General features: G+C 65.4%; 50 protein-coding genes and 1 pseudogene (1 of these 51 only partly in view). 35 read left to right on the plus strand and 16 right to left on the minus strand.

Going from position 1 to position 57671, the window contains the following annotated elements; all coding sequences use genetic code 11:
• Positions 1-48, minus strand: the 5' end (the start) of a protein-coding gene (locus AC1DN9_RS18340; protein WP_478102655.1) for a class I SAM-dependent methyltransferase. Its footprint begins 771 nt before the window's first position; the window shows 48 of its 819 coding nt (coding positions 1-48); the start codon lies at positions 46-48; its stop codon lies off the left edge, out of view.
• Between the two features lie 155 nt (positions 49-203).
• On the opposite strand from AC1DN9_RS18340, the gene AC1DN9_RS18345 reads away from it, so the two are divergent.
• A complete protein-coding gene (locus AC1DN9_RS18345; RefSeq protein ID WP_478102657.1) occupies positions 204-1109 on the plus strand; it encodes an SDR family oxidoreductase in 906 nt (301 codons plus the stop codon).
• Positions 1110-1112: 3 nt separating this feature from the next.
• Here the strand turns inward: AC1DN9_RS18345 and AC1DN9_RS18350 are convergent, their stop codons facing one another.
• Positions 1113-1763, minus strand: coding sequence for an RICIN domain-containing protein (locus AC1DN9_RS18350; protein WP_478102659.1), 651 nt, complete (start codon positions 1761-1763; stop codon positions 1113-1115).
• Positions 1764-2000: 237 nt separating this feature from the next.
• Here AC1DN9_RS18350 and AC1DN9_RS18355 point away from each other — a divergent pair, with 237 nt between their 5' ends.
• The 5 genes and pseudogenes from AC1DN9_RS18355 to AC1DN9_RS18375 all read left to right on the plus strand — a co-directional run.
• On the plus strand, positions 2001-3116 hold the full coding sequence (locus tag AC1DN9_RS18355; protein WP_478102660.1) for a TRAP transporter substrate-binding protein: 1116 nt from the start codon (positions 2001-2003) through the stop codon (positions 3114-3116).
• Between the two features lie 86 nt (positions 3117-3202).
• Positions 3203-3859, plus strand: coding sequence for a TRAP transporter small permease subunit (locus AC1DN9_RS18360; protein ID WP_478102662.1), 657 nt, complete (start codon positions 3203-3205; stop codon positions 3857-3859).
• A 28-nt stretch (positions 3860-3887) separates the two neighbouring features.
• Complete coding sequence (locus tag AC1DN9_RS18365) at positions 3888-5768, plus strand: TRAP transporter large permease (protein WP_478102664.1); 1881 nt, start codon at positions 3888-3890, stop codon at positions 5766-5768.
• Between the two features lie 60 nt (positions 5769-5828).
• Positions 5829-7394: a long-chain-fatty-acid--CoA ligase gene (locus tag AC1DN9_RS18370; protein WP_478102666.1), complete on the plus strand. Its 1566-nt coding sequence runs from the start codon at positions 5829-5831 to the stop codon at positions 7392-7394.
• Between the two features lie 98 nt (positions 7395-7492).
• Positions 7493-8275: pseudogene (locus tag AC1DN9_RS18375) on the plus strand (IS481 family transposase); the annotation flags it as partial.
• Positions 8276-8494: 219 nt separating this feature from the next.
• Here AC1DN9_RS18375 and AC1DN9_RS18380 read toward each other — a convergent pair.
• On the minus strand, positions 8495-9124 hold the full coding sequence (locus tag AC1DN9_RS18380) for a redoxin domain-containing protein (protein WP_478102668.1): 630 nt from the start codon (positions 9122-9124) through the stop codon (positions 8495-8497).
• 352 nt (positions 9125-9476) lie between these two features.
• Positions 9477-11072: a winged helix-turn-helix domain-containing tetratricopeptide repeat protein gene (locus tag AC1DN9_RS18385; RefSeq protein WP_478102669.1), complete on the minus strand. Its 1596-nt coding sequence runs from the start codon at positions 11070-11072 to the stop codon at positions 9477-9479.
• Between the two features lie 204 nt (positions 11073-11276).
• On the opposite strand from AC1DN9_RS18385, the gene AC1DN9_RS18390 reads away from it, so the two are divergent.
• The 7 genes from AC1DN9_RS18390 (at position 11277) to AC1DN9_RS18420 (ending at position 18728) form a co-directional block, all read left to right on the plus strand.
• Positions 11277-12032, plus strand: coding sequence for an SDR family oxidoreductase (locus tag AC1DN9_RS18390; RefSeq protein ID WP_478102671.1), 756 nt, complete (start codon positions 11277-11279; stop codon positions 12030-12032).
• 120 nt (positions 12033-12152) lie between these two features.
• Positions 12153-12554 (plus strand): cupin domain-containing protein, encoded by a 402-nt coding sequence (locus tag AC1DN9_RS18395; protein ID WP_478102805.1) that lies wholly within the window; start codon positions 12153-12155, stop codon positions 12552-12554.
• A 252-nt stretch (positions 12555-12806) separates the two neighbouring features.
• Positions 12807-13166, plus strand: a complete 360-nt coding sequence (locus AC1DN9_RS18400) for a DUF1428 domain-containing protein (RefSeq protein ID WP_478102673.1) — start codon at positions 12807-12809, stop codon at positions 13164-13166.
• Positions 13167-13413: 247 nt separating this feature from the next.
• On the plus strand, positions 13414-15741 hold the full coding sequence (locus tag AC1DN9_RS18405; protein ID WP_478102807.1) for a phosphoesterase: 2328 nt from the start codon (positions 13414-13416) through the stop codon (positions 15739-15741).
• Complete coding sequence (locus AC1DN9_RS18410; RefSeq protein WP_478102675.1) at positions 15738-17189, plus strand: cytochrome-c peroxidase; 1452 nt, start codon at positions 15738-15740, stop codon at positions 17187-17189. The genes AC1DN9_RS18405 and AC1DN9_RS18410 overlap by 4 nt, the downstream gene beginning before the upstream one ends.
• An 11-nt stretch (positions 17190-17200) precedes the next feature.
• On the plus strand, positions 17201-17821 hold the full coding sequence (locus AC1DN9_RS18415; protein WP_478102677.1) for a hypothetical protein: 621 nt from the start codon (positions 17201-17203) through the stop codon (positions 17819-17821).
• Entirely contained in the window at positions 17814-18728 is a 915-nt protein-coding gene (locus AC1DN9_RS18420) for a 2OG-Fe(II) oxygenase (protein ID WP_478102809.1), read from the plus strand. Before AC1DN9_RS18415 ends, AC1DN9_RS18420 begins: the two co-directional genes overlap by 8 nt.
• Before the next feature lie 33 nt (positions 18729-18761).
• Here the strand turns inward: AC1DN9_RS18420 and AC1DN9_RS18425 are convergent, their stop codons facing one another.
• Positions 18762-19814: an aldo/keto reductase gene (locus tag AC1DN9_RS18425; protein ID WP_478102679.1), complete on the minus strand. Its 1053-nt coding sequence runs from the start codon at positions 19812-19814 to the stop codon at positions 18762-18764.
• Between the two features lie 55 nt (positions 19815-19869).
• A complete protein-coding gene (locus tag AC1DN9_RS18430) occupies positions 19870-21051 on the minus strand; it encodes an MFS transporter (protein ID WP_478102681.1) in 1182 nt (393 codons plus the stop codon).
• A gap of 170 nt (positions 21052-21221) precedes the next feature.
• On the opposite strand from AC1DN9_RS18430, the gene AC1DN9_RS18435 reads away from it, so the two are divergent.
• From AC1DN9_RS18435 to AC1DN9_RS18470, 8 genes are read left to right on the plus strand one after another with little or no spacing between them, the layout of a single operon-like run.
• A complete protein-coding gene (locus AC1DN9_RS18435; RefSeq protein WP_478102683.1) occupies positions 21222-21470 on the plus strand; it encodes a type II toxin-antitoxin system Phd/YefM family antitoxin in 249 nt (82 codons plus the stop codon).
• 1 nt (position 21471) lies between these two features.
• Positions 21472-21966 (plus strand): type II toxin-antitoxin system VapC family toxin, encoded by a 495-nt coding sequence (locus tag AC1DN9_RS18440; RefSeq protein ID WP_478102685.1) that lies wholly within the window; start codon positions 21472-21474, stop codon positions 21964-21966.
• A gap of 18 nt (positions 21967-21984) precedes the next feature.
• A complete protein-coding gene (locus AC1DN9_RS18445; RefSeq protein ID WP_478102687.1) occupies positions 21985-22905 on the plus strand; it encodes a LysR family transcriptional regulator in 921 nt (306 codons plus the stop codon).
• On the plus strand, positions 22902-23525 hold the full coding sequence (locus tag AC1DN9_RS18450) for a paraquat-inducible protein A (protein WP_478102689.1): 624 nt from the start codon (positions 22902-22904) through the stop codon (positions 23523-23525). Before AC1DN9_RS18445 ends, AC1DN9_RS18450 begins: the two co-directional genes overlap by 4 nt.
• A complete protein-coding gene (locus AC1DN9_RS18455) occupies positions 23522-24202 on the plus strand; it encodes a paraquat-inducible protein A (RefSeq protein WP_478102691.1) in 681 nt (226 codons plus the stop codon). Before AC1DN9_RS18450 ends, AC1DN9_RS18455 begins: the two co-directional genes overlap by 4 nt.
• Entirely contained in the window at positions 24199-25833 is a 1635-nt protein-coding gene (locus AC1DN9_RS18460) for a PqiB family protein (RefSeq protein WP_478102692.1), read from the plus strand. Before AC1DN9_RS18455 ends, AC1DN9_RS18460 begins: the two co-directional genes overlap by 4 nt.
• On the plus strand, positions 25830-26471 hold the full coding sequence (locus AC1DN9_RS18465) for a PqiC family protein (RefSeq protein WP_478102694.1): 642 nt from the start codon (positions 25830-25832) through the stop codon (positions 26469-26471). Before AC1DN9_RS18460 ends, AC1DN9_RS18465 begins: the two co-directional genes overlap by 4 nt.
• 19 nt (positions 26472-26490) lie before the next feature.
• Positions 26491-27033, plus strand: a complete 543-nt coding sequence (locus AC1DN9_RS18470) for a methylated-DNA--[protein]-cysteine S-methyltransferase (RefSeq protein WP_478102695.1) — start codon at positions 26491-26493, stop codon at positions 27031-27033.
• 25 nt (positions 27034-27058) lie between these two features.
• Here AC1DN9_RS18470 and AC1DN9_RS18475 read toward each other — a convergent pair whose 3' ends face one another.
• Positions 27059-27271: a hypothetical protein gene (locus AC1DN9_RS18475; protein WP_478102696.1), complete on the minus strand. Its 213-nt coding sequence runs from the start codon at positions 27269-27271 to the stop codon at positions 27059-27061.
• A 174-nt stretch (positions 27272-27445) separates the two neighbouring features.
• Here AC1DN9_RS18475 and AC1DN9_RS18480 point away from each other — a divergent pair, with 174 nt between their 5' ends.
• The 4 genes from AC1DN9_RS18480 to AC1DN9_RS18495 are packed head-to-tail and all read left to right on the plus strand — an operon-like array spanning position 27446 to position 32659.
• Positions 27446-29278 carry an FAD-dependent oxidoreductase gene (locus tag AC1DN9_RS18480; RefSeq protein ID WP_478102698.1) on the plus strand — a complete coding sequence of 611 codons (1833 nt, stop codon included), beginning with the start codon at positions 27446-27448 and terminating at the stop codon, positions 29276-29278.
• Positions 29275-31122: a 2-oxoacid:acceptor oxidoreductase subunit alpha gene (locus tag AC1DN9_RS18485; RefSeq protein ID WP_478102700.1), complete on the plus strand. Its 1848-nt coding sequence runs from the start codon at positions 29275-29277 to the stop codon at positions 31120-31122. Before AC1DN9_RS18480 ends, AC1DN9_RS18485 begins: the two co-directional genes overlap by 4 nt.
• A complete protein-coding gene (locus AC1DN9_RS18490) occupies positions 31119-32174 on the plus strand; it encodes a 2-oxoacid:ferredoxin oxidoreductase subunit beta (RefSeq protein WP_478102702.1) in 1056 nt (351 codons plus the stop codon). Before AC1DN9_RS18485 ends, AC1DN9_RS18490 begins: the two co-directional genes overlap by 4 nt.
• Before the next feature lie 47 nt (positions 32175-32221).
• Positions 32222-32659, plus strand: coding sequence for a CBS domain-containing protein (locus tag AC1DN9_RS18495; protein ID WP_478102704.1), 438 nt, complete (start codon positions 32222-32224; stop codon positions 32657-32659).
• A 13-nt stretch (positions 32660-32672) separates the two neighbouring features.
• Here the strand turns inward: AC1DN9_RS18495 and AC1DN9_RS18500 are convergent, their stop codons facing one another.
• Both AC1DN9_RS18500 and AC1DN9_RS18505 read right to left on the minus strand, forming a co-directional pair.
• The gene (locus tag AC1DN9_RS18500; protein WP_478102705.1) at positions 32673-32900 is read right to left on the minus strand and encodes a hypothetical protein; all 228 of its coding nucleotides are present in this window, start codon (positions 32898-32900) and stop codon (positions 32673-32675) included.
• A gap of 351 nt (positions 32901-33251) precedes the next feature.
• On the minus strand, positions 33252-34160 hold the full coding sequence (locus AC1DN9_RS18505; RefSeq protein ID WP_478102707.1) for a polysaccharide deacetylase family protein: 909 nt from the start codon (positions 34158-34160) through the stop codon (positions 33252-33254).
• Positions 34161-34425: 265 nt separating this feature from the next.
• Between AC1DN9_RS18505 and AC1DN9_RS18510 the strand changes: the two genes are divergently transcribed.
• On the plus strand, positions 34426-35631 hold the full coding sequence (locus tag AC1DN9_RS18510) for a multidrug effflux MFS transporter (protein WP_478102709.1): 1206 nt from the start codon (positions 34426-34428) through the stop codon (positions 35629-35631).
• A gap of 4 nt (positions 35632-35635) precedes the next feature.
• Positions 35636-37063, plus strand: coding sequence for an MFS transporter (locus AC1DN9_RS18515; RefSeq protein WP_478102711.1), 1428 nt, complete (start codon positions 35636-35638; stop codon positions 37061-37063).
• 23 nt (positions 37064-37086) lie between these two features.
• Here AC1DN9_RS18515 and AC1DN9_RS18520 read toward each other — a convergent pair whose 3' ends face one another.
• Positions 37087-38541: an alpha/beta hydrolase gene (locus AC1DN9_RS18520; RefSeq protein ID WP_478102713.1), complete on the minus strand. Its 1455-nt coding sequence runs from the start codon at positions 38539-38541 to the stop codon at positions 37087-37089.
• A gap of 324 nt (positions 38542-38865) precedes the next feature.
• On the opposite strand from AC1DN9_RS18520, the gene AC1DN9_RS18525 reads away from it, so the two are divergent.
• Entirely contained in the window at positions 38866-40464 is a 1599-nt protein-coding gene (locus AC1DN9_RS18525; RefSeq protein WP_478102715.1) for an MFS transporter, read from the plus strand.
• Between the two features lie 27 nt (positions 40465-40491).
• Here the strand turns inward: AC1DN9_RS18525 and AC1DN9_RS18530 are convergent, their stop codons facing one another.
• The 5 genes from AC1DN9_RS18530 to AC1DN9_RS18550 form a co-directional block, all read right to left on the minus strand.
• Positions 40492-40803, minus strand: a complete 312-nt coding sequence (locus AC1DN9_RS18530; protein WP_478102717.1) for a hypothetical protein — start codon at positions 40801-40803, stop codon at positions 40492-40494.
• 316 nt (positions 40804-41119) lie between these two features.
• Positions 41120-41722 carry an ORF6N domain-containing protein gene (locus AC1DN9_RS18535; RefSeq protein ID WP_478102719.1) on the minus strand — a complete coding sequence of 201 codons (603 nt, stop codon included), beginning with the start codon at positions 41720-41722 and terminating at the stop codon, positions 41120-41122.
• Between the two features lie 204 nt (positions 41723-41926).
• Entirely contained in the window at positions 41927-43372 is a 1446-nt protein-coding gene (locus tag AC1DN9_RS18540) for an efflux transporter outer membrane subunit (protein ID WP_478102720.1), read from the minus strand.
• Positions 43353-46553 carry a multidrug efflux RND transporter permease subunit gene (locus AC1DN9_RS18545; protein WP_478102722.1) on the minus strand — a complete coding sequence of 1067 codons (3201 nt, stop codon included), beginning with the start codon at positions 46551-46553 and terminating at the stop codon, positions 43353-43355. The genes AC1DN9_RS18540 and AC1DN9_RS18545 overlap by 20 nt, the downstream gene beginning before the upstream one ends.
• The gene (locus AC1DN9_RS18550) at positions 46550-47656 is read right to left on the minus strand and encodes an efflux RND transporter periplasmic adaptor subunit (RefSeq protein WP_478102724.1); all 1107 of its coding nucleotides are present in this window, start codon (positions 47654-47656) and stop codon (positions 46550-46552) included. The genes AC1DN9_RS18545 and AC1DN9_RS18550 overlap by 4 nt, the downstream gene beginning before the upstream one ends.
• A gap of 267 nt (positions 47657-47923) precedes the next feature.
• Between AC1DN9_RS18550 and AC1DN9_RS18555 the strand changes: the two genes are divergently transcribed.
• The 7 genes from AC1DN9_RS18555 to AC1DN9_RS18585 all read left to right on the plus strand — a co-directional run bounded on the left by AC1DN9_RS18555 (position 47924) and on the right by AC1DN9_RS18585 (position 57294).
• Positions 47924-50455 (plus strand): hypothetical protein, encoded by a 2532-nt coding sequence (locus AC1DN9_RS18555; RefSeq protein ID WP_478102726.1) that lies wholly within the window; start codon positions 47924-47926, stop codon positions 50453-50455.
• Positions 50456-50475: 20 nt separating this feature from the next.
• On the plus strand, positions 50476-52347 hold the full coding sequence (locus AC1DN9_RS18560) for a GMC family oxidoreductase (protein ID WP_478102728.1): 1872 nt from the start codon (positions 50476-50478) through the stop codon (positions 52345-52347).
• Between the two features lie 62 nt (positions 52348-52409).
• On the plus strand, positions 52410-52841 hold the full coding sequence (locus AC1DN9_RS18565; RefSeq protein ID WP_478102730.1) for a hypothetical protein: 432 nt from the start codon (positions 52410-52412) through the stop codon (positions 52839-52841).
• Positions 52842-52845: 4 nt separating this feature from the next.
• The gene (locus AC1DN9_RS18570; RefSeq protein ID WP_478102732.1) at positions 52846-54141 is read left to right on the plus strand and encodes a hypothetical protein; all 1296 of its coding nucleotides are present in this window, start codon (positions 52846-52848) and stop codon (positions 54139-54141) included.
• A gap of 61 nt (positions 54142-54202) precedes the next feature.
• Complete coding sequence (locus tag AC1DN9_RS18575; RefSeq protein ID WP_478102734.1) at positions 54203-55696, plus strand: Dyp-type peroxidase; 1494 nt, start codon at positions 54203-54205, stop codon at positions 55694-55696.
• On the plus strand, positions 55693-56919 hold the full coding sequence (locus AC1DN9_RS18580; protein WP_478102736.1) for a catalase family protein: 1227 nt from the start codon (positions 55693-55695) through the stop codon (positions 56917-56919). Before AC1DN9_RS18575 ends, AC1DN9_RS18580 begins: the two co-directional genes overlap by 4 nt.
• Positions 56920-56961: 42 nt before the next feature.
• Complete coding sequence (locus AC1DN9_RS18585) at positions 56962-57294, plus strand: hypothetical protein (RefSeq protein ID WP_478102737.1); 333 nt, start codon at positions 56962-56964, stop codon at positions 57292-57294.
• Positions 57295-57325: 31 nt separating this feature from the next.
• On the opposite strand, the gene AC1DN9_RS18590 is transcribed toward AC1DN9_RS18585, so the two are convergent.
• Entirely contained in the window at positions 57326-57559 is a 234-nt protein-coding gene (locus tag AC1DN9_RS18590) for a hypothetical protein (protein WP_478102739.1), read from the minus strand.
• Positions 57560-57671: the final 112 nt, after the last annotated feature.

Here is a 57671-nt window from a genome sequence, read left to right on the forward strand (position 1 = left end):
CTCCGGAATCGAGCCGGCAAAGATCGTGTCGGAACCTGCGCTGGGCATGAGCTTCTCCTTCAGTCCCTCGAAGCTCCATCCTAGGCGCCGCGCATGGAATTGACCAGAAGTGCGCCGACGAGCACCTTTGCGACTGCACGGTTGCGGTTTCCGTATTTCAATAGCGCTTTCTTCCAAGACCAGAGACGAAAGGATTCGCGCAAATGATTCAGGATTTCAAGGGCACCACGGCCGTTCTCACCGGCGCCGGCTCCGGCTTCGGCCTTGAATGCGCGCGCATCGGCGCCGCGCGCGGCATGAACCTCGTGCTGGTCGACGTGCAGCAGGACGCGCTCGATCGCGCGCAGGCCGAAATGGAAGCCGCCGGCGCGCAGGTGCTGGCGCGCAAGGTCGATGTCTCGAACGCCGCGCAGATGGAGGATCTCGCCAAGGCCGTGCAGCAGCGCTTCGGCGCGCCGCACTTCGTCTTCAACAACGCGGGCGTCGGCGCCGGCGGCCTCGTGTGGGAAAACACGGTTGCCGACTGGGAATGGGTGCTCGGCGTCGACCTCTGGGGCGTGATCCATGGCGTGCGCCTGTTCACGCCGATGATGCTCGACGCGGCCGCCAAGGACCCGGCCTACCGTGGCCACATCGTCAACACGTCGAGCATGGCCGGCCTGCTGACGCCGCCCAACATGGGCATCTACAACACGGCCAAGGCGGCGGTGGTGAGCCTGACCGAGACGCTCTATCAGGACCTGAAGCTCGTGACCGACCAGGTCGGCGCCAGCCTGCTGTGCCCGTACTTCGTGCCCACCGGCATCACGCAGAGTGAGCGCAACCGCCCGAGCTCACTGCCGACGGGCCAGCTCACCAAGAGCCAGCTGATCGGCCAGGCGATGAGCAACAAGGCCGTCAGCAGCGGCAAGGTCACGGCGGCCGAAGTGGCGCAGAAGGTCTTCGAAGCGATCACCGCCAACCAGTTCTACGTGTTCAGCCACCCCAAGGCGCTGGGCAACGTGAAGAGCCGGATGGAGAACATCGTCTCGATCACCAATCCGGCCGATCCTTTCCTGGAGCGGCCGGAAATCGGCGCGAACCTGCGTGCGCAGCTGCGCACGGGCTGAGTTTCACCTGAAGTTGAAGGGCGCATCCCAATCCTGTACGTCGACCAGTTGCCACTCCTGGTTGACGGCGTTGGGTGCGCTGAACCCGGCAATGCACTCGCGGACCAGCAAGGTGTTGCCTTGTTCGGGCAGCCCTGGAATCAGGCCATTCGCCGCGTCCATGCACCGTCCGCGGCCGAAGAAGTTCTCCAGGACCGTTCGCCGTCCCATGAAGCACCGGCTTCGGGCCGGGCAGTCGACCGAGGACATGACGAGTGTCCGCAAGCGCCACAGCTGCGAAGCGTCCCCACTGCACGTCTCCTGGACGACTGTGGCGCCGGGCCGGAAGCCGTTGGTCTTCACGCATTTCCCTGAATGCCTCGCCCGCAGCATGAACCACTGATCCTGCAAGGGCCCGGCGTCGCCGGTCTGGGGTAGCCGCTGGATGCTGAACTGTTGGCTCTCGCCGCCGTAGTTCGGCGAGAGGACAACCGGCGCACCGTCATCGATGCGGCGCGCAAGGACCTCGGCCATCATCCGCGTGCCTGTATTGACCACGTAGAAGTAGGGGACGTCGTCGGCGGCAGCAGTTCGAGGAAATGCGGCGAGTGCGGACGCCACGGCCAGGATCAGCGTGGCGGCGAGTCGGGTCCTGGAAGTGCAGTCGGCATGCATGACAACCTCCGTCCGCGACGTACCTGACTCGATGCCCCAACCACTGGGACACCGCCTGCCAGTCCGGACACGGCAAGACTGAACCATCCGCCTTCGTGCGTCAACATGACGCAGGCCCGGAGGCGGTTCCGGCGCGCCCGTGCCGGACCACCAGTTCGTGAAAACCCTCTTTGTCACGAATGTTTACGCATCAAGATACGAGTCTGGATTTTCCAGGACCTACCAAGGAGACACGCTATGACAGAGAAGCAAACGACCCGTCGACGCAGTCTGCTGAAAGGTGCGGCAGTCGCGGCTGGCGCCATGTCCGCGCCCATGCTGAGCATGGCCCAGACCACGACGCTGCGATTCCAGAGCACCTGGCCTGCGAAAGACATCTTCCATGAATATGCGAACGACTTCGCCAAGAAGGTCAACGACATGGCCGGCGGGCGCCTGAAGATCGAAGTGCTGCCCGCCGGTGCCGTCGTGCCGGCCTTCCAGTTGCTCGAGGCGGTGAACAAGGGCACGCTCGATGGCGGCCATGGCGTGGTCGCCTACCACTACGGCAAGAACTCGGCGCTCGCGCTGTGGGGCTCGGGCCCGGCCTACGGCATGGACCCGAACATGGTACTGGCCTGGCACTACTACGGCGGCGGCAAGGTGCTGCTCGAGGAAATCTACAAGTCGATCAACATGGACGTGGTGTCGTACCTCTACGGTCCGATGCCGACCCAGCCGCTGGGCTGGTTCAAGAAGCCCATCGCCAAGGTCGATGACCTGAAGGGCCTCAAGTACCGCACCGTCGGGCTCGCGGTCGACATCTTCACCGAGCTCGGCGCCGCGGTGAACCCGCTGCCCGGCGGCGAGATCGTGCCCGCGCTCGACCGCGGCCTGATCGACGCGGCGGAGTTCAACAACGCCTCGAGCGACCGCGTGCTGGGCTTTCCCGACGTGGCGAAGAACTGCATGCTGCAGAGCTTCCACCAGAGCGGCGAGCAGTTCGAGATCCTGTTCAACAAGTCCAAGTACAACGCGCTACCGGCGGAGCTTCGCTCCGTCATCGACTACGCGGTGCAGGCGGCGAGCGCCGACATGAGCTGGAAGGCCGTGGCCCGCAACACGATGGACTACGGGGAGATGAAGAAGATGGGCGTGAAGTTCTACAAGACGCCCGACGCCATCCTGCGCGCCCAGCTTGCCGCCTGGGACAAGACGATCGCCAAGAAGTCGGAAGAGAACCCGCTGTTCAAGAAGGTGCTCGAATCGCAGAAGGCCTTTGCGCAACCCGCCGGCCAGTGGCAGAACGACTACATGGTCGACTTCAGGATGGCCTACAACCACTACTTCGCGACTCCGGCGAAGAAGACCTGATGCCGTCGCCGTCGCCGTAGCAGCCGCATCCGCCTTCCGGCCACGGCCGGAAGGTTTTTCCGTGCCTGTCGTACTTCGGGTTGCCCATGAAAACGCAACAAATACTGCACGCCGCCGACCGCCTGAGCACATGGACTGGCAAGACCTTTGCGTGGCTCATCGTCGCCCTGATGCTGGTGGTGTGCGCCGAGGTCTTCAAGCGCTACGTGCTCAACGCACCCACGGCGTGGATCTACGACGTGAACAACATGATGTACGGGACGCTCTTCATGATGTGCGGCGCCTACACGCTGTCGCAGGACGGGCACGTGCGCGGCGACTTCCTCTACGGCAGCATGAAGCCGCGCACGCAGGCCGCGCTGGACCTGGTGCTCTACATCGCGTTCTTCCTCCCCGGCATCGGCGCGTTGACCTGGGCCGGCTGGAGCTACTTCCAGGACTCGCTGGCGATGCGCGAACAGACCTTCAATGCCACGCCGCTGCCGGTGTACCCCTTCAAGGTCGTGATCCCGCTGGCCGGCGCCATTGTGATGCTGCAGGGCCTGGCCGAGATCCTGCGCTGCGTGGCGTGCCTGCGCACCGGCGAGTGGACGCCGCGCCTGAAGGACGCAGAGGAAATGGATGTGGTCGAGCAGCAGCTTGCCAGCAGTACCTACGTGGACGAGGAGGCGCGGCGCGATGTCATCGAACGCGCCAAGGACGTGGACGAAGCGGCGCGCCAGCGCGGGAGGGAGTCGATATGAGTGCAGGGCGAAGCACAAGGGCACCCCAATGAACGAGGCCGCTCTCGGACTCACGATGCTGGGGCTCATCGTGGTCGTGATCATGCTGGGCTTCCCAACCGCGTTCACGCTGATGGGGCTTGGCATGCTGTTCGGCTTCGTCGCGTTCTACGATCCAGCCGTGCCCTGGTTCGACAACCATGTCTTCGATCTGATGGTGCAGCGGACCTTCGGCGCGATGACCAACGAGACGCTGCTGTCGATCCCGCTGTTCGTCCTCATGGGCTACGTGATGGAGCGCGGCGCGCTGGTGGACAAGATGTTCCACAGCGTGCAGCTCGCGTTTCGCCGCGTGCCCGGGTCGCTCGCGGTCGCGACGCTGATCATCTGCACCTTCTGGGGCATTGCCAGCGGCCTGGTGGGCGCGGTGGTGGTGCTGATGGGCGTGATCGCGATGCGACCCATGCTCAACGCCGGCTACGACACGCGGCTCGCGGCCGGCGTCATCACCGCGGGCGGCACGCTGGGCATCCTGATCCCGCCCTCCGTGATGATCATCGTGTACGCGGCGGTGGCCGGGCAGTCGGTGGTCAAGCTCTATGCGGCGGCGATGTTCCCGGGCTTCTTCCTGGCGTTTCTCTATCTGCTCTACGTGATCGGATGGGCGCTGATCCAGCCCAAGGTGGCGCCGAAACTGCCCCCCGAAGCGCAGCGCGCACCGATCTCGCCCCAGGTGGCCCACATCGCCACCACCTACTCGCGCCGCATGCTGCCGGCGCTCGCCGCCGCCGTGCTCATGCCGAAGCGTGCCCTGGAGGCGGCTGCGGCAGGCGTGCGGATCACCTGGTGGAAGTTGCTGGGCTTCCTGACGCAGGCGCTCGTGCCGATCCTGCTCGCGGTCGTGACGCTGGGCTCCGTCTGGTGGTACGTGACGATCTATTCGCAGAAGGACAACACGCCCCCGCCTCCGGAGGTCACGCAGTCGCAGCCGGCGCCGCAGTCGGGCACGGCATTGCCGGAGCCGTCGTCCGAGGCATTGCAGGAGCCGCCGTCCGATGGCGTCCAGGAGCCGCCCGGCGCCGAAAGTACGCCCAGGGAGGGGGAGGAAGAAGGACGAGCCATGCAGGCCCTCGGCGAGCCGGTCGCCGCACCGCATGCCGAGGCGGTCCCCGAGTCCTTCTACACGGGCTTCTGGCTGACCTGCGCCTTCACCCTCGCGATGCTCGGCTGGTACTACTGGCGCCTGGACGCCGAGCAGTTCGAGATCCTGCGAATGCTGGTGTCGTCGGTCATGCCGCTCGGCATCCTGACGCTGGTGGTGCTGGGCGTGATCCTCTTCGGCATCACCACGGCCACCGAATCGGCGGCGGTCGGTGCGGCGGGCGCCTTCCTCATGGCATGGCAGGCCAGGACGCTGAATTTCCAGCGTATCAAGGAAGCCGTCTTCTTGACCGCGAAGACGACGGCGATGGTGTGCTGGCTGTTCGTCGGCTCGGCGCTCTTCTCGGCGGTGTTCGCGCTGCTCGGCGGCCAGCGGATCATCGAGGAGTGGGTGATGGGCATGAACCTCACGCCGCTGCAGTTCCTGCTTCTGTCGCAGGCGATCATCTTCGTGCTTGGCTGGCCGCTCGAATGGACCGAGATCATCGTGATCTTCATTCCGATCTTCCTGCCGCTGCTCGCGCATTTCCAGATCGACCCTCTGCTCTTCGGCGTGCTGGTGTTCGTGAACCTCCAGGCGGCCTTCCTGTCGCCGCCGGTTGCGATGTCGGCCTTCTACCTGAAGGGGGTGTCGCCGTCCCACGTGACGCTCAACCAGATCTTCGCGGGGATGATGCCGTACATGCTGATCGTCATCCTGTGCATGGTGTTCATGTACCTCTGGCCGGCCCTGACGCTGTGGCTGCCGCAGTACCTGTACGGAGGCTAGGCCTCACGCAAAAGGTTGAGCTGCTGGCTCAAGTCAACATCGTTCAAAAGAGGAGACCGCATGACCGTTCCATCCGTTCCCACTGACTTCACCGCCATGCTTGCGAACTGGGAGAGCCGGCAACCCGATGCCGTGGCCGTGAGCTTCGGCGGGTCGAGCCTGACATGGGCCGAATTGGCTCGGCGGGTGCGCCGCAACGCTGCCGCCCAGCGGGCGGCGGGGCTCATCCCCGGCGACCGGATCGCCGTTCTCGACCTAAATCACCCGTCGTGCCTCGAGCTGACGCTGGCCTGCGCGCAGGTCGGCACGGCCAACGCCGTGGTCAACTTCCGGCTCGCGCCGCCTGAGATCGTCTATGTGATCAACGACGCGCGCGCCCGGATTCTCTTCGTCGGACCGGAGTTTGCGGGGACTGTCGAAAAGCTCCGGGAAAAGCTGCCGGCGGTGGAGCGGGTGATCCGCATTGGCGGCCCCGACGACGAATACGAAGCGTGGCTGGCTGCGCATGAGCCCGATGCCGAGGTTCATCCCGCGACGCCCGATGACTGCTTCGTTCAGCTGTATACCTCGGGCACGACCGGTTTCCCGAAGGGCGCGATGCTCACCCACCGCGGGATGCTCGCGCATTCGCACAACGTCGGGGTCGACCAGGACATGGGTGCCGACGCGCGCGTCCAGGTCGCGATGCCGCTGTTCCATGTCGGCGGCACCAGCTACGCGCTGACGGCGCTCAGCCAGGGCGCACGGATCACCATGCTGCGCATGCCGGACCCTGCGGCGGTGCTGGACATGCTGGAGCGCGAGAGGATCACCCACACGTTCCTGGTGCCCGCGCTGCTGGCCATGATGACCAAGGTCCCCGGTGCGGCCGACCGCGACTACTCGGCATTGAAGACGCTGTCGTATGGCGCCTCGCCGATGCCGCTTCCGGTGATGCGCGCTTCGCTTGAACTGTTCCCCGGTGTGATGCAACAGGTCTATGGCATGACCGAGCAATGCGGTGTCGTGACCGTCCTGGGTGCAGCGGACCACGGAGACCCGGCGGTTGCACACCGGCTCGTGTCGGCGGGCCGGCCGATCCACGGCGTCGAGATCAAGATCTGCGACCCGGTGAGTGGCGAGCCCGTTCCAACCGGTGAGCCCGGAGAGATCTGGGTCCGCAGCGAGCAGTTGATGGGTGGCTATTGGGGCAAGCCGGAGGCCACGAGAGCGGCGATCGCTGCGGATGGCTGGCTGCGCTCCGGCGACGGCGGACACATGGATGCCGACGGCTACGTCTACGTCACCGATCGCATCAAGGACATGATCATCAGCGGCGGCGAGAACATCTATCCGGCAGAGATCGAGCGGGTGCTGGCCGAGCATCCGTCCATCGAAGACGTCGCCGTGATCGGCGTGCCGGATGAACTGTGGGGCGAGGTGCCCAAGGCAGTCGTCGTCGCGGCGCCTGGGGCCACGGTCGACACGGAAGAGGTGCTGGCCTATTGCCGCGAACGCCTGGCGTCGTTCAAGTGCCCCAAGTCCTTCGACGTCGTCGATGCGCTGCCTCGCAACCCGACCGGGAAGGTCTTGAAGAAGGATCTCCGCAAGCCCTATTGGGAGGGGCGCGATCGCCAGGTGGTCTAGATGTGAAGCTTCAATAGGTTGTATCCGGTGTTCATCCGGATTGGGTTTGAGAGACTGGAAGTCGCCAAACACCCAATCCACCCAGGACGCCCAACCGGATGAACAGCCATAAGCATGCCCGACTTACCTTTGCCCGCCGAATCGAGATGGATGCAGGCAAGGCTTTGCTTATCGTCGAGCTGCGCAAACGGCGAATGCTGCAGGCTCGAATCGCTCGCAGCGTGGGGGTGTCGGAGTCCACGGTCAGCCGCGTTCTGGCGCGAGCCGGCATGTCCAAGTTGAGCGATCTGGAGCCTGTCGAGGCTGTCGTGCGCTACGAGCACGAGGCCCCCGGCGATCTGCTGCATATCGACACCAAGAAGCTCGGGCGCATCGTGCGGCCCAGCCACCGGGTCACCGGCAATCGAAAAGACTCCGTTGACGGTGCCGGCTGGGAAACTCTCTTCGTGGCCATCGACGACCACGCACGCATTGCCTTCACCGCCATGCATCCCGACGAGAAGAAGCACCAGGCGGTGCAGTTCCTGCAGGATGCCGTGGCGTACTACGCCCGACTCGGCGTTGCTATCAAGCGCCTGCTGACGGACAACGGTTCAGCCTTCCGCTCGCGCGAGTTCGCCATCGCGTGTGCCGCCTTGGGCATCAAGCACAAGTTCACTCGCGCCTACCGGCCACAGACCAACGGCAAGGCCGAGCGCTTCATCCAGTCCGCACTGCGCGAGTGGGCCTATGGATGGACCTACCAGAACTCTGCCCAGCGAACGCTCGCCTTGGCGAGCTGGCAGCATCACTACAACTGGCACCGACCCCACAGTGGCATCGGCGGCATGGTGCCCATGTCCAGACTCAGCTCGTCAAGAAATAACCTCTTGACGCTTCACATCGCGCTGATGGTCCGAACGATTCGCGGCCTTATTCGAGGCGAACTGCGGCAGCTGATCGGCGCTTGAAGTCGCGTGCCCCCATGGGCGAACGTTGCCCGGGATTGTCCAGCTGCCGCTTTAGGCCGAAGCGGATCCCTTCAATCTTGCTCGAGGCGACCAGCGGTTTGATCATGTAGAGGTGAGGCGCGAAGGCCCGGTCCTGGTCGACATCGGTGGTCAAGGGCCAAGGCTGCCAGCGGCGGCAATGATCTGCGCCGCATTGGGGAAGATGGAGAGGCTGTTCGGTCCATCGACCGCCTCGATTTGCACCCATCGGATGATGCCTGCCGCGTCGACCAGAAAGTGTCCGACGAGCTGAGTGCCGTGGCTCGCGAAGACAGCGCTGTCGAGCTCGTCTAGTTCAAACCCGTCCTCGTGGTTAAGGGCGGTGTTGGCCTCCATGGGCTGCGTCGGTCCGGACAGTTCGCCGGTGGGATTGATGCGTGCCGCGGCGAACTCCGCCATGCTTGCGCGATAGGGCCATTCGGGCTGCCTACTGTCGCCAGGAGCCAGGAACTCGAGGTGCGGCACGCCGAAGGCCTGGTGTGTGAGGCAATCCGGGTCGCACAGTAGCGTGACCGGCGTCGGCCGGTACCGGAAGTAAAGGCTGGCGCGGTCCAGCTGCGTGTTGATCACGGCGAGGGTCTCTACCCCATTGGCGCGCAAAGGCGGCTCTACGCTGGCGAGTTGCAGCACCTGACGTCGGCAGAACGGGCAATGCAGGCCCCGATAGAAGCCAATAAGGATCAAGGTCGAACGCCTGAACATCGCCACCTTATCGACTGAATCTGAGGCGAGCGCCTGCAAGGCCTGTCATGGGAAAACTGGAGAGTCGTGCCGAACTTCCGGTTCTGGCCGAAGCTGTAGTTCGCGAAAGTCGGCTATGCGGATTGCCGGGCTCGCTGCGGTCAACTCGGCGGTGGATTAGCAACTCCACGCGTCCGTCCGTGCTGAGCGAGGCCTGAAGGCCGGCTCTCATGCAGAACGGCGAGTCAAGCGAAGGGCCGCCAGCCACGAAGCTCTGGGTTGCGTCAAGCCATGCGCGCTATTCAACTCGCGGCCTGTCATGATCCGGCCCCGTTATTGCGACCTCGCGACAAACGTCCCGTAAGCAGATCGAGTTCGAGCGGTACGGGTGTCTGCGCCAACCGTGCCGTAGTCACTCGGGCAATCCGGCCAGCCGCAGCCCGTCCGCGAACTGCGCCAGGTCTTCCGGGCGATGGATCGGAAGCCAGTCTTTGAGATTGGAGACGCGCAGTGACGGATCGAGCGTGCGCAGGCGCTGCATCGCCTGCTGCGCCTTGTCCGTTCGTCCGGCGAGTGCATGGCTCGCCGCCACCAAGCCGACCGCGGCGAGGAAAGTCGGTAGATTCCCGACGGCCTTTTCGGCCCAAGCCGAAGCGGCATCGATGCGCCCTGCGAAGAAGTGCGCCAACGCCATTCCTGCCTGCATCCGGAACATCTCCGGATCCAGTGGGCTCAAGCGAACGGCACGCGCCAGATGTTCAATCGCTGCGTCTGTTTCACCGTGGAGAGCGCGCAGGAACCCGCCCAGGAACCATGCGGGCGCGAGGTTCGGGTTGAGCAGCACGGCCCTGTCGAGCAGCGCGATACCGCCATCGAGGTCGCCGGCGAGATGCCCGAGTGCATGGCCTCCTCTCGTAAGCGCGACAGCATCGTCCCGGCCGAGCTCCACAGCCCGCCTTGCCAAGCGGGTACCCTCGGCGATCTCCCTGGGCCGATCGGTCATCCAGCCATTCACCTTGCGCCAGAAATAGCACCAGGCTGCCATGCCATAGGCCGATGCAAAATCCGGATCGAGCTCGATGGCCTTGTAAAACAAGGGCAGCGCCGCCTCGATTGATTCGCGAGTTCCGCTGTGCAGCTTCGCGATGCCGCGCAGGTGATAGTCGTAGGCGTCCAGGCTTTCCGTCGGCTTGCGCTTGGCGCGCTCGATTTCCGCCTGTTCGAGCTGCGGCGCAATCGCGCCGACGACGCTTTCCGCTATCTGGTCCTGCAGTTCGAAAATGTCGTCCAGCGTGCCTTCGAAGCGCTCGGCCCAGAGATTCGTAGCGGTCGTGACGTCAATGAGCTGCCCGGTGATGCGCACCTTGCTGCCGGTCTTTCGCACACTGCCTTCCAGCACGTAGCGCACGCCAAGCTCGCGGCCAACCTCCCTCACGTCCACCGCCCGGCCCTTGTAGGTGAAGCTCGAATTGCGCGCGATGACGAACAGCCAGCGCATGCGCGACAGCGCGGCGATGATGTCCTCCACCACGCCGTCAGCGAAATATTCCTGCTCCGGATCACCGCTCAGGTTGTTGAAGGGCAAGACGGCAATGGAGGGTTTGTCCGGAAGGACGAGCGCGGACGGTGGCTCCCTCGATTCGCTGGAGGTGTCTTCGTCGACCCCTGGAACACCGGGCAGCTGAGCTTCCCCGTTCTCGCTGACCTGGACCTCGCCGACGAAGCGGAAACCCTTGCGGGCAACCGTCCGGACTAGGCGTTGCTCCTCGCCAGTGTCGCCAATAGCCCTGCGAACCGCGTTGATGTGACTGGTGATCGTCGACTCCGAGACAATTCGGCCGCTCCATACCGCCTGCAGCAGGTCGTCCTTGCTGACGACGCGGTTGCGGTTCCTGACGAGATGTAGCAACAAATCGAAGACCTGCGGCCCGATCGACACGACTTCCGCGCGACGCGAAAGATCCCGACGTTCCGGGTCGAGCACGTAGTCTTCAAACAAGAACTGCACTTGGCTTCCCCTGGCCGAACGCCTCGGCTCCATGGCGGGGCAACTGACGACTGTTTCCGTCTGAATGTACAGCAACGCTTGGACGAGCAAGCAAGCTCTTCTGAAGGGAAATTCAAGGTGACGGCAAGGACTTCCGCGCAGCGCACAGGCAATCTCCACACATCGACGGCAACGGTTGCGGTCGAAAGAAAGCGGAGAGAAGCCATGAAGATTGTCGTCATCGGAGGCACCGGCCTCATCGGAACGAAGGTGGTGAAGAATCTACGCGAGCGCGGCCACGACGTGCTCGCAGCCTCCCCCAACACGGGCGTCAATACCATCACCCGCGAGGGTCTGCCCAAAGCGCTCGACGGCGCCGAGGTCGTCGTCGATGTGGCGAACGCACCGGTCTGGGAAGACCAGGCCGTCCTCGAATTCTTCGAGACGTCGGGCCGCAACCTGCTGGCCGCCGAAGCCGCTGCCGGCGTGCGCCACCATGTGGCCCTCTCGATCGTCGGTAGCGAACGGCTTCCCGACTGCGGCTATTTCCGGGCGAAGGTCGCGCAGGAAAGCCTCATCAAGGCGTCTGCCATCCCCTACACGATCCTGCGTGCGACGCAGTTCTTCGAGTTCGTCGGCGGCATTGCCCAGGCGGGCACCGTCGGCGAGGAGATCCGCCTGTCGCCGGCGCTGATCCAGCCGATCGCGTCGACGGACGTGGCAGCGGCGCTCGCCGAGGTCGCAGTCGCTCCGCCGGTCAACGGCACGGTCGAAGTCGCCGGTCCGGAGGCCATGCCGCTGGACGAACTGGTCAGGCGCTTCCTGCGGCTGACGCAGGATCCGCGCAAGGTCGTGCCGGACGTCCACGCACGCTACTTCGGCGGCCTCCTCTCCGATCGGTCGCTCACGCCGGGAGAGAATCCGCGCATAGGCGCGATCCGGTTCGAGGACTGGCTGGCTGCCAAGGCTGCAGCGACCTGAGGTGGTGTCGGACCGATGACCAAGGTTCAGTCCTGTCCATTCGCCCAGGAGGTCCCCATGACCCAGCGCATCCGCGATATGCATCCGTCGCCCGATCTGTTCAAAGAACGGGGAGCCGGTATGAAGTCTCTTGCCATCGCCTGCGCGCTGCTGCTGCTGGGCGTGCTGTACACCCCATGCTCGCACGCGGCGCCTCATGCGGAGGTCAAAGAAGTGATGCTCAAGGACCTGCCCGACTTCCCGGGCAAGGAAGGCCTGGTCCTGGAAGTGCTCTATCCGCCTGGCAGCACGGATGAGGTCCATCGCCACGACGCGCATGCATTCCTCTACGTGCTGGAGGGCTCGATCGTCATGCAGCTCAAGGGGAGCGAGCCCGTGACGCTGCATGAGGGGCAAAGCTTCTACGAGGGGCCCAACGACGTGCACATCGTCGGCCGCAATGCCAGCACGACCAAGCCGGCGAAGTTTGTGGTGTTCCTCGTGAAGAACAAGGGCGCTCCGATCCTGACGCCCGTGCATTGAACCCGGTCAGACGAAACGACAAGGCGGCGTAGCGCCAAGTGAGAAGCAAGCTTCAGGAGGCAAGTCATGCCGAGGCGCCGCGTCCGTTGTTCACGAGTCTTCTCGACACCTACTGGGCGGCGGATCGCGACGGGAAAGAACAGGTCACGGATTCTGGCTCAGTTCGGCAAATGCCTGCACCGGCCGAAGGGTGCTTGGCGATGCTTCCGGAGTTCGCTAACGTTGGCTGTCCAGTCTCAAGGAGTCACTTGCATGGCCTACGTCGACGGATACGTTCTCCCCGTTCCCAAGCGCAACATCGAGCAGTACCGCGAAATGGCGACGCGCGCGGGAAAGATCTGGCGCGAGCACGGCGCCCTCGCATACCGTGAATGCATTGCCGATGACGTGAAGTCCGGCGAAGTCACGTCCTTCCCGCAGAGCGTCCAATTGAAGGACGATGAAGTCGTCGTGTTTTCCTACGTCGTCTTCGAATCGCGCGACCACCGCGACGAGGTCAACGCCTTGGTCATGAGCGACCCGCGCCTCGCCGACATGATGGACCCCAAGCGTTTGCCTTTCGACGGCAAGCGGATGTTCTGGGGCGGCTTCGAGGTGCTGGTCGACGCCTGATCAAGCCGCTTTTGCAGGGGCCGTGGCGAGTTGGGCACTCGCTACACGCTCCGTCAATGTTGTGCAAGTCTGTTGTTTTTGCTAATTCAGTTGTAAGTCTGGTGCCATTTGGTTGACACGAACCGTCTCTAGATTCGCTGGTTCTCCCGGCGAAGCGGGGCCTTCGGTTCCGTGCCGCCAATTTCGCATCCTTCTCCACGACTGAAAGACAACATTGAAAGCCATTCAAAAAATCAGATCCGGCTTGGTGTGCCCTGCTTTGACCGTGCTCGCAGCGTCGCTGCTCGCCGCATGCGGAGGCGGCAGCGGCAACGACGCCGGCTTCCTCACTGGGCAAGCGGGAGGCGGCCAGTCAGCGCCCAGCCAGTCCGGGGGCGGCAGCAGCGGGGGCAGCGGCACCACTGTCAGCGGCGTGCTCGCCGCCAGTGCGTTCAAGCCCGGCAGCGCCACCGACCCTGTGGTCATGCCCGGCTACTACGCGGGCGCAACCGTCTGCGTCGATGCCAACAACAACGGTCGCTGTGACAGCGGCGAAACCACCGCTGTCACCGATGCCAACGGCAAGTTCAGCCTTTCACTGCCGAGCGCTTCGGCACTCATCGCCGACATTGGCACCAGCGCGAAGAACACCGCGACCGGCGCCAGCGTGCCCTCGCGCGAAGTGCTTCGTGTCTCGCTCGACCAGGTCCTCGAGCAGGGCAAATCCGTCGTCGTGAGCCCGCTGTCCTCTGAAGTAGCGCGCCTGATCGAGGCCAACAACACCAGCTATGCGGTCGAGAAGCAGAATCTGGCCACGCGCCTCGGCGTGTCGGTCGATGCCGTGCTCGCCGATGCAAGCGCAGCCAGCGCGACGGTGCAGACCGCCTTGCTCAACGAAGCCAATGCGCTGAACAATCGCTTCGCCTACGCCACCACGAAACTCGACCGCGGCGACCTGTACCCCGATGCCTTGGCCAATCCCGGAGGCGATCCGCGCCTGGCCGGCATGGCGGGCGTGACCGTCGCCACCGCCAACGCGACGGACACCCGCAAGCCGATCACCTTCCTTCAGTCGCAACAGGCCGCCTTCAATGTCGAGGGAATTCCGCGCTACGACAACATCTTCATCGTGATGCTGGAGAACAAGGCCACGCTGTCGATCGTCAACTCGGCCTATGCGCCCAAGATCAACGGTTACCTGAAGGCCGGCAACCAGCTCGTGAGCTACTACGCCACGGGCAACCCGAGCGAACCCAACTACACGGCCCTGGGCGGTGCGGACGACTGGGGCATCACCGACGACAGCCAGTGGAACTGCGACGCCACCGGAGCCAATGCGGTGCAGGACCTGCCCGTGCCCGACAACACGCAGCCCGGCCTGGCCAAGTCGCCATTCACTGCCACGTGCACACAGTCGGCGGCGGTTGCCCACAACATCGTCGGCAAGCCGAACCTCTTCAATGCCATGACGAATGCCGGCCTGACCTGGCGCACGTACAGCGAATCGATGAATCCGGGCCAGGACTTCCGCACCGACAGCGTCGCCGATGCCGCGGTCACCGCGCAGGACAACGTCTACGCGCCGGGCACCATGGCCGGCAACACGGCGGCCGTGGGCAGTGCGGCACTCACGTTGCCACTGCCCGCCGGCCTCTACAAGACCAAGCACCACCCCGGCATGGCCTACCAGAACGTGCGCAGCGCGCCTGAGTGGAAGTACAGCAATCGCACGATGGGTGGCGGTCAGTGGGACGCGGCGCTGAAGAACAGCACCGACTACGCCATTCCCGCGAGCTACGACTATGACCAGTTCGGCACCGACCTGGCCAGCGGCAACGTCGGCAACCTGAACTTCCTGGTCCCCGACCAGTGCGACGACATGCACGGCATCAGCGTGAAGGGTGTTGGCGGAACCGGAACCGCGAGCGACTGCAGCAGCGTGGCGAACAACGTGCCGACCGCGACCGGCGGCGCGATCATCACGCGCGGCGACAACTACGTCGACTACACCGTCAAGCGCATCCAGGCATCGCCGCTGTGGCAGAACCCGCAAAAGCGGGTGGCCATCGTGCTGATGTTCGACGAAGGCAACGCCACCAGCGGCTTCAACTCCTGCTGCGGCTGGAACGTGTCGAACAGCAGCGTTGCCAATCCGATCAAGCAGAACGCCGACGGCACCTGGTCGGTCGATGCCACGATCAACAACTACACCAAGGGCAATCGCGGCCACGGCGAAAGCATCTTCGGCATCCTGACGAATCAGGCCGATGCGCCCAAGGGCGTGTCGGACAGCGACGCCTACAGCCACTTCTCGTTCGTGCGGACGCTGCAGGACATGTTCCAACTGGCAGACCCGGCCCTGGACGCTTCGTACATGAATCGCTCGAAGTACACGGAAGCCTTCATCGCTGCCAACATCCTGAACCTGCCGGAGTACGCGGGGAGCGCCGACACCCACTTCGATAGCGTGCGTCCGATCAATCACGCCTTCATGGCGCCGGCGGGCTACACGCAGAAACAGTCGGGCGACGTGTCGACGACAGCACAGGTGGGACCGGATGCCAACCAGGTCAATGTCTGGTCGCTGAAGCAATGATGAGTCGCCGTTCGAGCCCGCAAGGGCCGGCGGCGAAGCGCACGGGACGGCTCGCGATAGCCGTCCTGTGCGCCGTGGGCGTGGCCGTCGTGATGTACGCCTGCGGAGGAGGGAGCGGGGGAAGCAGCCAGGCATTGACCTCGCCGACCACTCCGGCCGCCACGTCTGGCGGCGTCACGTCCACGGCCCAGCCGATTGCCACGCCAGCCAGCACCAGCACCCTGAGTCTCGCGGCACAGGTGGGCCAGAAGATGTTCTTCGACAGAAGCCTCTCGGGTTCCGGTGCCATGTCGTGCGCCAGCTGCCACGACCCGGCGCATGCGCACGCCCCGGCCAATGATCTCGCGGTGCAGTTGGGTGGCGTCCACCTGGACCAGGCGGGCCTGCGCGCCGTGCCCTCGCTGCGATACAAGGATGTCACCCCCCCGTATGCGGACCTGCTCGACAATCCCGATGGCATCAGTGTGCCGGGACCGGGCGGCGGCTTCACCTGGGACGGCCGCGCCGAAACGCTGGCCGCACAAGCCCGAATTCCGCTGCTCGACCCGATCGAGATGGCCAACGCCAGCAGCGCCGAAGTGGTGAAGAAGCTCCAGGCCGCCGACTACGCGCCGCTCGTCAAGCAGGCCTTCGGAGCCACGGTGTTCGACAACGCAGATGCGGCCTTTGCGAGCGCCTTGCGGGCGCTGCAGGCCTACCAGATCGAGGACAAGAGCTTTCACCCGTACAGCAGCAAGTTCGACCTCTACGCGGGCAACAAGATCGGTGGTGCGCTCACGCCGGCTGAAACGCGCGGCCTGAAGGTCTTCACCAATCCGGCGACCGGCAACTGCGCGTCGTGCCACTACCAGGGCGCGGGGCTGAACGGCAGCTCGGCGCTGTTCACCGATTTCTCGTACGAGGCGATCAGCGTGCCGCGCAACGCCGCCATCCCCGCCAACAACGACCCGCAGTACTTCGACATGGGCGTCTGCGGCCCGCTGCGCACTGACCACGTGCCGGCCGCGCCGAATGCCGCGAACAGCTTCTGCGGCATGTTCAAGGCGCCGACCCTGCGCAACGTGGCGACGCGAAAGGCCTTCTTCCACAACGGCGTGATGCATTCGCTGGAACAGGTCATCCGCTTCTACAACACGCGTGATACGCAGCCCGAACTCTGGTACCCCACGGTGGGTGGCCAACCCAAGGCGACGAACGATCCGGGCTTCCCGACCTACGGCCTGATCACGACGCAATACACGGGAGGCCATGTGCAGAAGTACAACGACCTGCCTGCTGCTTACGCGTCCAACATCGACACGCAGTTGCCGATGGACGGCCGTGCCGCGGGTTCCGCGCCGCCGATGTCCGAGCAGGACATTGCCGACCTGATCTGCTTCCTGAACGTCCTCAGCGACGCCGACACGACACCCGCGACGCCGCCCAAACCCGGCGGCTGCGTCAATTGAAACTTCCCTCCATGAAAAACAAGACGACTCTTCTCGCCCCGCTCGGAGCGGCCGTGCTGGCCTTGCTGAGCGCATGCAACCATCCATCCGACGCCAACGAGCAGGCGCTGACAGCCGCCATGAACGAATATCTGGCGAAGCGCGGCGACCTGTGCCTGGGCAAGGACAGGTGGCCCGTCGACGTGCCGGCACGTGAAGTCGGTACACGTGCGCGCAACGCGGTCCAGATGCCGGTGCTCGAGCACGCGGGCCTCGTCAGCGCCGCCGCGGCGGAGGTCGAGGCCAGCGGCGAGACCCCGGCAACGACGGTCACGCGCTATGTGCTGACTGACGAAGGCAAGAAGTACTTCATCGCGCACGAAATTCCCGGCCAGGCCGCTCACTCGGATTTCTGCGCGGCTCGCCTGAGCCTCGACAAGATCGTCGGCTGGGAAGCTCGGAAGGACGTCAAGGACCCGTCCGAGGTGGTGGTCACCTATACCTACAAGGTCGATGCCGCACCCTGGACCCACGACGCCGAGGTGCAGAAAGCTTTTCCGATGGTCGACCGCGTGGTGCGTGGCGCCGGCACCATGAAGCTCCAGCAGTCCTTCAAACACACTGAGCAAGGTTGGGTTGCAGAAAGTGCCTGATTCGACGGATGCGGTGCTTCGTTTCTCGCCCGCGCTGAGCGACTGGGTGCTGCACAACCTGCGCCAGGGCTGCACGCCCGCGAGCGTGGTCGAGGCCATGCAAGCCCAGGACATGCCGGCCGAGGCCGCTGCGACCATCGTCGATGCCTTCGTGCGCGCGCTGCGTACCGGCAGCCCGCCGCCCACCGATTCGGTGGCGGTGCCGGCTGCCTTCAGATACGAAGCGGCCCGTATCGCGCAGGGGACGTCGATTCGCACCTCGGACCGCGTAGTGCGCGTGGCCGCTCGCGTGGCGCAACCTGTCATGGCGGTGTTGAATGACATGTTCAGCGCGCAGGAATGCGAAGAACTGATCGCACTGGCCAGGCCGCGCCTTGCGCCGTCGACTACGGTCGATCCGCAGTCGGGCCGCGATCGCGTGGGCGAGCAGCGCAGCAGCTTGGGGATGTTCTTCCGGCTGCAGGAAAACGCCTTCATCGCGAGGCTCGATCGGCGTGTGTCCGAACTGATGAACCTGCCGGTGGAAAACGGCGAAGGCTTGCAGGTCCTCTATTACCCGGCAGGCACCCAGAGCATGCCGCACTATGACTTCCTGGTGCCGTCGAACGCTGCCAACCAGGCCTCGCTGGAGCGCAGTGGCCAGCGCGTGAGCACGCTGGTGACATACCTCAACGATGTGGAAGAGGGCGGCGAGACGGTATTTCCCGAACTGGGCTGGTCCGTGTCGCCGCAGCGCGGCAGCGCCGTGTACTTCGAATACTGCAACAGCCAGGGCCAGACTGACCACGCCTCGCTGCACGCCGGGGCACCTGTGCTGCGCGGCGAGAAGTGGGTGGCGACCAAGTGGATGCGGCAGCGTCGCTTCGTGGCCGCCGGCGAGGTCGCGCGTCCCCTCGCAGGAATGTGACCTTGCGCCTTCGACGTGTCGCAGCGCGCCTGTTCAAGCCGCCTGCACGGGCAGGGGCACCGCGACAGGACTGCGCTCCGCGAACTGGCCGTTCCAGTACGGGTAGTAGGGATAGGGCGGCGTCACGGCGCTGGCCGCATCGAGACGCGCGACCTGCTCGGTCGTGAGTTCCCAGCCGATCGCGCCGAGGTTCTGCTTCAACTGTGCTTCATCGCGCGCGCCGATGAGCACGCTGGCAACGGTCGGTCGCCGCAGCAGCCAGTTGAGCGCGATCTGCGGAATCGTCTTGCCGGTTTCTTCGGCCACGCCATCCATCGCATCGATCACGCGATACACCCGTTCGTCCTCGACCGGCGGGCCGAAGGTGGCGGTGTCGTGCAGTCGGCTGCTGGCGGGTAGCGGTTGGCCGCGGCGGATCTTTCCGGTCAGCCGGCCCCAGCCGAGCGGGCTCCAGACGATGGCGCCGACGCCCTGGTCGATGCCGAGCGGCATCAGTTCCCACTCGTAGTCGCGACCGATCAGCGAGTAGTAGGTCTGGTTGGCGACGTAGCGCGAGAGTCCGCGATGCTCGGATACGGCGAGCGACTTCATCAACTGCCAGCCCGAGAAATTCGACGCGCCGATGTAGCGCACCTTGCCCGCGCGCACCAGGTCGTCGAGCGTGTCGAGCACCTGTTCGACAGGCGTCATCGCGTCGAAGGCGTGCATCTGCAGCAGGTCGATGTAATCCGTGCCCAGTCGCTTGAGGGCGGCATCCGTGGCCTGGATGATGTGATGGCGCGAAGAGCCGACGTCGTTCGGTCCGTCGCCCGAGCGCAGCGAGAGCTTGGTCGAGATGATGACCTTGTCACGCCGGCCCTCGACCGCMGCACCGAGGATCGACTCGGCCGCGCCGTTCGAATACACGTCGGCAGCGTCGAAGAGATTGACGCCCGCTTCGAGGCAGATGTCGACGATGCGCCGTGCGGCGGCCACATCCGTGCGACCCCATGCGCCGAAGAGCGGACCCGAGCCGCCGAAGGTGCCGGTGCCGAATCCGAGAGCCGGCACCTTGAAGCCGGAGTTGCCGAGGTAGCGTTGTTCCATGATGGTTCCTTGTTCGATGAAGAGAAGAGTCGAGTGACGGGGGCCAGGGGCCGGGTTATGCGCCGACAGCCGCGCAGGCAGGCAGCCCATCGCGGCGGTCCAGCGCGCGGCTCCAGAAAGCGATGGCGAGTCCCACGAGCGTGAGCAGCGCTGCAGCCCAGCCGAGTGCGGCGAGTCCGGGGCCGCGGTCGATGACCATGCCGCCCACCCACGCGCCGAGCGCATTGCCAAGGTTGAAGGCGGCGATGTTCAGGCTCGATGCGAGGTTCTGTCCCGCGCCGGCTGCCTTCTCCAGCACGCGCATCTGCAAGGGCGCGACCGTTGCGAATGACACGATGCCGAGCAGCAGCACGAAGGCGATGGCCGTGACAGGCGTATGGATGAGCAGTTGCATCGCCCCCAGCACCACGACCAGCGCAAGCAGCGAGCCCAGCAGCGCGGGCATGAGCGCACGGTCGGCAAGCTTGCCGCCAAGCAGGTTGCCGATGGCCAGGCCGCCGCCGAACACCAGCAGGATCGGCGACACGGCCGTCTCGGAGACGCCCGTGACTTGCGTCAGCAGCGGCTGGATGTACGTGAACACCAGGAACAGGCCAGCGAAGCCGAGCACGGTCGTCGCGAGGCCCAGCAGCACCTGCGGCCGGGCGAGCACCGCGATTTCGTCGCGCACATTCGCGTTTCCGGCGTCGGGCTTGCCGCGCGGCACGAAAAGTGCGAGCACGGTGAAGGCGACGACGCCGATCACCGCCACGGCCCAGAAGGTCGCGCGCCAGCCGAAATGCAGGCCCAGCCATGCGCCGGCCGGCACGCCGAGCAGGGTGGCGGCGGTGAGGCCGGTGAACATGATCGAGATCGCCGAGGCGCGGCGCTCCGGCGGCACGAGGCCGGTGGCCACGACCGAGCCGACGCCGAAGAAGGTGCCGTGCGCGAGCGAGGTGACCACGCGCGCGGCCATCAGCATCTCGTAGTTCGCCGCGAGCGCACAGGCGATGTTGCCGATCGTGAAGACCGCCATCAGCGCGAGCAGCACCGTCTTGCGAGGCAAGCGCCGTGTGGCAATGGTCAGCAGCGGCGCGCCGACCGCGACGCCGATGGCGTAGCCGGAAATCAGCAGACCTGCGGCCGCGATGGAGACATGAAGATCCGACGAGACCTGCATCAGCAGGCCCATGATGACGAATTCGGTGGTGCCTATTCCGAAGGCACCGGCGGTAAGGGCGAGGAGGGCAATGGGCATGATGTCCCGTACTGTGCGGGCACCGCTGCGTTTTGATTAGACCGGCTTGCTGACAAGCATTGATGAATTCAAGTCAACAAAGATCGCTCCCCAGACCCCAGACCCCAGGCCCTGCCTGGACGAATTTCGATCTCGACCTAAAATGTACAGACTGTACGGAACTTATCACCATGACCTTGCGCATCGTTGGCCTTGAACAGGGCCGAAACACGCTACCGGAGCTCGCCTTGCGCGCGCACTCCGGAGAACCGAGCTTGCTGACGCGGCATGGCAAACCCTACGCGGCGATCGTCTCGTCGGACGTCCTTCTGAAGGCGCGATCGGGGCGGCAATTCCTGAGCTTGCGAGGCAGCGGCAAGGGGCTGTGGGGCAAGTCGCCCGCGCAGTCGATTGCCAACGCACGCAACGAATGGGACTGAGATGGCTGGCGTTCCCGCGAAAAAGCCAGCACGCAAGACCCGCTCGCGCAAGGCGGGGCCGACGGCTTCTCTGTGGGGCGGCTTGCGCGGCGGCGACCTCGTCGTGGTGGACTCGGCCCCGCTCATCTACCTCCTGGATGACCACCCTGTCTTTGCGCCAGTGTTCGAGGGACTGTTCGAATTGCAGGCGCAGGGCGTGATCCAGATCGCGATCTCGACCATTGCGATAGCGGAAGTTCTCGCCGGTCCTTTCAGGCATCGTCAGGATGTTCTTGCCAAGCGCTATGAGAGAGCCTTGTCCAACTTTGATGTGGTGCCTGTGTCCCAGGACATCGCGGTGACGGCCGCCCGCATCCGGGCAAGTACCGGGCTGCGGCTTCCCGACGCGTTGCAGGCGGCGACCGCGCTGGAGACCGGTGCGGTCGCCTTGGTCACGCACGATCGCGATTTCTCCCGGTTGGCCGATTTGCGCGTGATCCTCGGCGAAGCGGCCTAGAAGTACGGCGAGCGCGACATGCCCCGCATCGAGGTGAATCGTTCCGGTGAAATGGAAGCCTTCGTCCAGATCGTGGACCGCGGCAGCTTTTCGGCGGGGGCCCGCGTGCTGGGCATGACGCCGTCCGCCGTCAGCAAGCTGATCGGCCGGTTGGAGGCGCGGCTGGCAACGCAACTGGTGCACCGCTCGACCCGCAAGCTGCAACTGACGCCCGAAGGCCGGAACTTCTACGACCGCAGCGTGCGCGTGCTGGCCGACATGGACGAGGCCGAACGTTGCGCAGCGGCGGGCGCGCTGCCACGCGGCCGGGTCAGCATCAACACGAGCGTTTCGTTCGGCCAGCATGTGCTGGTTCCGCTCGTGCCGCGTTTTCTCGAGCAATACCCGGAAGTGACGCTGGACATCGTGGTCACCGACCGGGTGGTCGACCTGATGGACGAGCGCACCGATGTCGCGATCCGCTGGGGCGAATTGCCGTCGTCCGACCTGGTCGCGCGCCGGCTGGGTGCCACGCGGCAGGCCATCGTCGCATCGCCCGTCTACCTGGAGCGCTATGGCACGCCGCGCACGCCGCAAGAGTTGGAAGCGCACAACCGGCTCGGCTTCAGCTATCGGCGGACCATCCCTGACTGGCCCCTGCGTGTCGACGGCCGGATGATCGACATGCCCATTGCCGGCAATGTGCGGGCCGGTGACGGCGAAACGCTTCGCGCGCTGCTGATCGCAGGCGTCGGCCTGGGCCGACTGTCGCTCTATCACGTCCAGTCTGATATCGACGCGGGCCGGCTGGTGCCGGTGATGGAGGAGTTCAATCCGGGCGACATCGCGCCGATCCATGCGGTCTATCTCGGCAAGGCGGGCCGGCTTCCGGCACGCGTGCGCGCGTTGCTCGACTTTCTTGTCGCCAACGTCGCGGACAATGGGCGACCGAAGCCATGAAAGAAGTACCCGACGCCATCGTCTGCGAAGGCTGCGACGCCATTTACCGGCGCGTGCCCCTGGCCCCGCGCGAGGTCTCGCGCTGCCCGCGCTGCGGCACCGAGCTCGACCGCCATGCCGGCGACCAGAGTTCGCGGGTGCTGCCGTTGACGGTCGCCTGCCTGATCCTCTTCGCGATCGCCAATCTGTTTCCGATCGTCGAGATCCAGGTCCAGGGCCTGACCAGCGAAACGACGCTGGCGGGCGCCGTGATCGCGTTGACGACCGAAGGCATGTCGCCCGTCGCGCTGCTGGTGCTGGCGACGACCATCCTCTTTCCGCTGCTGCAGCTGTGCATCCTGTTCTATCTGCTCGTGCCGATGGCCTACGAGCGGCGGCCGACCGGCTTCAAGATCCTGGTGAACGCGCTGCAGGCGCTGCGGCCGTGGGGAATGATCGAGGTGTTCCTCCTCGGTGTCCTGGTCGCCATCATCAAGCTGGGCAGCCTCGCCAAGGTCATTCCGGGCCCGGCGCTGTGGGGCTTCGTGGCGCTCACCGTGCTGCTGACCGCGGTGCTTTCGTTCAACCCCCGGACTTTCTGGGAAATGGCTTTCGAGCCGCGTCCGGGGCAGGACGAATGAGCGAAGCGTTGCTTCCGGTAAAGACCGCTGCGCAGCAAGGGCTGATGAGCTGCCATCACTGCGGCGCGGTGTGGGAAGGCGCAGGAGAGGGCGAACCCTGCGAACGCTGCCATACGCACCTTCACACCCGCAAGCCCGACAGCATCAATCGTACGTGGGCGCTGCTGATCGCGGCCTCCATCCTCTATCTGCCGGCCAATCTGTTGCCGGTGATGATCACCAAGAGCCTGTTCGGCACCCAGCAGGACACCATCCTCAGCGGGGTGATCTATTTCTGGGTTTCCGGCGCGTACGGGCTCGCCGCGCTGATCTTCATCGCGAGCTTTCTCGTGCCGCTGTTCAAGCTGACGGCGTTGACGCTGCTGAACGTCATGGCCCAGCGCGGCAGCGACTGGCGGCAACAGGAGAGGGCCAAGCTCTACCGTGTCCTCGAATTGATCGGGCGTTGGTCGATGCTCGACGTGTTCGTGGTGTCGCTGCTGGCCGGCCTGGTCCGCATCCATGGGTTCGCCGAGATCACCGCCGGCTTCGGCATCGCCGCCTTCGGCGCGGTGGTGGTACTGACCATGCTGGCTTCGATCAGCTTCGATCCGCGCCTGACCTGGGACGCGCGAAAAGAACGCGAGCCCGAGGCGTTGCCGGATGACGAGATGAAGACAAGTGAAGGAACCCTATGACGACACCCCCGCTCGCCCCTCCAGAGGTCGCGAAACGGCGCAACTGGCTGCCGTCCATGATCTGGCTGATCCCGATCGTCGCCGCACTGGTGGGCATCACGCTGGTCGCGCGCATCCTGATGGAGCGCGGCCCCGAGATCGTCCTCACCTTCCGGACCGCCGAAGGCCTGGAAGCCGGCAAGACGGCGGTCAAGTACAAGGATGTGCAGATCGGCACGGTGGAGAGCATTCGGCTGGCACATGACCGGTCTCATGTGCGCGTGCTGGTCCAGCTCAAGAAAGAGGCGTCGGGCTTCACGGCCAAGGACACGCGCTTCTGGGTGGTGCGGCCACGGCTCGACACATCGGGCATCTCGGGGCTCGGGACGCTGCTGTCGGGTGCTTACATCGGCGCCGATGCCGGAACGTCGGAAGAGACAGCCGGAGAGTTCACCGGGCTGGAGGTGCCGCCCATCGTGACGCGCGATGCGTCGGGGCGGCAGTTCCTCCTGCACGCGCGCGACGTCGGCTCGCTCGACATCGGCTCGCCGGTGTATTTCCGGCGCGTCAAGGTGGGGCAGGTCGCGGCCTTCGAACTCGACGGCGACGGGCGCGGCGTCACGCTGCGGATCTTCGTCAATGCGCCGTACGACAAGTTCGTGGGCGTCAACACGCGGTTCTGGCACGCCAGTGGTTTCGACGTCGAATTGAGCGCGGCGGGTCTGAAGGTGCGCACACAGTCGCTGGTCACCGTGTTGCTGGGCGGCATTGCCTTCCAGTCGCCCGAGGACGTGAGCGGACCCGTGGCGCAGGAGAACACCGAATTCACGCTCGCCGGCGACGAGGTCACTGCGATGAAGGAGCCGGACGGCCCGTCGCAGACCTTGTTGCTGTACTTCAACCAGTCGCTGCGCGGGCTGTCGCCGGGTGCGCCGGTCGATTTCCGCGGCGTGGTCATCGGCGAGGTCAAGTCGATCGGCGTCGAGTTCGATCTGGGCGAGCGCACTTTCAGGATGCCCGTGGTGGTGCAGATCTATCCCGAACGGCTGCGGCGCAGGGCAGTCGGCGCGCCGGCCGATCCATCGGGGCAGTCGCGCTTTGCCAAGGCAACGCAAGATGAGCGCTGGAACTTCCTGGTCGGCAAGGGACTGCGCGCGCAGTTGCGCACCGGCAGCCTGCTGACCGGGCAGGTGTATGTCGCGATGGACTTCTTCCCCGAAGCGCCGAAGGTCAAGTTCGATCCCACCCAGTCGCCGACGGAGTTCCCGACCGTTCCGAACAGTCTGGACGAGCTCCAGTCGCAGGTGGCTGACATCATGCGCAAGATCAACAAGGTGCCGTTCGACGAGATCAGCAACGATTTGCGCAAGACGCTGGGTTCGCTGAACAAGACGCTCGGAAGCGCGGAGCAACTGGCGAAGAGCCTCAACAACGACGTGTCACCCGAGATGACTGCTGCCATGAAGGACGTGCGCCGCACGCTCAACGCGGCGCAAAAGACGATCTCGGACGATTCGCCGCTGCAGCAGGACCTGCGCCAGACGCTGCAGGAAGTCACGCGCGCCGCAGGCTCGCTGCGCGTGCTGACCGACTACCTGGAGCGCCATCCCGAATCACTGATCCGCGGCAAGCCGGAGGACAAGCAGAAATGAGAACGACGAAACTCCGCCTCGCGGCCGTGGCCTCGGCCTTTGGCGCGGCATTCCTGATGACCGGCTGCAGCAGCGCCGGCGGGCCGCAGTACTACAGCCTTGCCGAGACATCGGTACCGGCGCGCGCACCCGTGGCGGCGTCTGGGGCACCGGCCTATATAGAGCTTGCGCCCATCGCCATGCCCGAGCGCTTCATGCGGCCGCAAATGGTCGTCCGGAAGAAGGACGCGCCGGACAGCCCGGCGGTCGACATCCTCGAAGATCATCGGTGGTCGTCCTCGTTCGAGAACGAACTGCGCGATGCGCTAGGCAGCAGCATCGCGAGCCGTCTCGGCGCGGTCGACGTGACCAAGACCGGGCGTCAACGCGGCCAGCCGGCGACCCGCATCGCCGTGCAGTTGGGCAAGTTCGATGCCGTGGAGGGCAGCCGGGTCGATGCCAGCTTTACATGGACCGTTCGCCGCACGGACGAAGGGCCCGCGACCGGGTGTCAGCTGTCGGTCTCGGAGCCGGTCGGCAGCGGTTTCGACGCGTTGGCGCAGGGCGCGCAGCGTGTCACCGCGAAGCTGGCGGATGCGATCGCCGGCAGTGTTTCGGCGGTGAAGTCCACCCAGGTGCCGGCCTGCGCGGCGGCCTGATCTCTCTGCGGCGGCGGCCATGAGTCCCGACGGATTCGCGCTGTTTCCCACCGCGATCGGCGCGTGCGGCATCGCGTGGGGCCCGCGCGGCATCGTCGGCGTGCAACTGCCTGAAGCGGAGGAGGGTGCCACGCGCGCCCGCGTGGCCCGGCGCTTTCCGTCGTTGCGAGAGGTCGAACCGCCGCCCGAAGTGCAGCGCGCGACAGCGGCCATTCGTGCGCTGCTCGACGGCGAGCCGCGCGACCTGGCCGAGATCGAACTGGACTTCGACGGCGTCAGCGAATTCCATCAGCGCGTGTATGCCATCGCGCGCCGCATTCCGCCCGGCCGCACGCGCACTTACGGCGATATTGCAGAGGAACTCGGGGACAAGGGACTCGCGCGCGCTGTAGGACAAGCGCTCGGATTGAACCCGTTCGCGCCGGTGGTGCCCTGCCACCGCGTGCTCGCGGCCGGCGGCAAATGGGGCGGTTTCTCGGCACACGGTGGCGCCGCGTCGAAGCTGCGAATGCTTGCGATCGAAGGCGCGCGCCCGGAAAGCGACACGGCGCCGCTGTTCTGATTTCCCTGGTCTGCCAGGGGTGGTGCTAGGGGAGGGGCTCGATCTTGCCCTCCTGAACATAGCGCTCGTACTCGGCAATGGGAATCGCCGTGATCTGCGTCTTGCCGTCGTCCCCCCAACTGAGCACCGCGCTGTCAAACGAAAGATTCACTTCGATCGGTCCCTTGGGAATCAGGATCAAGGGGCCATCGCCGGCCCGGTACTCGACTTCACCAGTGACGGTAGCGTTCGCGGCCATTGCATCGACTCCTCGGTGTGCGGGGTGGAAGCGATCCAGTGTATCGGGGGCGCGACGGCATGTGGTGCTGCGGGGTTTCACCAAGAGCCCTTGTCGTCGGGCACGGCGCATACTGGCGCAAAAGCCCGCACCAGCCCTTCCCCCGGGGCGCCGGGCGGCAGCAAGGAGACCGCATTGCAGCGAACCGATATTGCCAACCCGACTTACTTCCACAAGGTCGTCGATTGCCAGTACGCCTGTCCGGCGCACACCCCCGTCCCCGAATACATCCGACTGATCGCGCAGCGCCGTTATGGCGATGCCTACATGATCAATTGGGTTTCCAACGTCTTCCCGGGCATCCTCGGGCGCACCTGCGATCGGCCGTGTGAGCCGGCCTGCCGGCGCAGCCGCGTGGAAGAGAGCAATGCCAAGGACCCGGAGCCGGTGGCGATCTGCAGGCTCAAACGCGTGGCCGCCGACATGAAGGAAGACGTCCGCGCGCGCATGCCGAAGGTCGAGCCGACGAACGGCATGCGCATCGCCTGCGTGGGCGCGGGACCCGCCTCGCTCACTGTCGCGCGCGACCTGGCGCCGCTGGGCTATGAGGTCACGGTGTTCGACGGCGATGCCAAGGCCGGCGGGTTCATCCGCACGCAGATCCCGCGATTTCGTCTCCCTGAATCGGTGATCGACGAGGAGACGGGTTACATCCTCGACCTCGGCGTGAAGTTTCGGGGCGGTGAAAGCATCGAATCGATGAAGGCGCTGATGGCGCAGAGCTGGGATGCCATCTTCGTCGGCTGCGGTGCGCCGCGCGGACGCAACCTCGACCTTCCCGGTCGGGAGGAGGCCGCGGCCAGCATTCATATCGGCATCGACTGGCTGAATTCAGTCTCCTTCGGCCATGTCACGAACATCGGCCGGCGCGTGATCGTGCTGGGCGGCGGCAACACGGCGATGGATTGCTGCCGGTCGGCCCGCCGGCTCGGCGGTGTCGACGTGAAGGTCATCGTGCGCAGCGGCTTCGACGAGATGAAGGCCTCGCCCTGGGAAAAGGAAGACGCCCAGCACGAAGGCATTCCGATCATCAACTTCCACGTGCCCAAGGCCTTCGTCCACGAGAACGGCAAGCTGACCGGCATGCGATTCGAGGTTGTCAGCGCCACCTACGACGACAAGGGCCGGCGCACGCTCGTACCCACGGGCGAGCCGGAGGTCTTCTTCGAATGCGATGAAGTGCTCGTGGCAGTGGGCCAGGAGAACGCCTTCCCCTGGATCGAACGCGACTGCGGTATCGCCTTCGACAAATCGGGCCTGCCGGTGCTGGACGCCAACACCTTCCAGTCGACGGTGCCGCGCGTCTTCTTCGGCGGCGATGCGGCTTTCGGTCCCAAGAACATCATCACGGCCGTGGCGCATGGGCACGAGGCGGCGGTGTCGATCGACCGGATGCTGCATGGCCAGGCGGTCGGCGTCCGTCCTGCGCCCATGACCAATCTCGTGTCGCAGAAGATGGGCATCCACGAGTGGAGCTACGACAACAACACCTCGAACGACCTGCGTTATCGCGTGCCGTGGGCCAAGGCGGAGGCCGCGCTGGCCAGCATACGGGTCGAGGTTGAATTGGGCTTCGACGCTGCCACCGCCTTCAAGGAAGCCGAGCGCTGCCTGAACTGCGACGTGCAGACGGTGTTCACCGAAGTCGCCTGCATCGAATGCGACGCTTGCGTGGACATCTGCCCGATGGATTGCATCACCTTCACCCAGAACGGCGATGAAGCGGACCTGCGGCCTCGGTTGAAAGCACCGGCGCTGAACCTCGCGCAGGACCTCTATGTGTCCGGCGGCCTGAAGACGGGTCGCGTGATGGTCAAGGACGAGGATGTCTGCCTGCACTGCGGCTTGTGTGCGGAGCGATGTCCCACGGGTGCCTGGGACATGCAGAAGTTCCTGCTGAAGATGACGCCGGCCGGGCCGAAATCTCGCGATGCGCAGGTCGCGCCGAAGCAGGGGGTTCCGGCATGAGCACGAAACAGATCGAAGCAGTCAACGATTTCGTCATCAAGTTCGCCAACGTCAACGGATCGGGCTCGGCCTCGGCCAACGAACTGTTCGCCAAGGCCATCCTGCGCATGGGCGTGCCGGTGAGTCCGCGCAACATCTTTCCCAGCAACATCCAGGGGCTGCCGACCTGGTACGAGGTGCGCGTGACCGAACAAGGCCACATGGGCCGGCGCGGCGGCACCGACATGATGGTCGCGATGAACCCGCAGACGTGGGATGCCGACGTGGCCGAACTGGAGTCCGGCGGCTACCTGTTCTACGACAGCACGCGCGTGCTGCCGCCGTCCAGGTTCCGCGACGACATTCGCGTGATCGGCATGCCGCTGACCGAGATCTGCAATGCGGTCTACCACGACCCGCGCCAGCGGCAGTTGTTCAAGAACATCGTCTATGTGGGCGCCCTGGCCGTCCTGTTGGGCATCGAGCCCGAAGTGGTCGAGAAGCTGCTCGGCGAGCAGTACAAGGGCAAGGAAAAGCTGCTGGCCTCCAACGTGCAGGCGCTGCACCTGGGCTGCGACTTCGCACGGGAGCATCTGCGCGAGACGGTGGGCTTGCGGGTGCGGCGAGCCGATCGGGTGGGCGACCGGATCTTCGTCGACGGCAACAGCGCCGCGGCGCTGGGCTGCGTGTATGGCGGCGCGACCGTGGCCGCGTGGTATCCGATCACGCCATCGTCTTCGGTGGCCGAAGCCTTTCAGAAGTACTGCTCGAAATTCCGTGTCGATCCGGCCACTGGCCAGCACCGCTTTGCCATCGTGCAGGCGGAAGACGAGTTGGCTTCCATCGGCATGGTGGTCGGGGCGGGGTGGAACGGGGCGCGCGCCTTCACGGCGACTTCGGGTCCGGGCATTTCGCTGATGGCGGAGTTCATCGGGCTGGCGTACTTTGCCGAGATTCCCGTCACGCTCATCAACGTGCAGCGCGGAGGGCCTTCCACCGGGATGCCGACGCGCACGCAGCAGGCGGACATCCTTTCGTGCGCCTATGCATCGCACGGCGACACCAAGCACGTGTTGTTGTTCCCGGAAGATCCGCACGAGTGCTTCGAGCATGCGGCGGCGGCGCTGGACTTGGCCGATCGCCTGCAGACGCCCGTTTTCCTGATGACCGACCTGGACATCGGCATGAACCAGCGACTGTGCAAGCCTTTCGCATGGGACGACAGCCGCGTCTATGACCGCGGCAAGGTCATGACCGCCGACGAACTGGAGGCGGGCAGGGACTTCGGCCGCTACAAGGATGTCGACGGCGACGGCATTCCGTGGCGCACGCTGCCGGGCACGCATCCCACCAAGGGCAGCTTCTTCACCCGAGGCACGACGCGCGACGCCTACGCCCGGTATTCGGAGCGAGGGCCCGACTACGTCTACAACATGGAGCGGCTGCTGAAGAAGTTCGCGACCGCCGCCACGATGGTGCCGCAGCCGGTGCTGCGTCCTGCCGCGCAGAAGACCCCGCTCGGCGTGATCTATTTCGGTTCGACCAGCCCGGCGATGAACGAGGCGCTGGAGTCGCTCGAAGAATGCGGCATCCACCTCGACGCGATGCGGCTGCGGGCCTTTCCCTTTCCGGAGAGCGTGCCGCAGTTTCTTGCGGACCATGACTATGTGTACGTGGTCGAGCAAAACCGCGACGGCCAGATGCGCAGCCTGCTGATCAACGAACTGGATGTCGATCCGCGCAGGCTGGTCCGCGTGCTGCATTTCGACGGCACGCCCATCACCGCGCGTTTCGTCATCGAGGCGATCGACGTGCACGTGCACAAGCAAACGCAAGCCGCCACCGACAAGAAGGAGACTGCATGACGTATCTGGCCAAGCCCCGCCTGCGCCACCCGACCTTGGCTGAAAACAAGGTCGGCTACACGCGGCGCGACTACGAGGGCAAGATTTCCACGCTGTGCGCCGGTTGCGGGCACGACTCGATCTCGGCCGCCATCATCGAGGCCTGCTGGGAGTTGGACATCGAGCCGCACCGGGTGGCAAAGCTCTCGGGCATCGGTTGCAGTTCCAAGACGCCGGACTATTTTCTGGGTGCGTCGCATGGCTTCAACACGGTGCATGGCCGCATGCCCAGTGTGCTGACCGGCGCGAACCTCGCGAACTGTGATCTGCTCTACCTGGGTGTTTCCGGCGACGGCGATTCGGCGTCCATCGGCCTGGGCCAGTTCGCCCATGCGATGCGGCGCGGCGTGCGGATGGCCTACATCGTGGAGAACAACGGCGTCTACGGGCTGACCAAGGGCCAGTTCTCGGCCACGGCCGACGAGGGCTCGAAGAGCAAGAAGGGCGTGATCAACACCGACAGCCCGGTCGATCTCGTCGCGATGGCGCTGCAATTGGGCGCCACCTACGTGGGGCGCGGCTTTTCGGGCAACAAGGCGCAGCTGGTGCCCTTGATCAAGGGGGCGATCAGCCACGGGGGCGCGGCCTTCATCGACGTGATCAGTCCCTGCGTCGCCTTCAACAACCATCCGGGCAGTACGAAGAGTTACGACTACGTGCGCGAACATAACGAAGCCGTAAGTCGCATCGATTTCATCAGCGAGCGCGACGAAATCACGGTCGACATGTCGGCCGGCGAGGTGATGGACGTCCGCCAGCACGACGGCACGCTGCTGAGGTTGCGCAGCCTGCATCAGGGCTACAACCCCGGCGATCGCCACGCTGCCATGGCCTACATGCAGCGACACCATGAGATGGGCGAGGTCGTGACGGGGCTGCTCTACGTCGATCCGCTGGCCACCGACTTGCACACGGCGCTCAACACCAGCGCCCGGCCGCTCAATACGCTGGGCCCGCGGGAGCTTTGCCCCGGTGCCCAGGCGCTGCAGCGGTTGAACGCCTCCTTGCGCTGACTGAAGGCACGTCGCACCATAGCGCTTCGGCTGTTGGAGGGAACACCATGGACGAACGCACTGTCTTCCAGTCCATCTCGCGCAAGCATGTGATCAGCCTGGGGCCGCACGCCAGCGTGCGCGATGCCGCCTGCGTGATGACGCGGGCCCACTGCGGCAGCGTGCTCATCATGGAGCCGCCCGACATCCTGCTGGGCATCCTGACCGAGCGCGATTTGATGACCCGGGTGCTCGCCCGGGGGCTCGATCCCGACCGAACGCCGACACGCGAGGTCATGACACCCAATCCAATTTGTGTCCCGCCGGAAACACTGGTGTCCGATGCCATCGTGACGATGCTCGAACGGGGCTTCCGCCATCTGCCGCTGGTGGCGGGGAAGAGGATCCTCGGCGTGTTCTCGGTGCGCGATGCCCTCCCGCGGGAGCTGGGCGCGGCGCTCAGCCAGACCGAATTCAACGAGCAGGTGAACGACGTCCTGGGGTAAGCCAGCGCTCGGACTACGGCGATCGGTGCAGCCTTGGCGCGGAGAGTGCCTGCAGGCTTTCGGTGATGGCGACGTCGACGTCGCTCCATCGCCCTGTCAGTTGGGCAGTGTCGAGCGCTTTCTGCAGCGCGCGCAGTTCACGCACGCCGGGGGCCACTTTGATCTGGGCGATGGCGCCCGTCGAATTGCCGGCACGGAGGAGCGCGACGATCTTGCCGGGCCAAGGGGACGGGGATGCCAAATCGGACTTTCACGGGGTGACGGGGAGCGAGCATTGTCCGCTGAGGCGCTCCAAAAACAAGAAGGCCTCGTGCATTGCTGTACGAGGCCTGAATTCCGTCCCAAGAGAGACGGAGGAGGGAGAACCGGGTCGGTCAGTCTTCTTCGACGACCTTGGACGTTTTGACGCCGTGGAAAACAAGGACGGCGGCTGCGCCGAGAACGATCAAGAGAATCAGCATGAGAGCACTTCATTGGTCACGATGTAGTGAGTTTGGGGTAAACCCTAATTTCCTGCCGAAGCCCTCGAACTTGACCACAACGGTTGTAGGCACGGAGAAGGCGTCGCTTGCAAAAGCTGGCGATCCGCAGGTCAGCTTTGGGCGGGAACATGCGCGAACCAGTGGCGCGCGATCTGCTCACGCGTGGCGCACCACACGCCCTTGCGGCTCTTGACGTGCGCGACCAGCCGTTCCAGTCCGACGAAGCGGGCCGGGCGGCCGATGATGCGCGTGTGCAGGCCGATCGACATCATTCGCGGCGCGTGGCCCGATTCGCGCAGCAGGCATTCGAAGGCATCGATCACATAGTCCGCGAAGTCCTCGCTGCGCGTGAAGCCGCCGGGTTCGAAAAAGCGCAGGTCGTTGGTGTCGAAGGCATAGGGCAGCACTAGGTGCGCGCGGCCCGCCACCGTCAGGTAGTAGGGCAGGTCGTCGTTGTAGGCGTCGCTGTCGTAGAGGAATCCGCCATGCTCGACGAGCAGCCGGCGCGTGTTGACCGAAGCTGAAGACCGGGTGTGCCATCCCACCGGCGCGCGCCCGTGCAGGCGGCGGATGGTCTCCACGGTGCGTGCGATGCGGGCTCGCTCCTCGTTCTCGGGAAGGAGGGCGTGCGACTCCCAGCGCCAGCCGTGGCAGCAGATCTCGAAGCCTTGCTGCGTGGCGTCTGTGGCGATCCATGGCGTCGCTTCGAGCGCGCGCCCGCAGGCGCTCAGCGTCAGCGGGACGCCAGCCTTCACCAACAGCCGCGTGATGCGCCAGTAGCCTACGCGGGCGCCGTATTCGAAGTGGCTTTCCATGCAGAGGTCGGGGGCGCCGACCACCTCATGGGTGATCTCGTGCCGGCCCTCGTTGCGCGGGTCACCCGCACTCAGCGCGAACTCGGCGCCTTCCTCCACGTTGAGCACGAACGACACGGCCAAGCCGGTGTCGCCAGGCCACCGCATGGCTGGTGGATTCCAGCGATAGCCTGAGAAATCGCGCGGCGTTGCGGCGTTCTGCATGCTGTCTCCTTGCCAAACTCTCGATTGGCTTTGCAGCAAGGAAGACCAAGGGCGAGTCGCTGCGAAATCGATGGTCGCGACTCCGCGCGATGTTGTCCATGCTGAGCGCTGGATACCGACTATTCGCGAAATGGATGCGTGACAGGTCCGCCAGATCGTCCGAATTCGGAATCGAACTGCACCACGCGACGCGGGGGTAGCCCCTAGCACAGCGCGCCGCTTCGTGCTGTCGCTGGTTCATTGAGTCCTTGGCGACAATCGGCGCATGACTTCTTCGCGCTTCTTCAAGATCGCGCTCGTGCTGGGCCTGTTGTCTGCCATCGGCCCGTTCGCGATCGACATGTACCTTCCCGCCTTGCCAGAGATCGGCAGCAGCCTGGGGGCCGGCATCGGGCAGGTCCAGATGAGCCTCACGGTCTTCTTCATCGCGATCGGCGTGGGCCAACTGCTCTACGGGCCGGTGTCGGACATGGTGGGACGCAAGCCGCCGCTCTATTTCGGGCTGGGCCTGTTCGCGCTGGCGAGCGTCGGCTGCGCACTCGTGACGAACATCGAGATGCTGATCGCGCTTCGCTTCGTGCAGGGCCTGGGCGCGGCGGCCGGCATGGCGATCCCGCGCGCGGTGGTGCGCGACCTGCATACCGGCACCGAGGCGGCTCGGCTGATGTCGCTGCTGATGCTGKTCTTCAGCGTGTCGCCGATCCTGGCGCCGCTGGTCGGCAGCGCGGTGATCGCCGTCGCGGGCTGGCGCGGCGTGTTCTGGGTGGTGACGCTGGCGGCGGTGATCGGCCTTGCGACCATCGCGTCGGTGCTGAAGGAAACGCGTCCGGCCGGCCACCGCGTCGAAAGCAGCCTGGGCAGCGCGCTCAAGGCCTATGGCGTCCTGCTGCGCGACGCGCATTACCTCGGGCTGGTCTTCATCGGCGCCTTCGCCATGGCGGGCTTCTTCACCTACCTCGCCAACTCGTCCTTCGTGATGATCGACCACTACGGCCTGTCGCCCACGCTCTACAGCGTGGCCTTCGGCGTCAATGCGGCGGCATTCTTCGGCGCCGTCCAACTCAACGGCTCGTTGTGCGAGCGATTCGGCATCGTGCGCGTGGTCAAGTCCAGCGTCAGCGCCTGCGGGCTGGTGATGATGGCGATGTTCATCTATTTCCTGAGCGGCGGCGACCAGTTGGCGGTGCTCATCGTCCTGTATTTCATCGCCAGCGCGCTGATGGGCTTCGTCATTCCGACCACATCGGTGCTCGCGCTCGAAAAGCACGGCGCCATCGCGGGCACGGCGTCGGCGCTGCTCGGCACGCTCCAGATGCTGACCGGCGCGGTGGTGATGTCGGTGGTCGGCCTGTTCACCGACGGCCGGCCGCTGCCGATGGTGGCGGGCATGGCAGGTGGCGCGCTGATTGCGGTGGTGCTGGCGTGGATCACGCTGGGCGGACGGAAGGCGACGGCGTATGCAGCAGGCTAACGTGATGACCACACCCCATTCCGTCAAGGCGGTGCACGACGGGCTGCCCCAGCCGCAGCGCTGGCATGCGATGCTGGTCATCATCCTCGGCATCGCGGTGGCGGTGCTCGACGGCACCATCGTGAACCTCGCGCTGCCGGGTATCGCGCGCGAACTCCATGCCGACGCATCGCACGCGATCTGGGTGGTCAACGCCTACCAGATCGCCACGCTGGTCATGCTGCTGCCGCTGGCGTCGCTGGGCGACCTGTTCGGCTACCGGCGGGTGTATCTCGTGGGCATGGTGTTGTTCGCGGCCGCGTCCCTCATGGCCACGTTCGCGGACTCACTCGGCACGCTGATTGCCGCGCGCGCCCTGCAAGGCCTCGGGGCCGCCGGGATCATGAGCGTCAACGCGGCGCTGGTCCGGCTCATCTTTCCGCGAGACCAACTGGGGCGCGGGATGGCGATCAACTCGATGGTGGTGGCGACCGCATCGGTGGCCGGACCATCGGTCGCCGCGGCGATTCTTTCTGTGGCTTCGTGGCCCTGGCTCTTTGCGCTCAACGTGCCGCTCGGCGCGTTGGTGCTGGTGCTGGGCTATCGGTCGCTGCCGATCAGCGAGACCGCGTCGTCGTCAGGCTCGCGTTTCTCCGCTTTCGACGTGCTGCTCAACATTTTGATGTTCTCGCTGATCTTCATCGGCGCCGACCGGCTGGGCGTGCGCGAAGGCGCGGTAGGTCAGGGCGCGGGCGCAAGTGCCGGCGCCTGGGCGCTGCTGTTTGGCGGCGTCGTGGTGGGGTTCATCTACGTGCGTCGACAACTCAAGTTGGCGACACCGCTATTCCCCGTCGATCTGCTGCGCATCCCTGTGTTCGCACTGTCGATGGGCACCTCGGTCGGCGCCTTCTGCGCGCAAATGCTGTCTTTCATCGCGCTGCCGTTCCTGCTGCTCGAAACCTACGGCAAATCGCACTTCGAGGCAGGCCTGCTGATCACCGCGTGGCCGCTGGCGATCGTCTTCATGGCGCCGATCGCGGGCCGGCTGATCGGCAAGTACCCGGACGGCTTGCTCGGCGGCGTGGGCCTGGCCTTGCTCGCCACCGGGCTGGCGCTGCTCGCAGCCTTGCCCGCACAGCCGAGCAACGCGGACATCGCATGGCGCATGGTCCTGTGCGGCCTGGGCTTCGGACTGTTCCAGTCGCCGAACAACCACACCATCGTGACCTCACCGCCACCGCACCGCAGCGGCGCTGCAAGCGGCATGCTCGGCACCGCGCGGCTCACGGGCCAGACGCTGGGCGCGGTCGTGCTGGCGGGCATCTTCAGCGTCTGGAGCCCGCATGACGGCAAGGGCCAGATCATCGCGCTGGCGCTGGCCGCCTGTTGCGCGGCCGTGGCGGCAGTGTGCAGCACGCTGCGCACGCGCCAGCCTGCGCCCCGGCACGCCTGATGCGTGCTTGAGGCGCGCAGCGCCTACTTCGACGGGATGACCCCGCCAATGCGATCGATCATGTAGGGGAAGAATGGATTCGAGGACAGGCGCGTCAACGAATCCAGGCTGATGATGAGCGCCCCCCGCTCGCCGCGAACCGCCATGGCGCCGAGGTTGACACCGAACTCGTCGTTGCCCTCGGGCCGCATGCCGTAGAGCGGATCGTTCATCGGGAAGGGCAGCGCGAGGTGCGACAACGAGAACACCTCCAGCGGAAACTCCAGGTCGAGGTTGCGCGTCTGCTCCGTCGTGGCGCCGGCTTCGGTGACGCGCTCCTCGACTTGGCGGCTGTTGGGCCCCCTGTTGGTGATCACGGTGGAACGGAAATTCCTCGGCGCCGGCGGCAGGATCCGGTCGAGCCGCAGATCACTGCCCGAGCGCAGCAGGGGACCAAACTTGATGCTGCGGTTCAGGTCGAACAGCACCAGCTCGCTGCCGTTGCTGGGCAGGCGCGCGTACAAGCCCGTGACGATCGCCCGGGTGCTGACGGTGAAGTCGATCAGCGACTGGAAGGTGAGGATGGGCGGCAACTTCACGAGATTGCCCGCGCTTTCTTCACGTGCGATGTGCGAACGCAGGTCGCGCGTGAGCAGCGACGATTGCCGCGCGCCGTTGACCGGGAAAGAGTTGTACTTGAACGGATTGAATTCCGGAACGATGCCGAGCCACGCTGCCTTGGCGAACGCGGGGAAGATGGCCGGCCAGCCGAACACGCCGGCGAAGCGCGAGAGTTCTGTGATGCCGATCATCGGCGCGATCAGGATGAGGCGATCCGGTCGCGCCAGATTCGCGTCGTCCAGGCCGTCGAGCGCGTACTTCATTGCGAGTGCGCCGCCGTTGGAGAAGCCGACGATGTGCAACGGCAAGGGCGCCGCCACGCGCCGCCGCGCTTCCCGGACCGCGAGGCGCGTCGCTTCCGACCAGTCCTCCCAGTCGACATGCGTCAGGCCGGAGGGGACGGTGCCGTGGCCCGGCAGGCGGATCGCGACGACGACGAAGCCGCGGTCGCGGTACAGGCCCGCGATGTGCCGAAGGCTGTACGGCGAATCCGTCAGCCCGTGCAGCAGCACGACGGCGCCGCGCGGCGTGCCCTGCGGTTCGAGGATGTACGAGCGGTTCCAGTCCTGCGCGAAGTGGCCCGGATAGATGGGGCTGCCGCTGAAGTAGCGATTGCTCGGTACCTGCGCCTCAGGCGGCAGCTTGTCGGTGACATTCTTGCGGACCTCGTCGAGCGCCTTGTTCTCGGCGGCGATGTAGGTCGCCCAGTCGGCCTTGCGAAGCTCGTCGCGCGAGAGCTCGTCGGGGACGTAGGTGTGCCAGAGTTCGAGCGGCGGGCCGCGCTGGATGTCGTAGGTGCGCAGTGCGACCGCTGTGACGATGACGATGCCGAGTACCAGCGCAGTCCATTTCAGAATCCTCGCCAACCGCAATACCATGTTTGCCCTCTCGTGATTCCAGCGGATGTGCGACAAGTCGTCGGCACCCGCGCGCAATCTATCACGAGGCTCTGCTCGACAGGGGCCTTGCAGATGTACGCCAGCTCTTGGGCATGGGCCGGTGGGTCGGAAACGGAAGGGACCGCGGCCATGCACACCAGCATGCGGATGATGCGTCGGGTGAGCATGGCATTCCCTTTTTTACCTGTGATTCCGATGGCGTGATGCTGCAGCTGCGGCCGCATTTGCGCATCACCCTCTGGGGGGATAGTTGTCGGCGCTGCATACTGCGGCCACGACGACTGCTGCACGGAGATCCATCCCATGAGTCAGATCGGCAAGCCACCGGGCGATGACGCGCTCATTCGCCTCGGCTGCGAGGCGGCGGACTGTCCGCCCGCCTCCAAGCCCTGGGTGCTGGCCGCGGCGATCGTCGGCTCGAGCATGGCCTTCATCGATGGCACGGTGGTCAACGTCGCGCTGCCGGCCATCCAGGCCGATCTGCATGCGACGGCCTTCCAGGCTCAGTGGGTGGTGGAGTCCTATGCGCTGTTTCTTGCGGCGCTCTTGCTCGTCGGCGGATCCCTGGGCGATCACTTCGGGCGACGAAAGATCTTCGCGATCGGCGTCGGGCTTTTTGCGCTGGCTTCCGTCGGCTGCGCGATGGCGGGTGATGTGCGGCAACTCATCATTGCGCGGGCGGTGCAGGGCATTGGCGGTGCGATGCTGGTGCCGGGCAGCCTGGCGTTGATCAGCGCGTCGTTTCCCGAGAAGGAGCGTGGGCGCGCCATCGGTACGTGGTCCGGGTTCAGCGGCATCACGGCGGCGGTCGGGCCGGTGGTGGGCGGGTTCCTGGTAGACCACTATTCGTGGACCTGGGCGTTTCTGGTGAATGTGCCGATGGCCGTCGCCGTGCTGCTGATCGTGTGGCGTCGGGTGCCCGAGAGCCGTGGGGGCGACGCGGCTGCGCGGCTCGATCCCTGGGGCGCGGCACTCGCCACCATCGCGTTGGGCGGCATCGTGTATGCGTTCATCGAGGCGCCCACGCAGGGCTGGGCTTCAGTGCCGGTGATGGCCGCGTTGATCCTGGGTATCGGAGCAAGCGTTGCGTTCGTCATCGTCGAACTGCGCGTGGGTTCGCCGATGCTGCCGTTGTCGTTGCTGCGCATCGGCAACTTCGGCGGTGCGAATCTGCTGACCTTGCTGTTGTATGCGGCGCTGGGTGGCGGGCTGTATTTCTTCCCGCTCAATCTGATTCAAGTGCAAGGCTATTCGGCGACCGTGGCGGGTGCTGCGTTGCTGCCGTTCATCCTCATCATGTTTGCGCTGTCGGGATGGGCGGGGCAATTGGTCGATCGGTTCGGGCCGCGATTGCCGTTGGTGATTGGGCCGAGCATTGCGGCCATGGGCTTTGCGCTGTTTGCGGTGCCGGGCGTTGGGGTCAATTACTGGACGAGTTTCTTTCCGGCGGTGGTGGTGCTGGGGTTTGGAATGGTGGTCACGGTTGCGCCGTTGACGACCACGGTGATGAATGCGGTCGGCCCTGATCTGGCAGGGATTGCGTCGGGGGTGAACAACGCTGTGTCGAGAACCGCGGCGGTGTTGGCGATTGCGGTGTTCGGGGTTGTGATGGCTTGGGCCTTCGATGCGCGGCTTGCTGAAGGGCTGCGCGAGATCAACGCTTCCGCGCAGGCGGCGACGTTTCTCGAAGCGCAGCGCAGTCAGTTGGCCGGGGCGAGATTGCCGCCGGGAATCGATGCGGCGGCTGCCACGGCATTGAGGCAAACGGTGAATGCGTCCTTTGTTTCGGGGTTCCGCTGGGTGATGCTGTTGTGCGCGGCGTTGGCGCTCATGAGTGCGGTGAGTGCCTGGGTATTGATTGGCCGTGGGCCGCGCCCGGTGGCTCGATCTGTCGCCGGTTGATGATCGCCTGACAACGTTCCCTTGCGTTCAGGGCGACTGCATCGAAGCGATGGTTGCTTTGGCGATCTGGAGGCGGCGCTCGAATTCTGCGTTGACCAGGGTGAGCAGGGCGCTCGAGTCGGCCAAGTTAGCGAAGGTGTCATCGTCGCGGGCCGATCGCGCTGCAACGACAAGGTTGTGGATGCATGCGGCTGCGTGATACGCCTCCCTCAATGCGTTGATTTCGCCGACCGCAAGCATCGAGAGCGTGGCGCGATCGCTTCGGGATTCGTCGGAAGGGTTGTCCTCGGCGGGGGGATCGTTGGGGTGGCGCGCGAGCGCACAGGTAGGGTGAGCCATCAATGGCCTCCAAAGGCTTCGGTTTGGAAAACCGCCGCACTCGAGTCCAATCGAGGGCGGCGGCTCGACGAGTTGGACTACCGGGAAGCCCTTGCGAGAACCGGCCGGGCTTGCGCCCGCACGTCGAGCCGCCAAAAATGGTGGCACGAAGAGCAAAGCCGCAGGTCCTGCGGATGACTGCGGCTTTCGTCGCAGAGCTTTGGCGGGAGTCCAATCCCGATCACATCTTTTTTTGACGTGACCGGCGCAGTATAGCCACGCGGTCCGCCGCAGCAGTGATCCTTCGCATTAGCGCGCATGGCCTGGTGTTGACCGGCTACTTCTTGCCGCGCGCTTTCGACCCCTTCTTGTCCTCGGGCGTCACGAACCCGATAGGCCGCTTGGGCGGATCGGGCTGCGCGGTGAGTTCGCGCAGCGCATCGAACACCTGACGCAACTGATTGCGCGTGTTGCGACTGAACGTGTCGTGCTGGGTTGCCAGAAAGTCCGTCTTCTCTTCCAGTTCAGCCAGCCGCTTGGCCAGGTCGTGGTGAATGCTGGAGGCCTCGCGCAGCCGCACGAAGGCGCGCACCACGTAGGTTGACACTTCCACCGCGCGCGAACTGTTCAAGACCATCGCGGCCATGATCGCGCCGTGCTCGGTGAAGGCATAGGGCAGATATTTTCGGTGCTGGCCGCGGCCTGCCTTTAAGGTCGCAAATTGCGACCTTAAAGCCTCCCACTCCTCAGCCGAGAGCTGAAACATGAAGTCGGCCGGAAACCGCGCCGCATTGCGTTTGACCGCTTCATTGAAGCGTTTGGTCGGCACCTCGTAGAGCGCGGCCAAGTCGGCGTCCAGAATCACCCGCTGACCACGCAGCGAAGCGATGCTGAGGGAAATGCTCTCCACCGCTGGCGCGGCGGCAACCGGCGTGCTCATCGAGCCGTGCGCGCGATGCGCTTGGTCGTGGTCTGGCGCGCCGGCGCGTCGGTCTTGGCTGGTATTGCTGCTGTGGACGCCCGCGCGTCTTGAAGCTCGATGAACATGAGGGGGTGAATGCGTCGTTGAGGATGTTGCGTTGGGTAGTCTATTCGGGTTGCACGCTCACCTTTGGGTCCTGAGGGGGTCATCGCGGATCGGCACCTAAGGCCCTGCAGTCGGCCGCGGCGCAACCTCATCAAGCCCACCCCCTAACGCCACATACAACGACACCCCGTTCTGCAGCGCCGTCGCCCGCAGTTGAATCAACTGCTGCTCCGCCGAAAACTGATTGCGCTTGGCGTCCATCACCTCAAGATAAATCGCAATCCCGTTCTGATACCGAAGCTCGGCGGTCTCGGCCAGCCGCCGCTGCGATTCGACGGTGAGTTCCTGCGCAACGATCTGCTCCTGATAGCGCTTGCGCCCCACAAGCGCATCCGCAACTTCGGTGAACGCCGTCTGCACCGTCCGCTGATAGGTCGCCACAAGCTCATCCCGCCGTCCCTGCGCCTGGTCCAGTTGCGCCCGACGCTGCCCGGCATCGAAGATCGGCAGCGTGACGAGGCCGCCGATCGACCAGACCTGGTTGCCGCTGTGAATGAGGTCGCCAAGCTCGGTCGACGCGTAGCCGAAGTTCCCGGTCAGCGCGATGCGCGGAAAGTAGGCGGCGCGTGCCGCGCCGATGTCGGCATTGGTGGCGCGCAATTGCTGCTCGGCCTGCAAAACATCCGGTCGATTGACGAGCAGGGCGGAGGGCAGTCCAGCATCGAGTTCGCCGAACTGGCCGGGATCGCCGATGGCGCGCGTTTCCGGCAGTGGCCCGGCCATCGGCCCGCCGACCAGAATCGACAGCCGGTTGCGCAACTGCTCGGTCGAACGGTGCAACTCCGCAAGCTGCGTTTGCGCCTGCCTGACGAGGATGGACGCCTGGTCGTAGTCCACCAACGACGTGACTCCCGCTTCGAGCCGCAGCTTCGCGATCTCCAGCCCGTACTGCCGGGTCGCCAGCGTCCGCTCGGCCAGATCGACGCCTTCCTGGCCGGCGCGCATGGCGTAGTAGGTCGCGGCCACGTTGGCGATCAAGGACAAGCGGAACGCGCGATCGGCCTCCACGGTCGCCAGATATCGTCGGCGCGCCGCCTCGCTGAGATTGCTCACGCGCCCCCAGAAATCCAGCTCGAACGCGGTCAGTGCGGCCTGCACGTTGTACTGGTTGTAAGTGATCGACGTGTCGGTCGCAGCCAGCGCCGGATCGAACGACGCGAGCGGGGCCTGGTTGCGCGAGGCGGCTCCGCTGGCGTTCACCTGCGGCAGGCGCTGGGCGTCCTGGATCCTGTAGAGCGCACGCGCCTGCTCGACGCGGGCGACCGATGCGGCGAGGTCCCGGTTGTTGGCCAGCGCCTGGGCGATCAGGTACTTGAGTTGGGGATCGCCGAAGAAACTCTGCCAGGCGATTTCCGTGGCCAGCCGCTGGCCACCGGCGCTGTCGTCCGACGCAAAGCGGTCGGCCACCGGCAGTTCGGGCTGCTGATAGAGCGGCGCCTGATTGCAAGCGGCGAGGGTGAGGCACGCGGCCAGAAGTACCGGGCTACGCATCGTTGGCCGCATCCTTGCGTGGTTCTTCCAGCTCTTTCTGATCTTCTTCTTCGCTGTAGGTCTTCTTGCGGCTCAGCCACTGGCGTGCCGCCGCATAGAACAACGGCGTGAAGAAGACGCCGAAGATCGTCGCGGTCAGCATGCTGCCCATCACGCCGGTGCCCACCGCCTGCCGGCTCGCGGCACCTGCACCGGTGGCAAGCACCAGCGGCAGCATGCCGAGCACGAAGGTGAGGCTGGTCATCAGGATCGGACGCAGGCGCTGCTGCGCGCCGTTCTTCGCGGCAGTGATGGCGTCGCGGCCTTCGCTCTCGTCCTTGATCGCGAATTCGACGATCAGGATCGCGTTCTTCGCCGCCAGCCCGATGATGGTGATCAGCCCGACGTTGAAATACACGTCGGCCGACATCCCGCGCGCCATCGTCAGCAGCACCGCGCCGATCACACCGAACGGAATGATCAGCAGCACCGCCACCGGAATGGCCCAGCTCTCGTACAGCGCGGCAAGAAGCAGGAACACGATGACCAGCGAAAGGCCGAGCAGCATGCCGATCTGACCCGCGGCCTGCTTTTCCTCGAAGGCCGTGCCGGTCCACTCGTAGGCCATGCTGCCGGTCAGCACTTGGCCCGCGATGCGTTCCATCTCGGCGAGTGCCGCCCCGCTCGATTGGCCTGGGGCGGCCTGGCCCGACAGCGTGGCCGACGGAAAGCCGTTGTAGCGCTCGAGCTGCTGGGGCCCCGACATCCAGCGCACGCGCGTGAATGCGGAAAACGGAACCATGTCGCCCTGGTTGTTGCGCAGCCTGAGCGCGCCCACGTCTTCCGGCCGCATGCGCTGCGACGCATCGGCCTGCAGGAAGACGCGCAGCACGTTGCCTTCGTAGACGAAGTCGTTCGCATAGCTGGAGCCGAAGGTCAGCGACAGCATCTGGTTGACCTGCCCGATCTGCAGGCCCAGGGCGCGCGCCTTGATGCGGTCGATCTCGACGTAGAGCTGCGGCGCGTCCGGCAGACCATCGGGGCGCACGCCGGCGAGGATGGGGCTGCGGGCCGCCTCGGCCATGATCTGCCGGCTGGCCCGCTGCAAGGCCTCGCCGCCCACGCCACTGCGGTCCAGCACCTTCATCGTGAAGCCGGTGGCATTGCCAAGGGATGCAATGGCCGGCGGGCTGAGCGCAAAGATGAGCGCTTGCGGAATGTGCGCGAAGGCTCCGTTGGCGCGCCGGACCAGCGTCTCGGCGGAATTCTCAACGCCCGGGCGCTCCGACCACGGCGTCAGATCGACGAAGGAGAGGGCGGCCGACTGACCCTGCCCGAAGAAACTGAAGCCGGACACCGACGCGATATTCCGCACCTGGGGTTGCTGCCTCAGGAAAGCTTCTGCCTGATCCACCGCCTCCTGCGTGCGCTCCATCGTGGAGCCGGGCGCGCCCGTGTACGAGACGAAGATGTGGCCCTGGTCCTCGGTCGGCAGAAAGCCGCCCGGCAGCCGCATGAAGAAATAGGCGGTGGCCACGCAGGCCACGACGAACACGAGCAGCCAGCGCACCGGCCGGCCCAGCATCGCGCCGACGCCGCGCGTGTACTTCGCCGTGGTCTTGTCCATCCCGCTGTTGAATCGGGTGAATACCCAGTGCAGCGCACGGGCGGCGGCGCCACGCGGTGCGGGTTTGCCCCCTTCGCCTGTCGTCGCATCGTTCTTGAGCATCGTCGCGCACAAGGCCGCGCCCAGCGTGAGCGCGAGCACCGTCGACAGGAAGATCGACACGGTCAAGGTCACCGAGAACTGCCGGTAGATGCCGCCCGTCGATCCCGGGAAGAAGGCCATCGGAACGAACACCGCCATCAGCACCAGCGTGCTGGCGATCACGGCGCCGGAGATCTGGCCGATCGCCTTGACGGTGGCCTGCCGTGGATTGAGGCCGTCTTCGCGCATGACGCGCTCGACGTTCTCGACGACCACGATCGCATCGTCGTTCAGGATGCCGATCGCCACGACCATCGCGAACAGCGACAGCAGGTTGATGGTGATGCCGAACAACAGGAGCCCGAGACAGGTCCCCACCAGCGCGATGGGGACGATCAGTGTCGGGATCAGCGTCGCGCGCCAGTTCTGCAGGAAGAGAAAGACCACCACCGTGACCAGCAGCAAGGCCTCGACCATCGTGCGCACCACGCCCTGCACCGAGGTGGTGATGAAAGGCGTCGTGTCGAAGGGCACGATCCACTGCATGCCGGGCGGAAAGGTCCGCTGCAGTTCCGTCAGTCGCGCACGCACGGCGCTGGCGACGGCGAGCGCATTCGCGCCGCTCGCCAGTTGGATGGCCATGCCGGCGGACTGCTTGCCGTTGACCGCGAAACGGAAGCCGTAGCTGTCGTTGCCCAGTTCCACGCGCGCGAGGTCGCCGAGGCGCACCGTCGACCCGTCGGGGTTCGCGCGCACGATGATCTGGCGGAACTGCTCGGGCGTGGAGAAACGGCCCTGCAGGATGATCCGGGCATTGAACTCGGCAGTGTCGGTGACAGGCTGATCGCCGAGACCGCCGCCGGCGGTCTGGCTGTTCTGCTCCTGCACGGCCGTCAGCACTTCGCTGGCCGAGAGGCCGAAGCCGGCGAGCTTGTCGCGGTCCAGCCAGATGCGCATCGCATAGGACGAGCCGAAGAGCTGCACATCGCCCACGCCCGGAATGCGGCGCAACTCGTTCACGATGTTGTTGGACGCGAAGTTGCCCATCTCCAGGGCATTCGTCGTGGGGTCGCTCGACTGCAGCGCCACCAGCATCAGGAAGCCCGACGATGACTTCGTGACCGTCACGCCCATCTGCCGCACTTCCAGCGGCAGACGGGGTTCGACACGGCTCAGGCGGTCCTGCAATTGCGTGCGCGCGACGTCGAGATCCGTGCCCGGCCTGAGCGTGACGGTGATCTGCGCCGTGCCGTTCGAGCGGCTGATCGCGGACATGTACAGGAAGTTCTCGATCCCGTTCATCTCGTTCTCGATGATCGAGGTGACGGTGCGGTCGAGCGTTTGCGCGTCGGCGCCATTGAAGACGGCCGAGACGTTCAATGCCGGCGGCGCGACGTCCGGGAACTGCTCGACCGGGAGCAGAAGGATCGCGATGAACCCGAAGAGGGCAGTGAACAGCGCAATCACCCAGGCAAAGACCGGGCGATAGACGAAGAAGCGATTCATCGCGCGGGCTCGACGTCAGGCGCGGGCTGCGCGTTGACCCTCTGGCCCGGCTGGATCTTGTGCCACCCGTCGACCACGACCCGTTCACCCGCCTTGAGGCCGTCGCGAACGATCCATCCACCTTCGAGCTGCGGGCCGAGGACCACCGGGCGCCGGATGACGCTGCCGTCTTCGGCGACCACGGTGACGCTCGCGCCGGCGCCGTCGAGCTGGATGGCGCGCTCGGGCACGGTGATGCCCATTCGGGTCATGCCGGCGGCGATCCGTCCGCGCACGAACTGTCCGGGCAGCAGGATGCGTTTGGGGTTGGGGAACCGCGCGCGAATCGTCTGGCTGCCCGTGGAAGGGTCGACCGCGAGATCCGTGAAGTCGAGGAATCCGCGCTCGCCATATTCCTGCCTGTTGGCGAGGATCAGGCGCACCTCGATGTGCGCCATGTCAGGCACCTTGACCAGGCCGGAGCGGATCTGCTGCTCGAAATCGAGCACCTCCGTGTTCGACTGCGAGAAGGTGGCCGAGATCGGCGAGAGCTGGTTGATCTGCGTCATCAGCGTGGCTGCGCTGGCGCTGACCAATGCGCCTTCAGTGACGAGTGCACGCCCGACCCTGCCTGCGATCGGGGCCCGCACCGTGCTGCGATCGACCTTCAATTGCGCGCGCGTGACTTCGGCGCTCGCATCCGACACGTTCGCCTCCGCTTGGCGGAGCGTGGCCAACGCGGCGTCGAATTCCTGTGCGCTCACGGCTTGGCGGCTCACCAGCGGCTGGAAGCGGTTGACGATGGATGCCGCATTGACCCGAGCGGCCTCGGCCCGCTTCAATGCGGCCTGGGCCTGTTGCAGCAGCGCGCGGGTGTCGCGGGGATCGATCTGGAACAACGGCGCGCCGGCCTCGACGTCCCTGCCTTCCTCGAAGAGCATGCGCTCCACGATGCCGTCGACGCGGGCGCGCACCTCGGCGGTGCGGACGGGCTCGATTCGCCCTGGCAACTCGACGATGTTCGGCACGGGCGAGGCGGTGACGGTGACGACCAGCACCGTCGGAAGCATCGGGCTCGGCGCGGCGGATTCCTGTCGATTGCCGCATCCGGCGATCGCGAGCATCAGCGAAAGCAAGAACCAGACGGCTGTCCTGGGTGCGCGGCTTCCCGGTGAGCTGTAAGGCAATTGCAACCTTCTGAGTCCTCTGGTCGATGGATTCGTGCGGACATCCTAGCGAAGTTTGGTGTCCCAGTCTCCCGCGTCGGCGCGTTCCCGATCGGCTTGACATCCGCTGGACGCCTACTCCCTTCGCGTTAGCGCGCATGGCCGATAGCCAAGCAGCGGAGCCCCCACCAAACTGAGCCTCACGTCGACGCAGGAGGTATCGCGATGATCCGAGCTTGCTCGCGCGCGGCAGCGCTGTGGCCGTTGCTCGCTTGCGCCGTGCTGGTGGCCTGCTCCAAGGGACCGCAGCCCGGCGAGGTTCTCGACGAGGCCCGACTCGCCGGCAGGGACGCGAAGTCGTTCCCTCATGCCGCCGAGGACTACTTCCACGACATGGACGGCGGCATCGCGTTGACGCCGGAAGAGATCAAGGGACGCAACATGTGGCTGGTCTGGAGCGGCGGGAACGACCGCTTCTGGACCCAGATGACCGACTACACCTTCGGCGCCTTCGACCTGCTGAAGATCATCAGCTCGCATCCGAGCCAGGGCTATTCGCGCGCCAACCGCTGGACGTACTTCGGGCTGGTGAACGAACCCTGCTTCGAAAACGCCGCCGGCCCCGACAAGGCCCGGCGCGGCCTGTGGCTCGATGTTCGCAGCAAGGACTGCGCGCCGGATCCTTTCGAGAATGAAAGCAAGTACCCGGGCGTGGCGATCGGCTCACGCGGCAAGCCGCTCGGCGACGGCACCACGCAGCCCGTCGGTTCGTACTACGGGTGGGCGACCGGCATCGCCGGTCTGCGCCTGTTTCCCAATCCGGCCTTCGACGAGAAGGCGGCCAAGGAATGGGACGCGGAGAAGTACTACACGGACCCGAGCTACTACAACCGCAAGGACCTGGTGCGACCGTATCGCGTCGGCATGTCGTGCGGCTTCTGCCATCTGGGGCCGAGCCCGGTGAAGCCGCCTGCCGATCCGAGCAACCCGAAGTTCGAGAACCTGAGCTCGTCGGTGGGCGCGCAGTACATGTGGGTGGACCGCCTCTTCATCCACAACTCGAACAAGCCGGAGGGACGCACGAACTACATGTTCCAGCTCGCCCATACCTACCGGCCGGGGACGATGGACACTTCGCTGGTGTCGACCGACAGCATCAACAACCCGCGCACCATGAACGCGGTCTACGCGTTCATGCCCCGCATGGGCCTCGCCAGCCGGCTCGGCCAGGAGAAGCTCGCCGGCGGCGAACTCGACAACAAGCAGTTCAACGATTTCGTGACCGAGGGGCCGTTGACGGAGTTCTTCTCCAAGGCCAATGGCACGGTTCGCACGCCACGGGTGCTCAAGGACGGCGCGGATTCGGTGGGCCTGCTGGGTGCGCTCAATCGGGTGTATCTGAACATCGGGCTTTTCAGCGAGGAATGGCTGCTTCACTTCAATCCGGTGGTCGGCGGCAAGACCATCACGCCGATCAAGATCGCCTCGGCGCAGAAGAATTCGACCTACTGGCAGGCGACCGAAGCGGGCACCTTCGATACGGCGTTGTTCTTCCTGAAGGCGGCGCGGCCCGATCACCTGAAGGACGCACCGGGCGGCGACAAGTACCTCACCGCCGATGCCGCCACGCTGGACCGCGGCAAGATCGCCTTTGCCGACACCTGCGCGCGCTGCCATTCGAGCAAGGGGCCGCCGCCACCGGCCTCGCTCGACCTGACGCCTGCGCGCTGCGCCGGGCCGGGCTACGTCGAATGCTTCAAGCGCTACTGGGGATGGACGCAGACGGACGACTACAAGGCGCAGATGCGCAAGATCGTCCAGGCGCCGGACTTCCTGGAAGGCAACTACCTGTCCAGCGACCAGCGCGTTCCGGTGACGCTGCTCCGGACCAACGCATGCAGCCCGCTCGCCACCAACGCGCTGCAGGGCAACATCTGGGACAACTTCTCCTCGCAGACCTACAAGAGCCTGCCGTCGGTGGGCACCATCACCGTGAGCGACCCGTTCACCGGCGAGCCCAAACCCTATGCCATGCCGGCGGGCGGGCGCGGCTTCACGCGCGTGCCTTCGCTGATCAGCATCTGGTCGACGGCGCCTTTCCTGCTCAACAACACGGTGGGCGAAGCCGATGCCGAGAACAACCCATCCGTCGAGGCTCGAATGAAAGTCTTCGACGAAGCCATCGAACAGATGCTGTGGCCGGAGAAGCGCAAGACCGATTCGGTGCTCGGCGCCAAGGTGCTCGGCACCATCGACCGCACCACGGAACGCAGCACCGTGACGATCCCGAGCGGTTTCGTTCCCGAGTCGCTGCAGCCCATGGAAGGCTCGCTGCATCGGTGGCTGCCGTGGCTTTTCAAGGAAGGGGGCGACATCGTCCTCGGCCCCATTCCGCAGGGCGTGCCGGTGAACCTGCTCGCGAACCTCAAGCTGCGCGCGGAGGCCGACAGCATCGGCGAGAAGGCGGAGCATGTGAAGGACGTCGGCGAGCTTCTCGTCACGCTCAAGCAGACACTGTCGACCGCGCCTGCCGGCGCGAGCGATGAAGACCTCCGCATGCATTTCGCCGCCGTCAAGGGGCCGATGCTCGAATTGAGCAAGTGCCCCGACTTCGTGGTCAACCGCGGCCACTATTTCGGCACCGCGCAATTCAACCGCCAGGACGGCTTGAGCGTCGACGAGAAAGCCTTCGGCCATGAGCCGGAACTGAGCGACGATGACAAGCGCGCGCTGATCGCCTTCCTGAAGACCTTCTGATCGCAACGTCCACCGCGTCCATGACCGGAGCCGAAGCGAACGACTGGGACTATGTCATCGTCGGGTCGGGTGCGGGTGGCGGCACGCTGGCGGCGCGTCTGGCCGAGGCCGGCATGCGTGTCTTCCTCATCGAGGCCGGCGGGGATCCGCGCAACGGAAACGAGCGGCTCCCGGACGACTACGACGTGCCGGCCTTTCACGCATTCGCCAGCGAGAACCCGGCGATGAGCTGGAACTTTCACGTCCGTCACTACGCGGACGATGCACGGCAGGCCAAGGACTGGAAATACGCGCCGGGGCAGGGTGTCCTGTATCCGCGCGCGGCGGGCCTGGGGGGCTGCACCTCGCACAACGCGATGATTTTCATGCTGCCGCACCCGTCGGACTGGAACCACATCGCACAGCTCACGGGCGACCTGTCCTGGCGCGCAACGGCCATGCGACGCTTTGCCTGGCGCGTCGAGGACTGCCGGCATCGGCCGGTGTGGCGTGCGTTGCGGCACCTGGGGCTCGACCCCACCGGGCACGGCTGGCAGGGGTGGTTGCGCACCGAGAAGGCCATTCCGATGACGGTGCTGGGCGACGACGGCCTGGTGCGCGTGCTGCGCGACACTGCGCGGACCTTCACCAGCGGCCTGCCGATGCCGCTGCTGAGTACGCTCCGCTGGCTGCGCGGCGGCATGGGCGACCCGAACGCGCGGCGCCTGAGCGGCGGCAGCTTCGAAGGCATCTGCTACACGCCGCTCGCGACGTCGGACCATCGACGCATGGGCGTGCGTGAACGGCTGCTCGACGTGGCGCGTCGGCTTCCCGACCGCTTGCACCTGGAGGCCGGTGCGCTGGCCACGCGGGTGCTGTTCGATGCCGACGGTGGCGCCAGCGGCGTGGAATTCCTGAAGGGCGAAAGGCTGTATCGCGCTCACGTCAGCCCGAGCGAGATGGCCGGTGAGCGCCGAGAGGTGAGGGCGCATCGCGAAGTCATCCTGTGTGGCGGCGCCTTCAACACGCCGCAACTGCTGATGCTCTCGGGCATCGGTCCTGCGGCGGAACTCTCCGCGCACGGCATTCCCGTGCGCGTCGACCTGCCCGGCGTGGGTCGCAACCTGCAGGACCGCTACGAGGTCGCCGTCACGCACCGCATGCGCGAGTCCTGGGAAGTGCTGGAGGGTGCTCGCTTCGACCGGGACGACACCCTGTGGCGCCACTGGAACCAGGGGGAGTCGGGCATGTATGCGTCCAACGGCGCCGCGCTCGGCGTGGTGCAGCGGTCCAAGGGTGCTTCGGGCCGGAGGCATGAGCCGGATCTCTTCTGCATGGCGCTGCTGGCGCGATTCGAAGGCTATTTCAGCGGCTTCTCCAGTTGGATTCGCGACCATCCCGACCGCCTGACCTGGGCCGTGCTGAAGGCGCACACACAGAACCGTGCGGGCACGGTGCGCCTTCGGTCGGCCGATCCGCGCGACATGCCGCTTGTCGACTTCCACTACTTCGAAGAGGGCGACGACAAGGCCGGCGAAGACCTCAAGGCCGTGGTGGAGGCGATCCGCTTCGTGCGCCGCATGACGGCGCCTCTGATCGAGAGCGGATGGATCGCGGAAGAACTCGCCCCTGGCCCCGACGTGCAGAGCGAAGAAGCCTTGGCCGACTACGTGCGCGACACCGCCTGGGGACACCATGCCTCGTGCTCATGCCCGATCGGCGCGGAGAGCGAAGGCGGCGTTCTCGACAGCGCGTTCGCGGTGCACGGCGTGAAGCGGCTGCGCGTCGTCGATGCTTCCGTGTTCCCACGCATACCGGGCTTCTTCGTCGTCGCGGCGGTCTACATGATTGCCGAGAAGGCAGCCGATGTGGTGCTGCAGGCAGCGGGCCGCACACCCCTTTCGGCAAATTGACGCCCCCTGTCGATTGGCTGACACTGTGGCGGACAGAGGGGCTTCCTCAGAGGAGAACGCGCATGGCTTATGACGCTCAGCAACTGCTCGACATGTCGCAGCAGCAACTCGACGACTTGTTTCGAGCCAGCCCGGCCGGCGACATCCCTTCCGGCGAAGCCGAGGGCACGGCGATCATCGCGCCCGGCACGCAGTATTCGCTGCCGATTGCGAAGATCATCAATTTCTTCAATTGGCAGGGCAAGGTGTTCGACCCCGAGAAGGGCGAACTCAAGAACAAGATCACGACCTTGGGCGTGGAAGCCATCATCGCCAAGGTCGCCAAGGGCAATAGCTGGCTCGACGGCAAGGAGTGCATCGTGCTCGACTACTCCCAGACGTCGCTGGTCGCGCACTGGATCCGCGACGAGATACGGCTGATCTCGCCGAACTTCTATCTCGGCAAGGTGTATTGGGGCAAGGACAGGTTGATCGACTTCTGTCTCAAGTTCTGATGCGGTGACTCCACAATCCCACTTCATGGTGGTCGCGGCGCTGGCGGCGGGCCGAGAGTCCGACTTGCGGGAATTGCTGGACACCATGAATGCGGCGCCCGGCATGGCGGATCCCGGGAATCCGCTCGTGCCATTCGGCGAGTTCGAACAATTGCACTTCGCACGCTTTGCGCTGCTCAGCGACGCGACGATGGCGGACCTCGAAGTCTTCGGCCTGCCGCGGCCTCGCGTGCCGCAGTACCTGGTCTTTCTGGGCGAATGCGACGGTCCGGCAGAGGCGCAACTGGCCGAGTTCGCGGATCTCGCGGGCCCGGGCTTGCGCCGCATCTTCTCGCACTGTGAAGGTTTCGATGCCGGACGCGACTTGCTCCGGTGGCTCACGACGCATGACGTGCCCGTGGCTGCCGGCTACGTGAACCGCATCGGCCGCACCGTGCAGCAAATCCGGCAGAACAGTGCGCTGCAAGGCGCGTTGTCCGCGCAAGTGCCGCGCGACGGCAGTGCCGACGACGACCCGCAAGGCACGCGGCAAGCGCTGTTGGCCTTCGTGCAGGAGGAGCAGTTGGCCGGCCGCCTCCTGCTGAATTCGAGCGAGCGGACGCCCTTCGACTGGCAACTGCGCAATTGGATTCACGCCATCGGCATTCCGCTGATCGGGCTCATCCTGCTGCCGCTCGTGATCGTGTTGTCGCCGTTCGTCATCGTGCTGCTGCGTCGCGCAGAGAAAACCGACCCCGAGTTCTGCCCACGCCCCGACAGGGCCGCGGTGTTGGAGATGCAGCAGCTCGAAGACCACGATCTCACCAACAGCTTCACGGCCCTTGGGCCAGTCAAGCCGGGTTGGTTCCGGCGTTGGCTGACACAGCTTCTGCTTCTCTTGATCGACTACGCGTGCCGGCACGTCTTCGGGCGAGGCCACCTGGCGCGCGTGCAGACGATCCATTTCGCGCGCTGGGTGTTCCTCGACGGCAAGACCCGCGTGCTCTTCGCGAGCAACTACGACGGCAGCCACGAGAGCTACATGGACGACTTCATCAACAAGGCGGCGTGGGGTCTCAACCTGATCTTCAGCAACGGCTTCGGCTGGCCGCGCACCGACTGGCTCGTGATGGGCGGCGCGCGTCACGAGCTTCGCTTCAAGTACTACCAGCGCCGCCACCAGTTGCCGACGCAGGTCTGGTACAAGGCCTACCCCGGTCTCACACTCACCGATCTCGACCGCAACCAGCGCATCCGGGACGGATTCGAGATGGCGACGATGAACGTCGCACAGGCGCGTGAATGGTTGAGGCTGCTATGAGCGCCGCGCCGGGCCGCCCCAAGCAAGCTCGCACCGCAGAGCGAAGCACGGAGGTTGTCCTATGACCATCGCACCACCAGTGGACTACGACGACATCCAGGGCCTGGTGCGCTTTGGCTACCGGCGCCTGACGCAGGCGTACTTCCTGCTGCTGCGCGTGACGAACGCTGAGGTAGCGCGCGCCTGGCTGGCCAATGCGCCCGTGACCAGCGCGACGAAGCGCGAGCAGCCGCCGGAGACGGCGTTGCAGATCGCATTCACCAGCGCAGGCCTGCGTGCGCTGGGCGTGGCCGAAGACATCATCGAAGGCTTCTCGTCGGAGTTCATCGTGGGCATGAACAGCGATTCGAGCCGCGCGCGCCGCCTTGGTGATCTGGGCGCGAGCGATCCGGCACACTGGCAATGGGGCGGCACGCCGGACACGATGCCGCACGTCATGGTGATGCTCTATGCCGCGCCGGGCGGCCTGGACGAATGGGGACAAAGCGCCATGGCGGGGGCCGAGGAGGGCTTCGAGCAGTTGGCCTGCCTCGACACCTCCGACATGGACGGCGTCGAGCCCTTCGGCTTTGCGGACGGTATCTCCGAACCCACCATCGACTGGCAACGCGAGCGTGCGGCGCGCGACCTCGAGCGCCAGGATTACACCAATCTCTCCTGTCTCGGCGAGTTCCTGCTCGGCTATCCGAACGAATACGGTGAATACACAGACCGGCCCTTGCTCGACGCGCAACGCGATCCTGACGCGCTTCTCGCGCTCGCCGAGGATGCGCCGGACATGGCGGATCTCGGCCGCAACGGCAGCTACCTCGTGCTTCGCCAGTTGGAGCAGGACGTCGCCGGCTTCTGGCGCTTCATGGACAGCGAGGTGCAGGGCGACCCGGTGCGACGCAAGCAACTGGCCGAAGCGATGGTCGGGCGAACGATGGAAGGCGAGCCGCTGATGGGCCGTCCCGACGAGGCGATCGACGGCGAGAGCGATCCGCGCAACACATTCACCTACCGCGACGACGCCGCAGGCCTGCGCTGTCCGATCGGCGCCCACATCCGGCGCAGCAATCCGCGCAATACCGACCTTCCGCCGGGCGAGCCGGGATTCATCTCGTGGGCGATGCGCACGCTCGGCTTCGACGCCGAGGCCCTGGCCGAGGACCTTGTGTCGTCGACGCGCTTCCACCGGCTGCTGCGGCGCGGCCGCGAGTATGGCACCGGCGTGTCGCTGGACGATGCCCTCGCGGGCCGCGATGCGAGCGAAGGCACGGGCCTGCACTTCATCTGCCTCGGCGCCAACATCGCGCGGCAGTTCGAATTCGTGCAGTCGGCGTGGTTGTCGGGCGTTCGATTCGACGGCCTGGCCAACGAGAGCGATCCGCTCATCGGCAACCATCTCCCGCGACCCGACGGCACGGCCACGGACACCTTCTCGATACCCGTCGATTCCGGTCCGGCCCGTCGCGTGTGCGGGCTGCCGCGGTTCGTGACCGTGCGGGGTGGTGCCTATTTCTTCCTGCCGGGACTTCGCGCGCTGCGGTACATCTCCAGGGTGGAACCATGAACTCGAACGTCAGCCGTCCGACGCCCCGTGCCAATACCGGCTCCGCCTTGCGCGACTTCGTCAGCGATGCGGGCATGGCAATGATTCGCCTGGAGCGCCGCTTCGATCCCTTCTTGAGGCCGGCTTTCGATGCCTTCCTGCGCGATCCGCTGGCCCGCTTCGCCACCGCGTTGATCAACGGCCGACGGACGGACGAAGGCCTGCAGATTGCGGAAGAACGGCTCCTGCCCGACGAAGAGAGCTTCACCGATTCGATCGTCAAGAGCTTCACCCGGCAGATGACCGACCTGTGGAAACCCGGCGGCTTCGAGCGCGGCGGCAACACCAAGACGCAGGGCATCGTGCGCGGCGAGTTCATCGTGCACGACGATATCCCGGCACACATGAAGCGCGGCATCTACGCCAAGGCGCAGACCTTTCCCGCATGGGTGCGCTTCTCGGGGCCGGGCCCCTACATCACGCCCGACATCGACGACGTGGGGTTCATGAGCATCAGCATCAAGCTCATGGGCGTGCCCGGACCGAAGCTGATGGATGACGAGCAGTTCACGCTGGACATGTTCGCCGTCTCGACGCCCACTTTCGTGACGCCCAATGCAAAGTGCAATGCGGCCTTGCAGATCGAAAGCGTCAAGAACGCACAGATCTTCTACTTCGTGAACCTGCGCGAGTCGCACATCCTCGACCTGGTCATGCAGTCGCTTTTCATCAAGACGCAGAGCAGTCCCTTCGAGGCGCCGTACTTCAGCTGCGTTCCCTACCTGATGGGGGAGGGCCAGGCGATGCAGTATTCGGTGTGGCCGAAGAGCACGAAACGCACGCCCATCCCGCGGCTTCCGCTGCGTCCGCCGGACGACTATCTGCGCAACGCCATGGTGGCGTCGCTCGCCGAAGGCGATGTCGAACTCGACATCCGCGTGCAGATGCAGACCGACCCGCATCTCATGCCGATCGAGAACGCCGGCGTGCTGTGGCCCGAGAAGCTGTCTCCGCGCGTCAGCGTCGCGACACTGAGGCTGCCGCGCCAGAAATTCAACTCACCGGCGCAGATGGAATTCGCCAAGCGGCTGTCCTACAACCCGTGGCATACCATTCCCGACCATCGCCCGCTGGGCAACCAGAGCAGGGCGCGCAAGCGGATGTACTGGGCGCTGTCGACGCTGCGGCACAACATGAACGCGGTGCCGCACTACGAGCCGAACGGGGACGAGGTGTTTGAGTAGCGTGTCACGTCGCCGTCAGCGTCAACCGCCATACTTGGCAGCGTGACATCTCCTCTTGCCAAGATCGCAGTGGCTTCCGCCTTGCTGGCCATGCTCGGTGGCTGCGCGGGCCTCAGCTTCGAGGACCGGGCAGAGGGTTGGCGCAGTGGCGTCGTGGTGGACCTGGGACAAGCCGGGAAACTGGCGCCGAAGGCCGACCACGACTGCGCCGTCGGCGCCGCGCCGAACGCACCCTACCTGGTGGTGCGCTATCGGGACCACGGCGTTCAGACCTGGTCGCTCGGCACTTCCGAAATTCCCCTGAATGCCGACTTCCGTGACGGCGAGCCGGTGGAGGTCAACATCCAGAATTGCGGCGTCCGGCGGCCTTCGTGACAGCGGCCCCGATCGCGGCGCTGCCGCGTCGCTACAACGCCTTGAGCCGAAGCAGACCGTCATCGGTCTGAAATGTGTCGTTGCCGGTCTTGACGACGCTTCGGCCCGTCGCAAGGCGGTACTCGGTCGTCACTTCGCGTGGAATGTCCGCGTCTTCGTCAGGGTTCGCTTCGAGGGTTTCGGTATAGCGCAGCACGACGTGCCGCTTGCCCACCTGATCGGTGACCTCGATGCGCTCGGTAGGGATTTTTCTCCTGTGAGGCATTGCTTCCTTCCCAAGGTTGAGCGGTTCCACTGTGGCGCAGGTCGATGACTGCATGCTTACGGCAATGCAAGCTGCAGAGCCGGGTAGTACGTGGCAGCACCTACTGGCCTAG

The sequence above is a fragment of the Variovorax sp. 05L425 genome (assembly GCF_056397705.1).

Excerpts from the sequence above, each read along its gene's own strand:
- AC1DN9_RS18545 (WP_478102722.1), bottom strand. The coding sequence starts at position 46,553 with ATGAATCGCTTCTTCGTCTATCGCCCGGTCTTTGCCTGGGTGATTGCG.
- AC1DN9_RS18475 (WP_478102696.1), bottom strand. The coding sequence starts at position 27,271 with ATGGCCGCGAACGCTACCGTCACTGGTGAAGTCGAGTACCGGGCCGGC.
- AC1DN9_RS18430 (WP_478102681.1), bottom strand. The coding sequence starts at position 21,051 with ATGCCCATTGCCCTCCTCGCCCTTACCGCCGGTGCCTTCGGAATAGGC.
- AC1DN9_RS18450 (WP_478102689.1), top strand. The coding sequence starts at position 22,902 with ATGAAAGAAGTACCCGACGCCATCGTCTGCGAAGGCTGCGACGCCATT.
- AC1DN9_RS18535 (WP_478102719.1), bottom strand. The coding sequence starts at position 41,722 with ATGAGCACGCCGGTTGCCGCCGCGCCAGCGGTGGAGAGCATTTCCCTC.
- AC1DN9_RS18470 (WP_478102695.1), top strand. The coding sequence starts at position 26,491 with ATGAGTCCCGACGGATTCGCGCTGTTTCCCACCGCGATCGGCGCGTGC.
- AC1DN9_RS18435 (WP_478102683.1), top strand. The coding sequence starts at position 21,222 with ATGACCTTGCGCATCGTTGGCCTTGAACAGGGCCGAAACACGCTACCG.
- AC1DN9_RS18465 (WP_478102694.1), top strand. The coding sequence starts at position 25,830 with ATGAGAACGACGAAACTCCGCCTCGCGGCCGTGGCCTCGGCCTTTGGC.
- AC1DN9_RS18495 (WP_478102704.1), top strand. The coding sequence starts at position 32,222 with ATGGACGAACGCACTGTCTTCCAGTCCATCTCGCGCAAGCATGTGATC.
- AC1DN9_RS18515 (WP_478102711.1), top strand. The coding sequence starts at position 35,636 with ATGACCACACCCCATTCCGTCAAGGCGGTGCACGACGGGCTGCCCCAG.
- AC1DN9_RS18390 (WP_478102671.1), top strand. The coding sequence starts at position 11,277 with ATGAAGATTGTCGTCATCGGAGGCACCGGCCTCATCGGAACGAAGGTG.
- AC1DN9_RS18400 (WP_478102673.1), top strand. The coding sequence starts at position 12,807 with ATGGCCTACGTCGACGGATACGTTCTCCCCGTTCCCAAGCGCAACATC.
- AC1DN9_RS18485 (WP_478102700.1), top strand. The coding sequence starts at position 29,275 with ATGAGCACGAAACAGATCGAAGCAGTCAACGATTTCGTCATCAAGTTC.
- AC1DN9_RS18370 (WP_478102666.1), top strand. The coding sequence starts at position 5,829 with ATGACCGTTCCATCCGTTCCCACTGACTTCACCGCCATGCTTGCGAAC.
- AC1DN9_RS18505 (WP_478102707.1), bottom strand. The coding sequence starts at position 34,160 with ATGCAGAACGCCGCAACGCCGCGCGATTTCTCAGGCTATCGCTGGAAT.
- AC1DN9_RS18395 (WP_478102805.1), top strand. The coding sequence starts at position 12,153 with ATGAAGTCTCTTGCCATCGCCTGCGCGCTGCTGCTGCTGGGCGTGCTG.
- AC1DN9_RS18530 (WP_478102717.1), bottom strand. The coding sequence starts at position 40,803 with ATGGCTCACCCTACCTGTGCGCTCGCGCGCCACCCCAACGATCCCCCC.
- AC1DN9_RS18355 (WP_478102660.1), top strand. The coding sequence starts at position 2,001 with ATGACAGAGAAGCAAACGACCCGTCGACGCAGTCTGCTGAAAGGTGCG.
- AC1DN9_RS18440 (WP_478102685.1), top strand. The coding sequence starts at position 21,472 with ATGGCTGGCGTTCCCGCGAAAAAGCCAGCACGCAAGACCCGCTCGCGC.
- AC1DN9_RS18360 (WP_478102662.1), top strand. The coding sequence starts at position 3,203 with ATGAAAACGCAACAAATACTGCACGCCGCCGACCGCCTGAGCACATGG.
- AC1DN9_RS18575 (WP_478102734.1), top strand. The coding sequence starts at position 54,203 with ATGACCATCGCACCACCAGTGGACTACGACGACATCCAGGGCCTGGTG.
- AC1DN9_RS18565 (WP_478102730.1), top strand. The coding sequence starts at position 52,410 with ATGGCTTATGACGCTCAGCAACTGCTCGACATGTCGCAGCAGCAACTC.
- AC1DN9_RS18520 (WP_478102713.1), bottom strand. The coding sequence starts at position 38,541 with ATGGTATTGCGGTTGGCGAGGATTCTGAAATGGACTGCGCTGGTACTC.
- AC1DN9_RS18415 (WP_478102677.1), top strand. The coding sequence starts at position 17,201 with ATGAAAAACAAGACGACTCTTCTCGCCCCGCTCGGAGCGGCCGTGCTG.
- AC1DN9_RS18365 (WP_478102664.1), top strand. The coding sequence starts at position 3,888 with ATGAACGAGGCCGCTCTCGGACTCACGATGCTGGGGCTCATCGTGGTC.
- AC1DN9_RS18540 (WP_478102720.1), bottom strand. The coding sequence starts at position 43,372 with ATGCGGCCAACGATGCGTAGCCCGGTACTTCTGGCCGCGTGCCTCACC.
- AC1DN9_RS18460 (WP_478102692.1), top strand. The coding sequence starts at position 24,199 with ATGACGACACCCCCGCTCGCCCCTCCAGAGGTCGCGAAACGGCGCAAC.
- AC1DN9_RS18555 (WP_478102726.1), top strand. The coding sequence starts at position 47,924 with ATGATCCGAGCTTGCTCGCGCGCGGCAGCGCTGTGGCCGTTGCTCGCT.
- AC1DN9_RS18580 (WP_478102736.1), top strand. The coding sequence starts at position 55,693 with ATGAACTCGAACGTCAGCCGTCCGACGCCCCGTGCCAATACCGGCTCC.
- AC1DN9_RS18350 (WP_478102659.1), bottom strand. The coding sequence starts at position 1,763 with ATGCATGCCGACTGCACTTCCAGGACCCGACTCGCCGCCACGCTGATC.
- AC1DN9_RS18550 (WP_478102724.1), bottom strand. The coding sequence starts at position 47,656 with ATGCTCGCGATCGCCGGATGCGGCAATCGACAGGAATCCGCCGCGCCG.
- AC1DN9_RS18445 (WP_478102687.1), top strand. The coding sequence starts at position 21,985 with ATGCCCCGCATCGAGGTGAATCGTTCCGGTGAAATGGAAGCCTTCGTC.
- AC1DN9_RS18410 (WP_478102675.1), top strand. The coding sequence starts at position 15,738 with ATGATGAGTCGCCGTTCGAGCCCGCAAGGGCCGGCGGCGAAGCGCACG.
- AC1DN9_RS18525 (WP_478102715.1), top strand. The coding sequence starts at position 38,866 with ATGAGTCAGATCGGCAAGCCACCGGGCGATGACGCGCTCATTCGCCTC.
- AC1DN9_RS18345 (WP_478102657.1), top strand. The coding sequence starts at position 204 with ATGATTCAGGATTTCAAGGGCACCACGGCCGTTCTCACCGGCGCCGGC.
- AC1DN9_RS18590 (WP_478102739.1), bottom strand. The coding sequence starts at position 57,559 with ATGCCTCACAGGAGAAAAATCCCTACCGAGCGCATCGAGGTCACCGAT.
- AC1DN9_RS18560 (WP_478102728.1), top strand. The coding sequence starts at position 50,476 with ATGACCGGAGCCGAAGCGAACGACTGGGACTATGTCATCGTCGGGTCG.
- AC1DN9_RS18455 (WP_478102691.1), top strand. The coding sequence starts at position 23,522 with ATGAGCGAAGCGTTGCTTCCGGTAAAGACCGCTGCGCAGCAAGGGCTG.
- AC1DN9_RS18490 (WP_478102702.1), top strand. The coding sequence starts at position 31,119 with ATGACGTATCTGGCCAAGCCCCGCCTGCGCCACCCGACCTTGGCTGAA.